Origin of the sequence: Compostibacter hankyongensis, from assembly GCF_039541075.1 — a bacterium.
Taxonomy (GTDB): Bacteria; Bacteroidota; Bacteroidia; order Chitinophagales; family Chitinophagaceae; genus Compostibacter; species Compostibacter hankyongensis.
Genome location: NZ_BAABFN010000001.1, coordinates 115,343 through 173,013 on the forward strand (window position 1 = coordinate 115,343; position 57,671 = coordinate 173,013).

A 57,671-nucleotide genomic window follows, 5' to 3' on the forward strand; every position below is an offset into this window, starting at 1 on the left:
AGCGCTGACCATACATTTGGTGGCATCGATCACCACCACGTTTTTCCCGGATACGGCATTGTCCAGATAATCCTTCTCCAGGTTATCATAGGCCGAAGCCCAGGTGCCGAGATCACTCCAGCCGAAGTTGGCCGGGATAACATATACGTTGTCCGCCTTTTCCATGATGCCGTAATCAATGGAAACATTGGTGCACTGGGAGTAGATAAAGGCAATGCTTTCGGCTTCGGCGGGTGTGTTCAGCTTATCCTGCTCCGCTTCAAAAAGCTCGCTGATCTCGGGAAGATGGGCGCGGAAGGCAGCAACAATGCTTTTTACATTCCAGACGAAGATGCCGGCATTCCAGAGGAAGTCCCCGCTTTCCATGAAGGTCCTGGCCAGCTCACGATTGGGCTTCTCGGTAAAGGTTTTTACTTTATAGACGTTATCCGATACCGCCTCCGTTTCGTACTGGATATAGCCGTAGCCGGTATCCGGCCGGGTGGGCTTTATCCCCAGGGTGAGCAGCGCAGGATGATTTTTTACAAAACCGAGCGCCTCCAGGCATACTTTGGTAAAGGCCGTAGCATCCACGATAAGATGGTCTGCCGGGGCGCAGATAATATTGGCAGAAGGATCTTCGCGGAGGATCTTATAGGAGATGTAGGCAATACAGGTAGCCGTGTTTTTCCGGGAAGGCTCCGCCACGATATTCTGCACGGGCAGCTCCGGCAGCTGCTCCCGGACCGTGCCGGTATATTGCTGATGGGTGACCACGAAAATATGATCGGGGGTGATGAATTGTGAAAACCTTTCGTAGGTCCACTGTATCAACGATTTTCCCGTATTGAGGATATCCAGGAACTGTTTGGGAAGATGGGTCCGGCTCATGGGCCAGAAACGGCTGCCGATGCCGCCCGCCATAATTACCACATACGCTTCTTGATTCATGTCACGCTCTTCGTTTAAATAATTCCCTCTTTGATCAGATCATGCAGGTGTATGACGCCGGTATAGGTGCCGCCGGTGACCACCACCAGCTGGGTGATATTGTGTTCCCGCATGAGAGCCAGCGCCGTAACGGCCATTTCTCCCGCTTCAACGGTTTTGGGATGGATGGTCATAATATCCGTGGCCCGTACCTGCTGCCAGTCTGTACGCCCGTTGAGCATCCGGCGCAGGTCGCCGTCGGTGATCACGCCCAGGATACCATCCCGGTCATCTGTAACAACTGTCATGCCCAAACGCTTTTCGGTCATCTCCACGATAACTTCCTGCAGCGGGGCATCCGCCGGCACCCGTGGACGGGCATTGCGCGCGGCCAGGTCGCCCACCCGCAGGTACAGTTGTTTCCCGAGTGTGCCGCCCGGGTGAAAACGGGCAAAATCTTCCCCGGTGAATCCCCGGAGCCGCATCAGCGATACGGCCAGGGCGTCCCCCATGGCCAGCTGCACCGTCGTGCTGGCGGTAGGCGCCAGGTTGTTGGGGCAGGCCTCCCGGCTGACCGCCGTATCCAGCACGTAGGCCGCCTCGATGGCCAGGTAAGCGCTTTTATTGCCCGTCATGGCAATGAGCGGATTCTTAAAGCTTTTCAACAGCGGCACCAGCACCTTGATCTCCGGCGAAACCCCGCTTTTGGAAATGCACAGCACCACATCGCCCGGCTGTACCATGCCCAGATCGCCGTGGATGGCATCCGCCGCATGCATAAAAACAGCCGGAGTGCCCGTAGAGTTGAATGTAGCCACAATCTTTCTGGCGATCAGCGCGCTTTTGCCGATACCGGTCACCACCACCCGTCCCCGGCATTCCATCAGCATGCGTACCGCCCCGTTAAAATCATCGTTCAGCTGCGGAATCAATCCCCGTATGGCCTCGGCCTCCAGCAGGAGGGTCTGCCGGGCCACGGCCAGCGGATCGGTATCTGCCGTTTCCTTTATCATGAAAGCAAACCTACACGAAAAAAACGGATTTGATACGGCATGCTCTTATCCGGAGCAGTCCCTTCTTGACTTATTCGTAAAAATTGACTAATTTCGTGTGCCCTTACTTAGATAAAGATTTATTCTAATTTGTTGACTTAACAACGCAATCGCATTATGTCAATTATAAAAATTCAGTTGTGATGGCTTTGGCAAAAGGAGGCCTGAAAGATGCATTACGCCGGTATTTTGGCTTCGAATCCTTTAAAGGCAATCAGGAAAAGATCATAAAACATATTCTTTCCGGAAAAGATACTTTTGTAATCATGCCCACCGGGGGCGGCAAATCCCTCTGCTACCAGCTTCCGGCCCTGCTCAGCGAGGGTTGTGCGCTGATCGTTTCCCCCCTGATCGCGCTGATGAAAAACCAGGTGGACCTGATCCGCTCCTACAGCAGCATGGACAACGTGGCGCATTTTTTAAATTCCACGCTGTCCAAGGTACAGATCCGCAAGGTAAAGACCGATCTGGCCTCGGGAAAGACCAAGCTGCTCTATGTGGCGCCGGAAACCCTTACCAAACAGGAGAACCTGGATCTTTTCCGGGAGATGAACATCTCTTTTATCGCCGTGGACGAGGCCCACTGTATCTCGGAATGGGGGCACGATTTCCGGCCGGAATACCGGCGCCTCCGGGAAATGATCGACGAGATCAACCCCAAGCTGCCCATCATTGCGCTGACCGCCACCGCCACTCCCAAAGTACAGAGCGATATCGTCAAAAACCTGGGGCTGCGCCATCCCGGCATTTTCATCTCCTCGTTCAACCGTCCCAACCTGTACTACGAGATCCGGCCCAAGCGAAAAAAAGACCAGACCAACCGGGATATCGTGCGTTTTATCCATCAGCACAAGGGAAAAAGCGGGATCATCTACAGCCTGAACCGGAAAACCACCGAAGAGCTGGCGGGGATGCTGATGGCCAACAACATCAAGGCGGTGGCCTATCATGCCGGTCTCGACGCCTCCACGCGCGCCAAACGGCAGGACATGTTCCTCAATGAAGAAGTGGACGTGATCGTGGCGACCATTGCGTTCGGCATGGGGATCGACAAGCCGGATGTGCGCTTCGTCATCCACTACAACATTCCTAAAAGCCTCGAAAACTATTATCAGGAGACCGGGCGGGCCGGTCGCGACGGGTTGGAAGGCATCTGTGTCTGCTTTTATTCGCACAAGGATATCCAGAAGCTGGAGCACCTCATGCGCGACAAGCCGCTCAGCGAACGCGAAATGGGCGCCCAGCTGATCAACGAGATCGTGGCCTATGCCGAAAGCGCCGTATGCCGGCGCAAAATGATCCTGCACTATTTCGGGGAAAAGTACGAGCAGGACGATTGCGGACAATGCGACAACTGCCGTTACCCCAAAGAAAAGATAGAGGTCAAAAACAGGGTGGTGATCGTCCTGAAGGCGATCAGGGCCCTCGACGAACGGTTTGCCATCGACTATGTGGTGAACGTGCTTTGCGGAAAGAACAACCCTCAGATCAATACCTTCAAACACGACAAGCTGGCTGTTTTCGGCTCCGGCAAAGAGCACGACGCGCACTTCTGGAGCTCGCTGATCCGTCAGATGATGCTGGAAGGGCTTATTGAAAAAGATATCGAAGAATACGGGCTCCTGAAGATCACCGATAAAGGCAGCCGGTTCCTGAAAAAACCGTACTCCATCAAGTTTGCGCTGAACCACCAGTTCGACGAAGACCAGGCCGACGAAGAAGGCGCAGATGCGGCCGCCCCCGCCTCGGCAGACCCTGTGCTGTTCGACTTGCTGAAGGAGCTGCGCAAGCAGGTGGCCAAGGAAAAGAACCTGCCGCCCTTCGTGATCTTCCTGGAAAACTCGCTCGAGGATATGGCCACCCATTACCCCACCACGCTTGAGGAGCTGGAACGGATACAGGGGGTGAGCAAGGGAAAGGCCCTGCGCTACGGCAAAAAGTTCATCCAGCTGATCGCCAGATACGTGGAGGAGAACGATATCGAAAAGCCGGATGATTTCGTGATGAAGAGCGTGGTCAACAAAAGCGGGCTCAAGGTATTCATCATCCAGAACATCGATAAACGCATCCCCCTGGAAACCATTGCCAAAAATAAAGACCTGACGATGCCCGACCTGCTGGACGAGATGGAAACCATCGTGGCCAGCGGCACCCGGCTCAACGTGGACTACTGCATCGATGAGGAGCTCGACGACTATGCCCAGGACGAGATCATCGATTACTTCAAGGGCTGCGAGACCTCCAGCCTGCAGGCGGCCCGGGAAGAGCTGACCGAAGGCGATTATACCGTGGAGCAGCTGAAGCTGATGCGGATCAAGTTCCTGAGCGAATACGGGAACTGAGCCGCCGGTACTTTTTCGGCTTCAGCAGAACGATCCCGGAACCTGTCGCTATATCGTCGCCATTCTTGGAACATTTCTAAAATTGATTATCTTTGCACTCCCCTTAAAAAGGGGCCGGCCGGTCTTCTCCCGTGGAACGGCCGCCGGAAACAAAGATGGTGCGGTAGCTCAGTCGGTAGAGCAAAGGACTGAAAATCCTTGTGTCGCCGGTTCGATCCCGGCCCACACCACCAACGGCTTGTAAACCAAGGTTTGCAAGCCGTTTTTCTTTAATGGCGGGCAGGGTTTTGATCCGCTGCCGGAGGCCCGGCCCATCCGGAAGGTCGCCTGTCTTTTCCACCTGCACCGTCTTTTCCGCTTTCTTTCTGACCCAATCTACTGGCACATAATCTCGTAAACCATTGACGGCTTACCTTTCTGAAAAAAAATTTGCGCAAGTAAATACTTGCCCATATATTTGCAAGCACGTACTTGCATAATATGAAAACGAGACGAGATGTATTTCAGGCCATTGCCGACCCCACCCGCCGGGCCATAATCGGTATGATCGCAGCGCAGCCACTCAATGTGAACGCCATTGCTGAAAAGTTTGACGTAAGCCGGCAGGCCATTTCCCTTCATGTAAGGATCCTCCATGAGTGCGGATTGATTGCCGTCACCCGGCAGGGAAGGGAACGGTATTGTGCAGCCACCCTGGATGCGCTGGGCGAGGTATCCGCATGGATAGCCCAATACCGGCAGCATTGGGAAAAACGGTTTGATAAGCTTGAAGACTATCTGGATAACCTTCAAAAATCAAAACAACATGTCCAACGAAAAAAGTAGCACGGCGGACCGAGAGCTGCGTATCTCCCGCCTGCTGAATGCCCCTGTAGCGCTGGTCTGGGAAGTATTCACCGATCCGGATCATATCCGGAACTGGTGGGGCCCCGACGGCTTTACCAATACGATCTTCAACATGGAGGTCAGGCCCGGCGGCGAATGGCACTTCATCATGCATGGCCCTGACGGTACGGACTATGAGAATAAAAACGTCTTCAAAGAAGTCGTCCTGCATCAAAGGATCGTTTTTGAGCACGTGTCATATCCCCGACATATCACGACCGTAACCTTCGAAAGCCAGGATGATAAAACGATGATGCACTGGCATATGCTGTTCGACAACCGGGAAGAATTTATCGAGGTGATCAGAACGCATGGCGCAAAAGAAGGGCTGTCGCAGAATGTAGCAAAGCTGGACGTCTACCTGACTCATCTGGCGGAAAAATCCTGATGTCTATGAAAAATGATTGTTTCGGCATATCAATATACGCGCTGGCAGCATTATTATTCATCCTGCCCTGCAGGGTTGTAAACGCACAAAAAACACAGACTATGAAACCTGTCCACACCGGATATGCCACCGTCAACGGTCTGAAGATGTATTACGAAATACACGGCAATGAAGACGGAACCCCGCTGGTCCTGATACACGGCGGCGGCTCTACCATCCCCTCCAACTGGGGTACGCTGCTTCCCCTGCTTGCCGGCCATCATAAGGTGATCGCCATGGAGCTGCAGGCGCACGGCCGCAGCGGCGACAGGGATGCGCCGGAGTCCTTTGAACAGGATGCCGACGATGTAGCGACATTGCTGAAAGACCTGAAAACGGACAAAGCCGATCTTATCGGCTTCAGCAACGGCGGCACCACCGCCCTGCAGCTGGCCATCCGGCACCCGGAAAGGGTCCGCAAGATAGTGGTCATTTCAGCCAATTATAAAAGGGAAGGATTGATCCCCGGATTTTTCGAAGGGCTGCAGCAGGCCACCCTTAAGGACATGCCTCAGCCGCTGCAGGAAGCTTATCTGGAAGTACATCCGGATACCGGCGGACTGCGGATCATGTTTGAGAAGGACCGGCAACGTATGCTTCAGTTCAAAGACATGGCAGACGATCAGCTCCGCGCTATACAGGCGCCGGCATTGGTCATGGGCGCCGACCGTGACGTGGTCCGGCCGGAGTATATCCTGAAAATGGGGCGGCTGATCCCCCATGCGCATGCCGTGATCCTGCCCGGCACGCACGGCGCATTCATCGGCGAGGTTTGTACAGCCGAAAAGGGCAGCCCGCTGCCCGGGATCGCCGTAGCGCTGATCGAAGATTTTTTGGGGAAATGATCCGTGCCGGTCAGGGAGAGCCGGTCTCCTCGCAGGCGGCGTTATCCGGCGGGACATCACGGGTCTTTCAGCGGCTTACTTTCAGCCAGTTCACCTGGGAGACATTTTCCGTGCTATCCCGGCCTATCGTGTATAATACCGGCGTTTGTCCGTTACCGTAGTACATACCGTTCATGAAATAACAATCCCGGACGGGCGCTTCTATCCTGGCCAGGGAAAAGCCGTTCCCCATAACATTCATAGCGTAGATGTCGCTGATCTTTCCGCGCTCCGACATCCTGCCATATCCTTTTCCGCCCAGCAGGAGGGCCTCTCCCCGGTTTTCGACTGCGCTGAAATTAAGGCCGTCGATAAAGACATGATGGATAGCCGCCGCTCCGCTGGCCCGGATCGCGATACCCCTGTACCGGTTTCCGCAGGAGATGTTACGGATGAATATCTGCTCGATATCGTCTTCCGGCCCCGACCAGGCTGCGGGGGTGACCATGGTGGAACGGAGTGATCCGGCAGGACCGAGCGCGGGCGTGCTGCTGCCGAGGTTGGACAGGGCGATAAAATCGTCGCCGGTCACTCCGGTTATCCGCTCCAGCCTGAAGTGCTTACAGCCTTGCCGGAGATCGATTCCGTCCTTGTTGGACGTCATCAGCCGCCGTCCGTTCACTTCCACGTATTCGGAATTGTGTATCCGGATATCGGTCAGCTCGGCATTACGGGTACGCTCAAAACTGACCGACCAGGCATGCGCATTTTCTATGCTTATATTCCTCAGCTCAAAGCCATCGACGTAAGCCATCAGGATCATGATGTTCCGCCAGTCGCCCGTTTGCTTCCGCCCTTCCTTACCGGCATCGCTTCCATAGCTTACGCGCCAGTTGCCCTTTTGCTGCTCTGCCTCCGGATCAAGGCTGAGCTTCCTGGCCCCGTCGCCCGTCGCCCTCGGATTGGCCGCCCCTTTCAGGGTCACCGACCCTATCCCTATGATGCGGATATTTTTGTTCCATGCGGGATGGACAATCCCGATCCCCACGTTATCGCTCCGGAACATATTGTCCCGGCTGGGATCGGATAGCTGCAGGGTACAGTTATCGAGGATGACCGTCATATCCGAGGGCAGCAGAATAGCGCTGTCGATCATCCATACCCGTGTGCCGTTGGCGTTCCCGGCCGGTATCCGGATCAGGTGAGTCGTGCCGCTGGCTGCCTTGACCGCCTGCAGGATGCGCTGCGTATCGGTCCCCTTGAAGTCATTGGGGGTGATCTCCCGGTTTTGACGGGTTGCGAGCGGATGAGGGCTCAAACAGCCAGCAAGAACGAGGGCCAGGAGCACGAGGTATTTTAACGATATGGCTTTTCTCAACTTTGATTTTTTATGTTAAATTCTTGTTTGTTTACATTATTGATTTACAATGATTTGTGGGCATTTTGAATCTTTGGACCCAAAGGGTTTATCTAAAGTTTATCTAAAGTCTATCTAAAGTTTATCTAATCACGGCTGGGACATTCTCCAAACAGGCTTCCTTCGGGTACCTTCATTCACAATCGTTTTATCGCGCTTAGACATCGAATAAACAAGATTCCTGACCTTATTCTCCTGCTGTTTGGGGCTTAATACATTGGGCAGTAAATCCAGAATAAGTTTGTCAATTTCGGCTTTTGTGGCCGCTCCATATTGACCTATGAACTCTAATATGAGATCTTTATAATGCTGATCTTTAAGCCCCCGGTTCCTGATATATTCTGCTTTACGGCCGGTTTTTTCAGCTATGGAAAAAGAAATATGAAAATTAGGTTTTCTTCCTTCTATTAGTTGCCGATCTTTTAAATAGGAAATCTCATGATCCGATAGTTCCTTTTTCTTTTGCACCTTGTCCAACATTAAGATTTCGAAAAAAGAAAGCCCGGGGTTTCTTGCCAGCACTCTTGCAAAGTCAATATCCAGAACCTTTCCCGTAAGTGTTGCTTTTACTTTCCCCCCGCTTATATCATAGTCGGGCATAGGGAAAAACTTCTCCCGCTGCAGACGGAACATTCGCTTTATGCCGCTGCCTACCGTATCAATCATATTCAGGTTTACCATCGCATTTACCAAAAAACTATTTCGGTAATATGCCGGAGGCTCTTCGCTCTCAATAACTGTTTCGATAGATCCTGGCAAAAATTCACCTAAGTTTGTAAAAGTCAGGTATCCGTCTTCACGTTCTACCACATTTACTCTTCCTCCGCAGGAATAATCCTGATGCGCAATACAATTGCTCAAAGCTTCACGAATGGTAAATGGATCGAACTGATCTACCTCTTCCGGGAATAATGTATCCTCCTTTATATACCGGTATTTAAGGTTACGGATCTTTCCGAATACACCATCCACTGCGAGAAGAAAAGGACAAGTAAAATGTTGATAATCCTTTTCATGATTTTCTTTGTCTTTCAGCAGCCAAGTAATCCGCGCAACAGCAGGGTTAATAAAATATTCTGATTCCGGCTTCCCCAAAAGAATGATGGCAGTCCTGGTAATCCGGTTCCCGATTATAATTTTCGCTTTGCTTAGGAAGGTCAGATCGTCCCAATCATCCATTTCAGTGGCCAGTCGCTGATTTTTTACTTTAAACTTTTCTCTGGCCACACGTATTGCTTCAGGATGGAGATCCTCGATAGTCGCTCCTTCACAAGTAGCGGCACTCCAGTCAATCCGAGTAGCCTGTTCCCGGATTCTTTCTATTTCTTCCAGATTGAGCGGAGAAAGTTCTTCTCCATCCCGGCCATGATAATGTCCTGCCCAGGCAATAGGAAAGCCCCGGGGAGCAGCCGGTATCTGGAACATGATCACGCGACCTTCTGGTAAATTCAATTCATAGATCTCAATAAAAGTAATGCGATTCGTCGTTTTTTCAGCGATCTCTCCTTTAAGGCTGTCCAATCCCGAACGATCGCCATGCCGGTAACGGGAGCCTACAATCCGGTGATCCTTGTTTTCGATACCAAATATCAGCCAAGCCTCCGCTTTCCCTTTCAAATTAGCCTCATTCGAGAGTGCGGAAAAATATTTACCGAGCTTATCAAAATGGAAATTATTCTTCGCTTCCTTGAATTCAATAACTTCTGTTTCAGCAGGTAGCGAACGCAATTCATTCAGTCTTTGGATAAGTTGGCCCCTTGTCATTTATCAAAAATAAAAAATATGCATAAATAAAAAGATTGAATTTGAGGTCATTCACTGTGAATACTATCTTTAAAAAGATCCCCGGGAACTTTTTTGTCCTATCTTTGTCCCCGTCACTCCACGACCGTGAGGAACGTCCTGCTTTATATACTGACCTTCTCCATATTGTTTACCGGCTTTAGCCAGGTCATGGATATCCTGTCTTTCCGCGTACAAAAGTTTTATGTCTCCAACGATCACCTGCCTTTTGCCAAAGGCGATATCGTGTATTGCGGCGGAGAAACAGTGCTCAACAAGAAGCTGAAGGACCACGAAGCTTCCTCCAACAGTCTCGGTGAACAAGGCAAAACCTCCGCCGGAATCCTGCTCTTCCGGCAGGATAACCCGCCGCTGTTTACCCCGGTTCCCCCTTCCGGCCCGGCTTCCTATGCGATGACCGGAAATTGGCAACCCGTACAACGCCCCTCGGAAATCTTTCACCCGCCCTGTTCCTGATCTTTCCGCCTTCCGCGGACTTTGCTTCGCCAACGCCTTCTTTTCGATGCAGGAGAAGTTCTGTTCTTAACTGCCGGAAGAAAGAAGACAGCCCGGCTGGATAAAACAGCCGCGGCCGGCCGATGCGACTATGCTGCCGGATCTGGCTGCACTGTCAGCCATACCATTCCCGTCTGATGCCCCCGTGACGAGGAACCGTCCGGCATCCGGAACGATTTCTTATTTAATCTGTAAACAGGATGTTGTGAAATACTATTTTCCTATATCCCTTTTTCTGCTCTGTGCCGGTTTTTGGCAAACTGCCGGTTCACAGACGCTGTTAAAGGGTAAAGTATATGACCGTACGACGAAGGAAGCGGTCGCAAGGGCCTCGGTGCGCATACAAGACGGCACCATCGGCACCCTTACCGATGCCACCGGACGTTTTACCCTTTCCGTACAGACCGGAGACTCCCTGGTCGTTTCTTCGCTTAATTACGGCACCCGCATCGTAGCGGCAACGGCAGGAAAGGCCATTGCCCTGGATAAACGCGACAATAAATTACTGGAGATTGTCGTGAGCGGAAGCCGCACCGCACAGCGGCGCAGCGAAGTACCCGCCGCCATCAGCACCATCGATGCGCAGACCATCAAGGATACCCGGGCCACCCGCCTGGATCAGCTGTTAAATAAAGCGACGGGGGTATTCATGGTAAACCTCGGCAACGAACAGCACGAGATGAGCATCCGCCAGCCCCTGGGCACAAGAAGCCTCTTCCTGTACCTCGAAGACGGTATTCCCATCCGTACATCAGGCATCTACAATCACAATGCCCTGTTGGAGATGAATATGGCCGCTACCCAACGGATAGAAATTATCCGGGGCCCCGCCTCGTCCCTTTATGGCGCGGAAGCCATCGGCGGTGCAGTGAATGTCATTACCATATCTCCTCCTGCCGTATCTTCGGGAACAGCAAGCCTGCAGCTCAACAATACCGGCTATAAAAGGGCCGATATAAGCGCCGGCACCACGCTGGGGAAATGGGGCCTGGTGATAAGCGGCTACTATGCCAACCGTCATGACGGTCCGATCGACTATAGCGATTTTCACAAAACGGCGCTGACCGTAAGGGCGGACTATAAAGCCAGCGACAGAACTACCTGGAGCAACAGCGTTACCTATATCGACTATTACAGCGACATGACCGGTGCGCTGGACAGCCTGCAGTTCGCCCGGAAGGATTACACATCACCTTATTCCTTCACCTACCGGAAAGTAAAGGCCCTGCGGGCCCGCTCGCGCCTGACCACTCAATGGAACAGCCGCAGCCAGACCCAGCTGTCGGTGCTCTATCGCAACAATTCCACCGGGCAAAACCCTTCCTATTATATCACGGACGATCCTGCCAATGCCCTGCTGGCCAACGGACAGATCAATGAAAATGCATTCAGCAGCTATCTGCTGATCGCCCAGCACCAGCAGCGGTTCAGCTGGCTCAACAGCCGGCTGATCGCCGGTCTCAGCGCTGATATCAGCCCCAGCACCTATACTGCCCGATACATCCGGATACAACGGGATCATGAGGGGAACTATATTGCCTATGACCATACCGACTCCTCCCTGAGCGACTACGCAACCGGCATCAATAACCTCGCCGCCTATACGCAATATGAGATGAGCCCGATGCCGGGTCTGAAGCTGGTCGGCGGACTGCGTTATGATCGCTATCGCTATAATTTCAGAAATCACCTGCCTCCTTCGGCGTCCAGCGGATCTCCTTCCACACTGCGCACCTTTGGCCGCCTGACGCCCAAGGTCGGCTTTACCTACAACTATCATGACGTCGGCTTTTATGGCAACTACAGCCAGGGATATGTTCCCCCCCAGGTCACGGAGCTTTTCAACAAGGTAAAGGTACCGTTCCTGAAGCCGCAAACCTTTTTCAACTATGAGATCGGCGGCTGGCTTTCGCTGGCGGATCATAAGCTGTATGCAGACTGGAGCCTTTACCTCCTCAACGGTACCAATGAGATCATTTCGGTAAAGCAGGACGACGGTACCACACAAAACCAGAATGCCGGCAAAACCCGGCATGCCGGCATCGAATATGGTCTGAACTATCGCCCTTCGTCCCAGTGGTCCTTCCGGCTCAGCGCCACCAACGCCCGGCATACGCTTGTGAAGGACATTGAAAAGGGGGCAAGCGGAAACGTGGATTACAGCGGTAACCGGATGAGCGCCGCACCGGCATTCATCGCCAATGCCGAGGCCTCGTGGAAGCCCGCATTTGTCAAGGGGCTGCATCTCAGCCTGGAATGGCAGCGCCTCGGGAAATATTACATGGACAATGCCAACAGCGGCCGCTACAACGGCTTCAACGTGATCAATCTGCGGGCCGGCTATACTACCGGGCATTTCGAGGTCTGGACCCATGCGCTGAACCTGCTGAATAAATATTATGCTACCATTGCCACCAAATCGGCGTATGGCTACAGCTATAACCTGGGCGACCCCTTTGCCTTAAACATCGGAGTGGCCTATCATTTTGGAAAACCATGAAAAAGCGGCTTTATAAATGGCACCGGACCTTGTCCCTGATCATTGCCCTGCCGGTGCTGATATCCGCCTCCAGCGGGTTCATGCATCCGCTCATGACCAATATCCGGCCGCATATCGCCACCCAGGGTCTGCAGCCCGTTCCGGTGGACAGCAGCAAGCTGCGGATCCCGCTGCAGGGGGCATTGGCCCAAAACCACATAGCCGCTTTTCAGAATTTCAGATTGATCCATATCGCGGACAACTGGTTTTACCAGGTACAGCGAACAGGGGATGCGGTTCCGGTTTACCTGAGCACGGAGAACGGCCATGTGCTGAGCGACGGAGACTGGCTGTATGCACAGTACCTGGCCCGGCAATTTCTTAACGGCCAGGAAGATCCCACAGGCGCCGGGAAAAAGCTGCCATCCGTCACCACTGCCGGTCCGATGGACTGTTGCGACGGCGCCACCGCCTGCGTGCTGAATGACACGGCGGCGGCTCTGGTAACAAGCGCGCTGCGGGTAACCCGGTTCGATAACGAATACGGCTATATCAACCGGCTGCTGCCGGTATACCGGGTCTCTTTCGAGCGGCCGGACGGTATCCGTATCTATGTGGAGACAACCCAGGACCGGTTCGCTTTCGCCATAGACGACCGGAGGGCGGCGTTCAACCGTATTTTCACTTTCCTGCATACCTACAGCTGGCTGGATTTCCTGGGAAAAGGAAAGCTTGTGGTGGAGTTTCTGCTGGTATTTCTTGCCTTTATCACTACCCTGCTGGGCCTCTGCATCTTTTTCGGCACCCGCAGTAAAAAAGCAAAAGGGAACGGCTTTGTAAAGTCGCGGCGGACACACCGCTACGTCGCCGTTACCGTATCCCTGTTTACCCTCATGTTCACGTTCAGCGGGGGATATCATGCGCTTTCCAAGCTCAAGGACGATAATACGGATTCTTTTTTCGTACGCCATCAATATACTACCGGAGCCATGGACTTCGATTTCCGGGCGCTGCAATCAGCCGTGCAGGACCCTATAACCGATGTAAGTCTCGTCAGGCTGGATTCCGGCAGCAGCTTCTGGAGGGTAGTTTCGCTGCCGGCAGGCCGTACCATCACCGGCAGCAAGGACCTGATGAAATCCGAAGCAGCGCCGCTTCCGGAGATTACCTATATCAGTACGGCAGACCATTCCGTGCTGCGCGGCGGCGAGCGTCGTTACGCCGGGTACCTGGCCTGCCTGTTCAGCGGCCATGACAAAAAGAACATTCTTTCCGCTACGCCCGTCACCGCCTTTACCAATGAATACAACTTTGCGGACAAGCGGCTGCCGGTCTGGAAAGTGGCCTTTGCCGACCATCATCACGAACGGTATTATGTGGAAACGGCGACGGGGCGTTTATCCAAACGGGTGAACGATCTGAACATCCTCGAGGACTACAGCTTTGCGTTACTGCACAAGCACGAATTCCTCGGCTGGGCAGGAAAGCGGGTCAAGGACGCCAGCACGATGTTCTGGGCGGCGGCCCAGGTCCTGATGGTCCTCACGGGACTGATCTTGTATTTTAAGTGGCGGGGCCGCTTAAAGCAGGCCAGGTAGCTGCTCTTAGCGATGGGGGCTTTTCTGCTACGCGGCCATGTTTACTTTTTTCGTACCTTTATGACAACTCTTTTATGTCCGCTATTACAATCAGAAGGAGACTGACGTCCGATGTGCTGAAACTTGGCAGGCAGGCAAAAGCCCTGTTGGGGAAAAAGGTAGAGATTGTGATCCGGGAATTAACGCCAGCTGTCAAAGAGAAAAAATGGCGGCATCTGGGAAGCGTTGATCTTGGAGGCAAAGCCGACCTTATAAATATTCGAAACTTCGCCTACGATGAATAGTGTCCTTGTGGACACGAATGTTCTGATATATGCGCTGGACAAAAGTTTATTATCAGCCCGCATATTCAATTTTAACAAACCCCTCTTATACACTCCACATTTAACCAGAAAGATTTTATCCAGATTCCTGAAATTGAGATCATCAGTTAAGGACTGAACCAATATTTTTCCTGAAAAGGTTATAATCCTACTTCTGAAACACCGGCTGTTGTCATATCTTCCTAAAAGCGAAAAGGGAGGATAGACATCCCCCCGATTCATTAACCAAAATCTAAACTTGTATTAACACTAACAATTCCGGCTTTGAGGTTTCAATAGTCTAAGGTCTAAAGTTGATTTGTCTGGAATAGAGCGTTAGACCTTGAACGTTAAACTTCAAAATGCCTTTTACCTTTCAATTTTCGCCTCATTCGGTGCGCAAACTTTTCACCGGGTTGGCAGTTGCTGCCCTGATGGCCTGGAAACTGACCGTACATGCGGCTACCGCCAGGGCAAGTATTCCTGTTACGGCAAACACTGCCCAGCCGATGTCCTTGCGGTAATTAAAGCCTTCCAGCCAGCGCGTCATGATATAATAGGACAGGGGTGTGGCGATAAGGAACGAAATACCGACGAGCTTTATGAATTCCGATGAAATCAGCTTCAAGATACTGCCGACAGAAGCGCCAAGGACCTTCCGGACGCCTATTTCCTTGCTGCGTCGCTCGGTCATATATGCCGCCAGACCGAACAGCCCCAGGCATGAAATGAAGATGGCCAGCGTAGAAAAAATAGCGGTAAGCACTGCGGTCCGCTTTTCACCCTCGAACTTGACAGCATAGCCCTCATCGGCAAATGTATAGGTAAACAGATCTTCAGGGTCATCCCTTTTAAAAAGGGATTCCAGCGCGGCAATATTCCCTGACATTTTCCTTTTACTGTTAAGCCGCATGGTCATCATCGTAAAATAGGACTTAGGCCCCTCAATGATCATGGGAACCACCTTATCATAAGGAGAGTTAAAAACAAAGTTCTTTACCGCGCCTACTACGGTCCAGGATATGCCGTTGTCTTCAACCTTTTTTCCGACAGGATCTTCAAATCCCATGGCCCTGACTGCCGATTCGTTCAGCAGCATGGCCGTAGAGTCGGTTGGAAACTTATAAATATCAATATCCCGCCCAGCTACCAGTTGCACTCCTGTCGTTTTCACCCAATCCGCGTCTACCGCATATCGGTTAAAAGAAATCTGGGCATTGGGCTGCTTTCCCTCCCAGTCGATGCCCGACGAACTGTTATAGCTATACGTCATGGGAAACATCGTCTTGGTTACCGAGGTAGCTATGCCTGCCGCCAAAATTTCTCTGCGGATCAGCTCGGCTTTGGGAGGAGTAAGATTATTGAGCGGTATCGAAACCAGCTGATCCTTCCGGTATCCCAGGTCGCGGCGCTGTGCATACTTTACCTGTTGTCTGACGACCAGTGTACAGGCGATAAGACCGATGGCAAAAGTGAACTGCAATACAACCAGTGCTTTGCGTGGATTGAATTTCCCGAGAGAAGGGATATAGGAGCCCTTCAGCACTTTTACCGGCCGGAAGGAGGAGAGGAAAAAAGCCGGATAGCTTCCGGCCAATACGCCGGTAAACAATATAAATCCTATAAAAGCGATCCACAGCCAGGGGTCGTTGTACGGGATCCGCAGCCGCTGTCCCAATACATCCTCAAAAGGCTTTATGACGGCCGAAACCAGCAATAAGGCAATAATGCCGGACAGGAAAGCCAGCAGTATGGACTCAAAAATAAACTGTCCGGTCAGGACGCTACGGCTGGCTCCGGCCACCTTCCGGACGCCGACCTCCCGGGCCCGCTTTTCGCTTCGGGCAGTACTCAGGTTCATAAAATTGATACAGGCGATAAGCAGGATAAAAACAGCAATGGCCGAAAACATATAAATACGGTCAATGCGACCACCGGCGACCTTACCGTTCTCAAATTTGTTATATAAATACCACTTCGAGGAAGGATACAAAAACATTTTTGACTGTGCCATCGGATCTTTTCTGTGTGTGATATCTTTTATTTTATGGTTAACCGCAGCAAGATCCACCCCCGGCTTCAGCAACACAAAAGTGGTTGTCATACTGTTCGTCCAGGCATGAGGAGACTCATCCTTGTATCCCATCATTTCATACATCTTCCAGCCGAAAACAGCATCTGCCGTGAACCGGGTATTTGCCGGCAAATCCCGGAGGATCCCCGTGACTATGGCGGCCGACCGTTGTTCATTGTTGATGACAAGCGTTTCGCCCATCGCCCGCTCTGCAGAACCAAACAGCTTTTCCGCTACAGCCTGCGTGAGGACCACAGAATTGGGCTGACGGAAGGCAGTGCGGGCGTTTCCAATAACAAACGGAAAGCTGAACATGGAAAAAAAATCCTTATCAACAAATGCCGCTGATTCAGGGAACAAGGAATTGCCTACGCGAAAGACCATGGAGAGCGATGAATACCGGCTGCTGGCCTCTATCTCCGGGAATTCGAGTTTCAGGGCCGGAGCCATGGGCTCCGGGGTGTTGGTGTTGGTTCTGATCTCGCCGTTCAGCTTATGCAAACCATATACCTGATACAGCCGTGCTCCTTTTTTATGGAACCGGTCGACCCCCACCTCGTGCTGCAGCCAGACAAAGATCAACATAGCGCCGGCCATCCCTACGGACAGGCCGGCGATATTGATCGCAGCATATCCGCGGCTCATTCTCAGTGCTCTCCAGGCACTTAAAAGATAATTCCTGAGCATATTGCTTAATTTAATTTTCACTTCCGCTCCCTTTAGCGGCCGGAGGGTATTTACTCCGTCCTCAGGCTCTTCACCGGGTTGGCCGTAGCGGCCCGGACCGTCTGTAAGCCCATCGTGACCAGCGCTATCAGCATCATCCCCAGCCCGCTCAGTGCAAATACCCACCAGCTGAGGCTCGTCCGGTAGGAGTAATCTTCCAGCCATCGGTGTATGGCCCACCAGGCGACCGGCGCGGCCAGCACAAAGGCGATCAGGACCAGCCGTAAAAAATCTTTCGACAATACCGTAACGATCTGGGAAACGGTGGCGCCCAGCACTTTCCGGATACCGATCTCTTTGCTCCGCAGACCCGTGGTATAGATGACCAGGCCCAGCAGGCCCAGGCAGCTGATAAGGATTGCCAGCGCGGTAGCCCATCCCAGCAGGCGGGCCGTCTGCTGTTCTCTTTCATAGAAAGCGGCAATGGTATCGTCCAGGAAGCCGTAATTAAATTCCTCATCCGGGTACAGCTGCTTATATTGCTTTCGTATGCCGGCAATGACAGCCGTCCACTGCGCACCGCCGGCATTATCCGGCGCCAGCTTCACATGGAAAGTGGATCCATTGTTATGCTCAAATACCATCGGGCTGATCCGGGCATGCGTGGATTGATCGTGAAAGTCCTTCATGATGCCGACAATGGGGACGTTTTTACCGTTCCATTGCAATTCCCGGCCCACGGCATCTCCGGCTTTCGTAAAACCGATCGCATGGGCAAAGCTTTCATTTACAAGAAACTCTTTTACGCCTTCTTCCGGCAGTACGTTCCTGCCTGCGATAATCTTTATCTGGTAAAGCTTCAGGTAGTTGCTGTCTCCCCACCGGATCTGGGCGTTGGGCTTGATCTCTTCCTTGCCGGTATGGTAAGCTATATTGACAAATGCAACACCCTTGTCTGCCGGCGCAAAAAAACCGGTACTGGCCAGGGCCACGCCGGGAATGGAGGCTATTTCGTTCAGCAACAGCTTTTCCCGTCCGGCGACAGTATCCCGGGGTATATTAAAATTAATAACCGCCTCCTTGTTGAAGCCCATGTCCGTATTCAGCGAAAACCTGATCTGCTTGCCGACCATCAGCGTTGCCATGACAAAGAACTGCGCAATGACAAACTGCGATACGGTCAGCGTTTTCCGGACCCAGGCATTCCGGGTCTGTGCCTTGTCGGCAAAAGCCTGGTTTTTTAAGACCCGTGCAGGCCGGTAACCTGACAATACGAAGGCGGGATATAGTCCTGAAAGGAAGCTCACCGCGACGATCAGCAACAACAAAAAGATAATCAGGGATGACTGGTGCAGCAGATCAAAGTGCAGCCCGGGGGGAATAAAATCCCTGAACATCCTGAGCAACAGGGGCGTCAGCGCTACTGAAACAAGCGCCGCCAGGGTGGTGATAAGAACGGTCTCTCCAAGGAACTGGACGATCAGGTTTGCTTTTGAGCTGCCCATCGTTTTCCGGATGCCGATTTCCCTCGCCCGCTGCGAAGCATATGCTGTAGTAAGATTGATAAAATTGATACTCCCCAGCAACAGCAGGAAGGCGGCAATGGCCAGCAGCCCATACAGGGTGGGCTTGTGGACAATGCGGGAGCCAAGGGTCGGGTACCAGGGATTAAAATGTATATCGTTCAGCGGCTGAAGACGAAAAGACATAGTATGATACCGGTCCTTATTTACATCTTTGTTGTACTTCGACAAAAGGGTTTTTAACTGCGTTTCGACATTCCCGGGTGTGCTGCCCTCCGCTATTTTTACATACAACTGCGAGTAGATCATCCAGTCGTTCCACACATCCATCATGAACTGATCCTTCAGGCTGGTTTGCGCGATAGTGGAGTAGGAAATAAATGCCTCCGCAGTGAATGCCGTATGCTCATGCAGATCTTTCACAATACCAGAGACGGTCAGGGTAATGTCATTACAGGTAAGCCGCCGGCCCACAACATCCCTCGCTGCCATACCAGGAAAGTAACGGCGGCTTCTGCTTTCCGTCAGCACTACGGTAAAAGGGTCCTTCATGGCCGTCGCCGGCGAGCCGGCTATCCATTGAAACGGCAGCAGCTTAAAATATCCGCTGTTGGTAAATACGACATCCGATTGCTTTTTGTAAATCCGGGGCTTACCGGCAGGCGTTTCCACGGTTACCTGCGTTGTGGCATCGCCCTGGAACTGCATCACCGGAACGGTTGCGTCTATTCCCGTCACTTCACGTTCCACCGCGCCGCTCAGCGGAGCAGGTACGGCAGCAGAGTGGCCGTCTGCGTCGTTGAATCTTGCATCCAGCACAATGCGGTAAATCCTGTCCGCATCTTTTTCAAAACGGTCAAAGCTGAATTCGTAGTGGACGATCAGGAATATCACCAGCGCAGCGCTGATGCCGACGGATAGCCCCAATACATTGATCAGGGCAAATGCTTTGTTCCGGGTAAATACCCTTAACGCCGTTTTGAAATAGTATTTAAGCATGTCTTCAAATTTATTAGATCTCCTTCTCTTTACGCCGCTGTCTTTCCTACATGAGATTCCTGATCTCCTATGCCGTCATGATCACTCCGCCCGCAGGCTTTTCACCGGGTTGGCGGTGGCAGCTTTGACGGACTGGAAGCCTACGGTGGCCAGCGCAATGGTGATAGCTGCGGCTCCCGATACTATAAAAATCCATAAGCTGATCTGCTCACGGTAAGTAAAGCTCTGCAGCCATTGATGCATTACCCACCAGGCGACCGGGGAGGCAATGATAATGGAAACGAGCACCAGCTTCAAAAAATCCCGTGAAAGCAGCACAGTGATGTTGGCTACGGATGCGCCCAATACTTTTCGCACACCGATTTCTTTTATGCGGGTCTCCGCCATATATGCGGCAAGACCAAATAATCCCAAACAGGAGATAAATATGGCAAGGACCGAGAACAAAATAGCCAGTGCGCCGGTAGTTTGCTCCGTCCTGAACTTCGCTGCATAGGATTCATCCGTGAAGTGGTATTCGAACGGATATTCCGGGTTGTATTTTTTAAAGATCCGTTCGATCTCCGACAGGTTTTCCTTTACCGGCCGGGACGGATTCAGCCGGTAATGCATGGCATTGAACCAGGACCATTCCGAGGATGGTCCCATAATGATCATCGGGGGAATATCATCATAGGGGGAGCCGACGATAAAATCCTTCACGACGCCCACGACATGCCAGTTTTCCTCGCCAATTCTTTTTACCGTCTGCCCGATCGGGTCCTTTAAATGCATGACCTTTACCGCCGTCTCATTTAACAGTATCGCTGTGCTGTCCGTGGGATAGCTGTGCACATCAATATCCCGCCCTTTGATGATCTTTGTCCCCATGGTCCTGGCAAAGTCTGCGTCGGTGCTGAATACATCAAAACTGAGCTGCGCTTCTTCCCGGGTGCTACCGTTCCATTCATAGCCCCACATGTTGCTGGTCCAGTCGGTTACCGGGCCCATAGATTTGGTAACCGAGGTCACACTCCCGCTGCTGAGCAGGTCGCGTTTGATCAGCTCAAAATTTTGTCCGCTCTTTCCTTCCAGGGAAGAATACAGGAGCTGATCCCGGTCATAGCCGGCATCCCGGTCCTGTACGTATTTTATCTGCCGGTAAACAATGCCGGTAGAGACGATCAGGGCAATGGCAAAGGTAAACTGCACCACCACCAGCGCTTTTCTGGGCGTGATCAGCTTTCCCGTTCCCCTGAAAGTCCCCTTCAGCACCTTTGTAGGAGAAAAAGAAGACAGGAAAAAAGCGGGATAGCTGCCGGCCAGCAGGCCGGTCACCAGGATCAGCCCCAACAGGGAAACAAGAAAGCCCGCTCCCCCCATATTGAGGGACAACCTCATCCCTAAGAGCTTATTATAAGCCGGCAGTAAAAACCATACCAGCAGAAAGGCAATAACACCGGCAATCCCCGACAACAGCAAGCCCTCCGTCATAAACTGAACGATCAGCACGCTTTTGGGGGCGCCGGCCACTTTTCTTATTCCTACCTCCCGGGCTCTTTTCTCGCTTCGGGCCGTGCTGAGATTCATAAAATTGATGCAGGCGATCAATAAAATGAATCCGGCGATAATACAAAACAATTTTACTTTTTCGATCGTACCGCCGACCATCTGGCCGTTTTCTTCTTTTTCATACAGATGCCATCTCCGCGCCGGATAGAGAAACTGGGTCAGCTGTACCCCTTTGAGACCGCCCCGGGTCACCGTAATATCCTTTATCTTCCTGCTCAGCTGCTCCAGTGACGCGCCTTTCTTCAACAGCACATAGGTCCTCACATTGTTTGCGGTCCAGCTATCTTCTTTTCCGTATATCTTTTCGCTGTAAGACCAGGGCAACAGATATTCGAATTGGAATCGTGTATTGGACGGAAGGTCTTTTAAGACGCCGGATACCATGAAGTCGTCGCGGTTGGCCAGCCTGATCCGTTGCCCCACTGCCGTTCCGTTGCCAAATAATTTCTTGGCTAACGTTTCCGTGATCACGATATGATCGATATTATCCAGCGCCAAACCGGCCTTACCTGCTGTCATGGGAAAGGAGAACATGGAAATAAACCCTGGATCTACGAACATCCCGCCCGCCTTCAGCTTTTTATCCTGCGCTTCCAGCAGGAAGCCGGCCCCCATCGTTCTCACGGCACCCTCCACTTCGGGGTAGTCGCTTTTCAGCGCAGGAGCCATCGGGCCCGGAGAACTGCTCCAGGCATGGGTTTCCCCATTGGAAGTCTGGCGGTTAAATACCTGGTACAACCGGTCCGTATCCGGATAGTACCGGTCAAATGTCAGTTCGTTCCGCACCCAGAGCAATATAAAAACCGTTGCCGCCATACCAATGGCCAGCCCGCCGATATTGATAAAGGAAAAGCTCTTACTCCTCCGGAGGCTGCGCCAGGCTGTTTTGAGATAATTGCCAAACATGTTCTTCTTTTACAGGAATCCTTAAATATGATATGGTCCTCCGCCGCGCAAAATCATCCCCGGAATTGGCTCAAAGAAGTATGCCAATGTATTACCTTATTGTAAAACAATAGGATATGCACATTGATAAACCCACACCTGTCCGGTTTTGATACAGCCGATGTCCGGTTTTGATACAGGCCGCGGTAAGTCGGCGTGTCTGCTATTCACCCCGCAAGGCCGTAACCGGGTTGGAGACCACCGCTCTTATGGCCTGCCAGCAGATAGTTATTATGGCCACAGCAAAAACCATCACCCCGGCCAGGGCAAATACATCCCAGGTTATCCTTATCCTGTATGCATAGTCCTGAAGCCATTTATTCATGAGCAGCCAGGCAACCGGGGCGGCAATGCATAATGAAATCAGGATAAGCCTCAGGAAATTTCCCGTGAGCAGGCTGAAAAGATGGGCTCCGGATGCGCCCAGCACTTTCCGGATGCTTATTTCCTTGCTTCGCTGTTCCGCCATAAAGGCCGCCAGGGCAAACAGACCCAGACAGGCTACAATAACGGCCAGAATGGCAAAACCGGTAAAGATGTACTGCATGCGCTGCACATCGGCGTACATCGTCGCATAACTCTGATCGAGAAAATCATAACGCATCTGCTGATGAGGCAGGAAACCCTTCCATACCTTTTCGAAAGCGGCAATTGCCGCTTTCGTATTTGCAGCGTTTATCTTTACCGAAATAATGCTGTTGCTGTTGCCCAATACCATGCACAAAGGATCCACCCGTTGCTTCAGACTTTCGAAATAGAAGTTGTCCACTACCCCGATGACCGTCATGTGCATTCCCCCGTTGGTGATCCGTTTTCCAATCACATCTCCCCCACCCAGTTGCTGCGCAAATGCCTTGTTGATGACGGCCCCTGAACTATCCGTCTTCATCGACGGAGAAAAGTTCCTTCCCGCTATAATATGCATGCCGAATGTGGAAACGTAATTTTCATCTACTACCCAACGCTGCCCTACAATTGTAGATTCATCCTTACCCTCTTCCCAAAAGGTATTGCCGTTCCTTTTTGAACCGGTCGAAGAAACCGGGATAAAGTCGCTTACACTTATATGCTTTACAACAGGCAGCTTCTGCAGCTCGTTTTTGAATGACAGGGTCTGGTTACGCAGGGCATCAGCGCCTTCAATCAGCATTACCTGGTCTTTATTAAATCCGGCATTCGAATTGAGTATATATTGCATCTGCCGGTAAATGATCATGGTCCCGATCAACAGGATGATCGAAATGGTAAACTGGAAAACCACCAGTGTGCTGCGCAGCCCTGTATTCCTGCTCCCCAGCGCTAAGTTGCCTTTCAGCGTGCTCACCGGCTTGAAACCGGATAAATAGAATGCAGGGTACAGACCGGCTATCAGACCAGTAACAAAAACGGCCGCCACCAATGACGGCATAAACCACCAGGTATGCCAGGGCATGGAAAGCGCTACGCCTGCTACCCGGCTGAACCAGGGTAAAGTGAAAACTGAAATAACAATAGCAATCAGAAACGAAAGAAAGCTGTACAGCATGGATTCTGCCAGGAACTGCCGGATAAGACCGCCCCGGCTTGAACCGACCACCTTCCGCAGTCCTACCTCTTTGGCCCGGTTGGCAGAACGCGCCGTGGCCATATTTAAGAAATTGATGCAGGCCAGGACCAGAATAAAAACGGCAATGGCGACGAACAGATATACAAACCGAATATCTCCGTATTTCACGCTGCCATCTTCAATGTTATAGGAATGCAGGTGAATATCGGATAGCGGCTGCAAATACAACGAAACTTTTTTCCAGACCTTTTCAACGTTCTTACGGCCGGCCGCCTTTCGGGCGGGAATAATGTATTTGTCAATAATGTCGGTTGTGATCTTTTTATTAAAGACATCAATATCCACGTGAGGCTTAAGCTGCAGGTAAATAACATAATTGCTCTGGACCCAGTTCTGCTGCTCGTTATCGCCAAAGCTCATTCCCGACAACGAAATGAATCCGCGGTACTGCAGGTGAGAGTTAGGCGGAAAGTCCTGCATCACCCCGCCTACCATTACAGGAATCTGATCATTAAAGATCATGGTTTTGCCGACCGGGTTCTGATGAGGAAAGTATTTATCGGCCATACTTTTACAAAGCACCACGGAATACGGTTCCGAAAGCGCATGCGTCCTGTCGCCATAGATCATCCGGACATTCAGCATATCCAGCATGGTCGTATCGGCAAAGCAAAATCCCGTTTCATAGGTGTTATCAGCCTGATCCTCCCTTCTGATTTGGTTGTTGGCCCCGCCGAACAACTGGTTGCTCATGATACGGCCTGCTTTTTCCACCTCCGGAAAATCATTCTGGAGCGCTTTGGCCATAGGGGCAGGGAATCCGAGACCGCTTTGGATTTCCCCATCCAATTTAAATTCACCAACCACCCGGAATATACGGTCCTTGTTCGGATTGTCCCTATCATAGCTTAATTCATTGCCCACATATAAAGCAATCAACATACAGGCGGCAATACCGATAGCAAAGCCGATAATATTAACAACCGCATACATGCGTTGCTTCCGCATGTTCCGCCAGGCGATCTTTAAGTAGTGTAAAATCATAGTGTGTTCCCTTTAATTTCTTTCGCTATTCGCTCCGTAATGCGCCAACCGGGTTGGCCATTGCGGCTTTGATAATTTGTATGCTCATGGTAGCCAGGGCAATTAATAAAACAATTATGGCTGCATTAAGAAAAATACCCCACCCTAAGGATGTTTTATAAGCGAAATGCTGTAACCACTTATCCGCAGCTACCCAGCCCAATGGAGTGGCGATTAGTACAGCCAACAATACCAGCTGCATAAACTCTTTGCTTATTAAGGAATGGATCTCATGTATGCTTGCGCCCAGCACTTTGCGAATACCGATTTCTTTAACACGATTATTTACAACATACGTAGTTAAAGCGAATAAGCCGGTTAAAGTGATCAGGATAGCCGTTATAGCGAAAAAATTTATGATTAGCTGTAAGCGTTTGTATGAAACAAACAGCTTTTGAAAATTGTCATCCAGAAAAGTATACCGAATGGGGAAGTCAGGATCAATATTTTTCCATCTGGCTTCCACAGCCGCAATAGTAGCGGCTAAGTTTTTACTATTCAACTTCAATAATATGGCGCCCCCGCCTTGAGAGACACAGGCTTTATTATTAACCGTAAATACTGACGGGTTAATGTGATGTTCAAAACCGGATAGGCTGAAATCGTTTACCACACCCACAATCTGCACCGGAAAAGAATCACACCAGGGAAAGGTTATCGTTTCCCCAACCGGATCATTCAATCCTAATTTTCTCATCGCGGATTCATTAATTATGGCGCTCCGCGTATTTTCATCAGCATAGCTGCCATTAAATAATCTTCCTTTTACCAACGCTATGCCAAGGGTTTTGAAATAATCGTCACTGACCTTTACCGATGATAGCCGATACTCTTTCCCTGCATGTTTAAATACCATTGTAGTGGTGTCGACAAAGGCGTCTCCAGGCACATTGGTCGTCTTGGAAACATATTCCACACCGGGAATGGAAAGCAGCTCATTACGGGCAGCTTCAAACCCGGCCTCTCTTACTTGCTGCACTGTCTGCAGACGCATCACCTGTTCTCCGGAGAAGCCTTTATCCCTGGTTTGCATATAATGCATTTGCTTTTTGATTACAAGCGTAGATGTAATAAAAAATGCGGCTACAATAAATTGTATAACGATCAAGGCATTTCTCAATAAAACGCCTCTGCGTCCGGTCGAATAGTTCCCTTTCAAGACCTTTATAGTATTATACCTCGATAAAAAAATGGCAGGGTATATTCCGGAAATAAGGATGACAACCAAAATACAAAAAATGATTTGCGGCAAAACAGAGGTAATGCTTACTGAATCAACAAAATCAAAGGATATATCAAAAGCAGATTTAAAATAAGGAAGAATAATTATCACCATGATACATGCAAGGCACAGGCTGATCAGGCATTGCAGCGCTATCTCAGCAATTACCTGGACGGAAATCTGCTTTCGCCCGGATCCCAATACTTTTCTTACGCCGATCTCCTTTGCCCGGCGCATAGAAGAAGCAATTGAAAGATTACTGAAATTAATAGCGCCTGCTAACAACAATAACACTGCCAGCAATAGCAGTATAGATACGGTTGGGAAATTACTTTTGCCATGTTTGGGAAAATTGTGAATATCTTTTACAGCATCTGCAAATAACCCGTCCAGATGGCCGGTTTTCCGGTAATCTTCGAAAGACTGCTTGTCCTTTTTTAATCGCTCGTTATAATATACGCTGTTAACCTGTTCTTCAAACGCGGTAAGATCTACCGGCTTAAATGTTTTAACATATGTCTGTACAGAAGCGTTGCTCCATTGCATGTCTATCTTTTCGTAGGGGCTCCGGTATACAAATTGGGCGTTAAAATGGGATGGTGATTTCGGCCGCGCAAACACACCGGTGATTTCGTTCTCCAACTGGTTATGTATCTTAATTACTTTCCCTATGGCATCGGTGTAGCTTCCAAATAATTTAGTTGCCAGCTCTGTACTGATAATAATGGCATTGGGTTTTTTCAATGCCGTAGCAGCGTCACCGGCGATTAATGGGTAGGGAAATACTTTCAAAAAATTAGAATCTGCTCCTACTCCGTATTGCTGGAATATTTTTCTATCCCCTGCGCTCAGCAACACTTCAAATTCACCAGCAGGCTGCATAGCGGTAGCGGTCTCTACTTCGGGCAATGTTTGTTTTAAGAAAGCGGCCAGGGGGTTAGGCGTCTGCTCCAGAATATCATTGCCGCGCTGCTCCCCGATTTTATACACCCGCTTCAAAGAGGGGTCCCAGCTGTCGTAGCTTAATTCATAATTAAGGTAGAGCAAAATGATTATAAATCCTGCCAATCCAGCAGCCAGGCCAAGAATATTGACGGATGCATATAATTTGTTTTTTACCACATTCCGCCAGGCGGTTTTTAAATAGCTTCTGAACATACAGGAAGATTTAAGCTGCTCGTTTTTTAATTCCCCTTCTAACTCGGGAGCCGGAAATCCTCTTTTCACTCCGTTCTCAGACTATTCACCGGGTTGGCGGTAGCCGCTTTATCGCCTGGAAGCTGACCGTAAGCAATGCAATTACGACCGCAATAAAACCGGCAAATAGAAGCATCCACCATTGTATATCTATCCGGTATGAAAAATCCTGCAGCCACCTGTTCATTAACCACCAGGATATAGGGGTGGCGATGATAATAGAAATAAACACCAGCACAACAAATTCCTTCGACAACAGCCGGACAATACCGGAAACGGAAGCCCCCAGTACCTTTCTGATGCCCACTTCTTTGGTTCGCTGAAATGCCGTCAAAGCCGCCAGGCCAAATAATCCCAGGCAACTTATTAAAATAGCAATGACCGTCGCGGCAGAAACCAGCGTCTGGGTTTTCCTTTCCGACTCATACAATGTTTTGATCTTTTGGTCATAAAATTTATAGGAGAACGGAACATCGCCATACACGGCTTTCCATTCCTTTTCCACTGCATGAATAGCCGTATGCCATTTTTGAGACTGAGGCGGTAATTTTATGTTTAACGTTCTGAGCTGGTCTTTTGAAGCGGTCAGGAGCAAGGGATCGATCTGCGATTGGAAGCCGAAGTGATGAAAATCAGCAATAACGCCGACGATAGGATAATACCGGGGATCGTCTCCCTTCCCGACCAGAAATTTCCCCAGGGCATCCTCCGGGGACTTGAATCCATATGCCTTTACCGCCTTTTCATTAATGACCACTTCGCGCATGGTATCGGAAGGATTGAAATTCCGCCCGGCGAGTAAATGAAAACCATAAAAGCGAAGGTATGCGGTATCGCCATACTTAACCTGCACCTGCTGTTGATTTTCATTTCCGTCCTGGTAATAGCTTAACATGTTTGCGATCATAGCATTGTCCATCGGACGATTCCCCAGGCTCACATCGGCGACAGCGGGGTTATTATCAAGTTCATGCTTTAATATAAATTGCTTGTCTTTATACTTAGGATCAATGGAAACACGGTAGGGAATATCAACATTTACCACCGCTTCTTTATTGAACCCGGGATCTGCATGCAATACATATTGCAGCTGCCGGTGAATGATGACGGCCCCGATAATAAAGACCTGTGCGACCAGGAACTGGAAGACAACCAGCCCTTTTCTAAAAGTTATCTTATTCCTTCCTATTACTTTTTCCGTAGCCCCTTTTAAAACGTTGACCGTGTCAACCTTTGTAGCCAGCCAGGCAGGGTAGAATCCCGACAACAGCGAAACGACGATAATAAGGCTCAGCATAAACAGCGCCATGCCTTTGTAATTCATGTAGGTTAAAAGTCCGTCGGGCAAAAAAGCAGCGAAGACCTTTACGGCAATCAGCACGAAAAAGAAGGAAAGCGTCGCCGCGAGGATGGTTACAAAAAATGTTTCTCCGATAAACCCTGATATGATCCGTCCTGAAGAGCTCCCCAGCGTCTTTCGTATGCCGATCTCCCTGGACCGGCGGGGTAAAAGTGCCGTACTGAGATTAATATAATTAATACAGGCCAATAATAAAAGAAAGGCGCCGACGATCATCAATCCGTTTAATACTTTTCTGTTCGCTGTTCTGGTCTGCGCATTCAGGTTGGTTTCAAAATGCTTGTCTTTCAATGCAGTCACATCAAACCAGCTTTCATATTTATACCGGTCAAACATCTCCTTATTATGTTTCCGGTTAAGGACATTCAGCTGTTTTATACTGTTCCGGACATCGCTATTCCGGGCCGGTTTGATAAAGACAAGATCATTGGAGCTGGTAGCGCCCCAGCTGCTGTTGGTTATATCAGCCTTACTGATCGGTATAAACTCGTTGTTATCTTTACTGAAGCTATTGGGTGCAGCAAGCTGAGCCACTACCGCAGAAACCCTTCGAACGATGGTATCATCATAAATAATGGTTTTCCCTATCACCTCCTCAGGGCGCAGGGCAGGAAAATATTCCCCGGCCCTCGTGTCTGTAAGCACCAGTTTATCCGGAGCATCCAGGGCGCTGCGTTTATCCCCCGCCAGCCACTTATAATGCAGCAATTCAAAGTATCCCGGCACAGTCGACACCAGCTGAATATCTTTATCACTACTCTCAATACGCAGGGGTGGCTCATCCGGCATCCGGGTCACGAGCGCCATATGGTTATATTTATAAAACATCGGCACCACCAGGTCCAGGCCGCTCACCTCGTTTTTCAACGCGCTGTACACCGGTTTAGGCACTCCGGCGCCGGAGTAAACGGCTTCTCCACGTTCGGTTTTACTTGTAGAAAAAAGCTGGTATATGTTATCCGCCCCGGGAATTTTTTTATCATAACTGTATTCATAGCTGACCATACGGAAAATGATCCAGGCAACACAAATACAGATGCTTAAGCCAAATACGTTAAGCAGGGTAAACAGGCGGTTCCGCCATAAGTTACGGAGCAGCGTTATAAAAAAGGTCTTAAACATCACATGTTAATTAAATAGTACGATTTAAAACATCGTATAGCTCAACCGGTTACTGAGCGTCAGATCACTCCGTGCGAAGGCTTTTCACAGGACTAACCGTTGCAGCGCGAAGGGCGTTCAAGCAAACGACCGCCAGTGACAAAAGTAAAACCAGCGCTCCCACGGCCACAAATATCCACCCACTGATACCTACCCGATAGGTGTATTTTTCCAGCCAGTGATGCATGAGCCACCAGGTAACCGGTACGGCAATAAGAAAAGAAATAAGCACCAGCTTCATAAACTCTCCCGATACCAGTAACAGGATCTGCCTGACGGTTGCGCCCAGGACCTTTCTGATGCCGATTTCCCTGAAACGTTTCTCTATGGTAAATGACGCCAGACCGGCCAGACCAATGCAACAAATAAAGATAGCCAGGGCTGCAAAGATGTTGGTGATCTTACCGATCAGCTCTTCTGCAAGAAATTTATCTCCGTACTCCTCATCGGCAAACTGGTATTCGAACGGATAGGCCGGATTGTACTTTTTAAATATCGCCGAGATAACGGGCAGGGCTTTTTGCGGCAATACCCCTTCATTGAGACGCAGGCTGATCACACCGACGTCCCGGGGATTATAAAAAGTAAGCATGGGATCTACGGGCTGATAAGGGGATTCCATAATGACGTTTTCAGTAACGCCTATCACATTGTATTTCTCATCGCCAAAACGCATTTCCATACCGATCGGCTTTTTCAGGTTCATGGCCTCCACTGCGGCACGATTCAGCAAAATGGACGCAGAATCCGAAGGCATCCCGGTAAAATCATGACCCTGCAATATTTTTATCCCCATCGTTTTGGCAAAATCCACATCGGTGCGTATACCGGAAACAATCAGATCCAGGTCTGCCGGCTTACCGTTCCAGTCCGGAGCTCCCGATTTCCACCATATCTGTGTAATAGGGGAGCTGGACCGGGTAACGGCCTGAACTAACCGGCTTCCAAGCAAATCCTGCTTCAGGGCCGCGAAATTTTTATCGGTATCGCTGGTCCCGGTTATCATGATCAGATTATCTTCATTATACCCCATATCGCGGTTCTTTATATATTGTATCTGCCGGTATACAATACCCGTAGCCGAAATAAGCAAAATAGAGATCACAAACTGAACCACGACCAGGAAATGCCTGGGCAAAGATGCATCGGCACCCTTAAAAAAAGTTCCTTTCAATGCTTTTATCGGCTTAAAAGACGAAAGATATAAGGCGGGATAGCTCCCGGCGACCATGCCGGTAAGCAGGATCACGAGAAAAGAGCCTATCCAGAAATAAGGCTGACTGATATCCAGTGTCAGGTCTTTATCCACCAGGGCGTTGAAGGCCGGCAGCAGCAGGTACACTCCCAAAACCGACAATAAAAAAGCGGTCAGCACCAGGAGCGTGGATTCGGCAAAAAACTGCAACATAAGAGACCCCTTTTTGCTGCCCAGTGTCTTGCGGATACCCACCTCTTTAGACCGCTTTTCCGACTGGGCAGTAGAAAGATTCATGAAATTTACACAGGCGATCAATAGTATAATAAAAGCAATAATGGTAAAAAGCCGTACGTATTCAATCATGCCGCCGGTATTCTTTCCGTCTTTAAACTCACTGTACAAGCGCCACCGGCTCATTGGAAATGTAAAGTAGGTACTGATTTTGTCGCCGGGATCATGCTGTTTCTTTATGGTATTAATGATTTTGTCAACTTGCTGCATATCGGCGCCGGGCGCCGTCTGTATATATACCCGCCATCTTGATCCGCTCCAGTTGTCCATCATTTGCCGGGTACTCTCGTCAGCATAATTGAATGGACGTATAAAGTCAAACTGGAAACTGGAATTTCCGGGAGGATCGGCCACTACTCCTGTCACTTTTACATCGCGGTTCTCTTCTACAACACGCATTGTCTGATTAATGGGATCTTTGTCGCCAAATATTGCCTTGGCTGCAGACTGTGTCAATACAATAGAATAAGGATCCTGAATTGCACGGGCAGGACTGCCTTCTATAAATTTCCACGTAAACATATCGAAAAAATGACCGCTCGCCGTATAGCCGTTTTTTTGAAGCAGAACATCCTTGTACCGCAGCGTCAGATTATAATTCTGCGTGGTCACCACCGCATTGCTGATCAGCGGGCTGGCGTTCTCCAATGCACCCGCAAGCGGTAGTACCATATTATAATCGGTAAATACCCGGTTTTTAAAATCACGATTGGCTATAACCACAGCAATATGATCATAGTTTTTATGAAATTTGTCATACCGGAGCTCGTCCCGAACCCAAAGTAAAATTAAAATGGTACAGATGATGCCGGTCGTCAGACCCAGCAGGTTGATGAGGGTAACGCTCTTGTTCCGCAATAAATTCCGCCGGGCCGTTTTGAAATAATTTTTAAACATAAAAACATTTTAAGTCTCCCTTATTCCTTATCATAATGACATTTTCTCCTTTTTATTAGCATCACTCCGTCCTCAAACTCTTCACCGGGTTGGCCGTGGCGGCCCTTATCGCGGTATATCCTACTGTAACCCAGGCCACACATAGCGCGCAAAGCACTGTGGCAACAAAAAATCCCGCGCCGATTGAAATACGATAGGTATATTGCTGCAGCCATTGGTGCATAAAATACCAGGCGACAGGAGATGCAATAAGAAAGGCCGCAACGATCAGCACCGTCAGCTCCCGTGACAGCATAATAACAATGTCCCGTACTGCCGCCCCGAGCACCTTGCGGATACCGATCTCCTTTTTTCGTTGCACCGCGATAAACGAAATCAAGCCATACAGCCCCAGACAGGAAATGAAAATGGCGATAATCGAGAATATCTTATACAGCTGCGACAGCTGATTTTCCTGCTTGTAATAATTAGCGATAGACTGATCCAGGAAATTATATTCAAAAAAATAGTCCGGGAAGTCTTTGTTCCAGATCCGCTCCATGGCAGCAATGACGGGGGTGGCTTTCTTCATATCTATTTTAACATTGGCCAGGCCATATTCCGACCTTATCGTGGTCATCACTACCGCATTAATAGGATCGCGCAGAGAGTTCGTATGAAAATCTTTCACCACCCCCACTATGGGAGAGATCTTTCCGTTCACGTTAACCATTTTTCCGATGGCGTCCGCAGGATCCGAAATGCCCAGCCCCCGCACTACGGCTTCGTTGACCACAAATTCCCGGATCGTATCTGAGGGGAAATACCTTCTTCCCGCTACAAGCTGGAACCGATATATATTGAAATAATTGGTATCCGCCGGCTTCATGGCGACAACCATATCCGGCTCTTTGCTATAATTGGTTAGCGTTCGCAGGTCGGTATACCAGCCCCCGCTTCCCGAAGGCGGAGCTGAGCTGAAACTCACCGCCTCGATTCCCGGGACATTCAATAATTCATTCCGGAGAAAATCTGCCCTGGCCAGGCCCAGGCTATCGTCCGGAAAGCTGGCATTCAGGACAGCGCTTTTCCTGAACCCCAGATCGGCGTTACGGAAATAATTCATCTGGGAGGATACCACCAGTGTTCCGATAATGAGCGCCTGCGCAATTACAAATTGTAAGACCACCAGGCCCCTCCTTAAAGAGATACCCTTCTGATGACGGGTAACGAGACTGCCTTTCAGTACATTTCCGGGTTTAAATCCCGACAAAACCAGGGCGGGATAAAATCCCGAAAGGAATGTCACCGATAAGAATACACAAAGCATAAACCCGATGAACTTTGCCCGGGTTAACATGGAAGCGGACAAATGAATATCGAGGAGGTTATTTAAGAGGGGAATACAGACCAGCACAATGATCACAGCGCCGATCAGGGAGAGCAGGGTGATAATGCCGGTCTCTCCCAAAAACTGAAATACGATCTGGGTCCGTTTTCCGCCTAATACTTTCCGCACACCGACTTCGCGGGAACGGGTAACCGACTGTGCTGTCGTAATATTGATAAAATTCACACAGGCAATGATCAGCAAAAACAGACCGATCAGCTCCAGCGCAAGGACCAGGTCCTTGCTGAAGGTGCGTCCGCTGAAATTGCCATAACGCCCGTCATAATGCATTTCATTCAATGGCTGAAGGGAAAGCCGGTATCCGGGGTTGTTCGGAGCTATGTAGGTCTCTGTGAATCCAGCCAAACGCTTATCGAACTGCTCCCGGGATATTTTAGTATTCAGCTGTATAAAGCAATAATTATCGTCAGAAATGCGGTTCCAATTATGCATGTCCACATAGTTTTTCAGCGTGGCATAAGACACTACTGCTTTTAGCTGAAAATCGGTGTTGGAGGGAGGATCGTTCAGGATGCCGGTAATCTTCAGATCTACCTTGTCCATGTTAATTGTTTTGCCGGTTACATTCCTCCAGTCGCCGAAATATTTTATGGCGCTCTCCTTCGTCAGCAAAACGGTGTAGGGTTCATTGATGGCCTGCCTGATATTGCCTTCAGCCAGGCTGAAATCGAACATCTGAAAAAACTGTGGCTCGGCAAAAAAAACGCCGTCCGGTTCCTTGAACTTTTTCAGAACTGTGCCATCCGGCGCTTTTATATTTACTTGCACATCGCCGTCTGCCCATATTGCAGCAGTCTTGGTTAACTGGGGAAAATCTGTCCGCAGCGTATTGGTTACGGGGAAGGGTACACCCGTCCTGTATTCCGGGTTAACGGGGTTTTTACCTATCCGGACTACGCGATAAATAGCGCTTCTGTTTCTATGAAAGCTGTCGAAACTCTTTTCATACTGAACGAGCAGAAAGATGAGCAGGAACGCGGCAAAGCCCACCATTAATCCGGCTATGTTGATAACGGCATTGCCTTTGTACCTGGACAGGTTCCTTATTGCCGTTTTTAAATAGTTCTTTATCATAAAGAGGTGTTATAAGTCGAAAACGTCCTGAATGCTATTCCGTCCGCAGGCTCTTCACCGGATTGGCCACCGCTGCCTTTAAGGCCTGGATGCTTACGGTAAGCGCCGCTATCACAACAGCAATAATTCCCGAGATCGCAAACATCCACAAGTGTATGGTTATATGGTTTGCAAAATCCTGTAACCATGCGTTCATGGCCCACCATGCCACGGGAAAAGCGATCAGGCATGCTATGCCTACAAACAGGATAAAGTCTTTTGACAGCAGCATCACGATACCCGAAACCGTTGCGCCCAGCGCTTTGCGTACGCCGATCTCCTTTACCCGCTGTTTGGCAAACAGGGAAATAAGCCCGAACATGCCCATGCAGGAAACAATGATGGTAAGCAGCGCCACAAAATTGGTAATCTTCAAAACACCATCTATCAACTTGTACTGATTGCTGACCCGTTCGTCCATATAATCGTAGGCAAATGTCCTGCGCGAGGGCATCGATCTAAAATAATGCTCGAGCTTCGTCATTATTGCCTTCTTATGACCGCGGATATTCAGGGAAAGATAATTATTAAAAAGGCCGGGCTTGCCCGTGTACCAATGAAGGACAGGTTCTATGCCACTTTGCATATTCTGGTAATTAAAGTTCTCCATTACGCCTACCACCTTGTAAGTCGTATTGTCGCCTCGCTGTTTCAGCTGTTTTCCTTCAATGCTTGTCCAGCCCAGCGCCTGCATGGCCTTGCGGTTAATCATCAGTGAAGATTTTTCGGAAGCCGCCAAATCATCATTAAAATTCCTCCCTTCAACCAGCGAAATGCCGAAGGTGGTAATATAGCCTGCATCCACACCGGCATGACGCATACTTACTTCTTTATTTGTAGCGGGGTCGTAATAAGTATTATAGTTATCATCGTAAGCAGTAGGTATTACGCTGCTGGTAGAAATGCCCTTAATGTCAGGATTGCTTTTCAGCTCATTTAATACCATGGAAAAATAAGAGGAGTCGGCTTTAGGGTCTTTAAAAGAAAGGTCAAGGCTCGCGGTCACAGTATGGTCTTTATCAAAGCCCAGCGAAGCATTTTTCATATAATCAATCTGACGATTGAGAATGACCGTAATACAGATAAAAACAACAGCAAGGGCAAATTGAACGGTAATAAAGACATTTCTCAAATATTTGCTGCTGCCCGCTTTTAGCAACCGGCCCTTTACGGCATCGGCTACCGGGAGCGAAATTAATCTTATTACCGGCAGCGTTCCGGCAGCAACCGCCACCACAATCCCCATCGCGAAAATGGACAAAACGAAAGGATAATCTTCCCGCAGATTCAAAGCCATGTCGGGAAACCGGCTGCCGTAAACCTTATTTAACAGGGGCAGCAGCACATACAGAAATAGCAATGCAGCCAACATAAGGGAGATCAAAACCAGGATACCGTTTTCTATACAAAATTGTATAATGATCTTTTTCCTGCTGCTGCCTATGATCTTCCTTACTGCCACTTCCTTTACACGCGTATACATAGCTGCCGCATTCAGGTTAATGAGGTTAACCAAAACAATAAGCAATATGAATCCCGCAGTGGCAATAGATCCTTTGATGATGATTTTGGTTATCGCGTCACCTTCGTCTTTGAATTTTGCAAAGGGAAAAGCTTTTACGATATCGGTATTTCTTGATTTATCGTAGTTCAGCTTTACCAGCTTATCAATTTTTGTATTGAATAGCGGAATGCTGGCACCTGGTTTTAACTTCAAAAAATTGACGGCAAAACCATTATACCAGTTGGCCGCGCCGGAAAAGTCTTTATCATTTTTCAGAAATGCGGTGGTCAGAAAAACATCGGCGCGGAGGGTAGAGTTGGCAGGAATCGGCTCAAGTACACCCGTTACCGTTAATTGAGCCGTATCGTCCGCATAAATAACCTTTCCTACAGGATTTATGTTTCCAAATAGGCCTCTTGCCGTTTTATCAGAAAGGACTACCGAATATTTTTCCTTTAGGGCAATTTCCGGATTGCCGTATTTTAAGGGGAAAGAGAAAACCTTAAAAAACCCGGTATCTACAAAAAAAGTGTTCTCCTGAAGTTCCTTGTCGCCGTTTTTGAGCCAGGGAGAATACCATTGCTGGATATGTGTGGCCGCTTCTACTTCGGGGCAGGTTCTCAAAATCTCTCCCAGCAGGGGATAAGTGGTAAGCGTATACCCTTTCTCCCCGGTCTTGTCGATCGTTTTCAGGAAATACATTCTGTTTTTATCCTTGTGCATGTTGTCGGTCGTATAGTACATATATACGCCGATAAGCAAAGCCATAATACTGGCCAGCCCCACAGACAAACCGATGAGATTAACCGCAGTAAACAGCTTGCTTTTCCAAAGCTGTCGGAGTGCAGTCTTGAAATAGTTTCTGAGCATGATTTTTCAGCTTTGGGCGATCCTTTACTCTATTCTCAGGCTCTTCACCGGATTTGCCACGGCGGCTTTGACAGATTGAAAACTCACGGTAAACAATGCAATCATTAAGGCCGATCCACCTGCCAGGGCAAATGTCCACCATGTTATATTCGTTCTGTAAGCAAAATCCTGCAGCCACCGGTTCATGACAAACCAGCCGGCCGGGGCCGCTATAACAAACGCAATAAAGACGAGCTTTATAAAGTCTTTACTTAATAATTGCATTATACCCGTATTACTTGCACCCAACACTTTACGGATACCGATCTCCTTGGTCCTCTGCTCAACCACGAACATGGCCAGGCCAAACAGACCCAGACAAGCTATAAATATGGCAAGGGCGGAAAACAGCATAGCGATAGTCCCGGCTCTTGATTCTGCTTTATACATATCATTGAAAGCGTCGTCAAGAAAGCGATAGCTGAATGGCATGCCGGGCGCTAATTTCCCCCAAATGCTTTTTATCCGGCTGATAAGACCGGATACATCTGAGGCGTTTATTTTGAATGATGCGGTATAAGGACTGGGCTTTAGCAATAAACACAGCGGCCCTATACTGCTGCGCAGGGATTCATAATTAAAGTTTTTTACCACCCCTATCACATGATACTTTTCTACATTCCCGTCGATGTCCGACGTATAAACGGATTTCCCCACCGGATCATTAGTCCCCAGGAATTTTGCAGCCGCTTCGTTTACAATGATCCCGGTTGAATCCTCACCATAATCCCGTGAAAAATCCCGTCCCTTTATGATCTGCATGCCCAGGGTTGATATATAATCGTAATCCACGTTCCAGTTCTGCATGCTAAATCCATTCTCCGAAGTCATGACGGCTTCGGTGGAGTACGTGTTATCGCCTCTGAACGCATCCGAAACAGGCAGATAACCGCTGAATGTTCCCATTTTTACTCCGGGCAGCTTTAAGACCTCATTTTTAAATGCTTCAGCATTGCTATTCAAGGATCCCGTGTTTTTTACAACCAGCACCTGATCTTTGGTAAAGCCGATATTCTTTGTCTGTATATAATGCAGTTGCCGGTAAATTACAATGGTCGCTATAATGAGTATAATAGAAGTGGCAAACTGAAAAACAACCAGTACGTTGCGAAAACTGCCGCTTTTTACCCCCATTCTTAATTTGCCTTTTAATACCTCAATGGGTTTAAACCCCGACAGGAAAAATGCGGGATAACTACCCGAAAAAATCCCTACCACCACAGGCAACAACACCAATATGATAATAAAGCGGGGGGATAAAAGGGAGGCTATCTTCAATTGCTTTGCCGCCAGATTATTAAACGCATTTATAGCAAAAAAATCAATGACTACCGCCAGCGCCAGGGCCAGCACAACCATCAGCACAGACTCCAACAAAAACTGAAGTACCAATTGTCTTCTTTCCGTCCCCAGCACCTTTCGTATGCCTACTTCTCTTGCACGGACGGCAGACCTTGCCGTAGTAAGATTCATGAAGTTTATGCAGGCTATAATAAGGATAAATAATGCTACGGCGCTAAAAATGTAGATATACTGGATATTGCCGCCCGGGGAGATCTCGCTCGTACGGTCGCTGTGCAGGTGAATATCTGTCAGGGGCATCAAAGAATAACTGATTTTATTACCGGCTCCCTCAAACTCCTCAATGCTGTTTATGCTCATATATTTGCTTGCATACGGCACCACATGTTTTTTAATATAATCCGGAAAGTTCTTTTCGAAAGCTTTGTAATCCGTACCCTTTTTCAGCAGGAGATAGGTATAAAAATTATGGCTGGTCACCGCTCCCCAGTTATAATCCACATTTTTCATGCTGAAGAAAAAATCAAAATGAAAATGACTGTTTGCCGGAATATCTTTAACTATCGCCGTTATTTTAAAGGGCCGGACCGATGCGCCGTACTTCACCTGTATGCTTTTTCCCAAAGCATCCTTATTGCCAAAATACTTTTCGGCGGCGGTAGCCGTAAGCACAACCGTATTGGGTGCATCAAGGGCATGCCTGATATCACCGGAGATTACCGGCAGTTGAAATACATCAAAGAAGGTGGAATCCACGCTGGCAACCTCTTCTTCATTTATATAATCATCGCCTCTTTTTATAAGCCTGGATCCGTCATTCGTATATATGCGGGTATATTGCTCCACCTGCGGATAGTCTTTTTTCAGCAAAGGCCCCATCATGTCTGACGTTTGGGCCATTCTCATATTTTCACCGCCAAAACGCAGATCAGAATTAACCCGGTATATTCGCTCCTTATTGGGATAAAAATGATCGTAACTCATTTCATCAGCCACATACAAGGCTATAAGAAGAAAGCAGGCAAGGCCGATAGCCAGTCCGGTAATGTTGATCGCCGAATTGATTTTATTCTTGATCAGGTTCCGCCAGGCGGTTTTGAAATAGTTTCTGAACATGATCCGGTATTTAGACGCAATATGGCTGGGGACAATATCCGGGAAATAGCATTAAACAATATGCCAACCCTTTTTTTATCTGGTAATCAAATGCATATGCTATAGTTTTTATCCGCACCTGTCCGGTTCCGATACAGCAGGTGTCCGGTTTTGATACAAAGGCAGGATAAAAATCGCCCATAAAAAACAAAGTGATTTTAAGATTTTATGTTATGTTATTTATTAATAAATCAATTTTCGCAATCGAAATATATACGGTAGTTTTGTAACCCTATATCCCGCACGCTTATGCAGACAGACCCTTCCAATACACTTTTTCAGCAGGCTGTGGCCTTCGTTACCCAGACAGGGGAACATCTGTTTCTGACGGGAAAAGCCGGAACGGGAAAAACCACTTTTTTGAAATACATCCGGGAAAATTGCTTTAAAAAGCTGGCCGTGGTGGCGCCTACCGGCGTAGCGGCCATCAACGCGGGCGGAGTAACGATCCATTCTTTTTTTCAGCTGCCTTTCGGCCTCTATCTTCCCGACTATCCCGGCGCCTGGGGGAATACCGACAACAAGGTTTACAATAAAAATCAGCTGCTCTCCCAACTGCGGCTGAGCGCGGCAAAGCGCGAGCTGATCCGCGAGCTGGACCTGCTCATCATCGACGAAATCTCGATGGTGCGGGCCGATGTGCTGGATGCCATGGATGCAGTGCTGCGCGCCATACGCCGCCGCCCGGAAACGCCCTTCGGCGGGATACAGCTGTTGTATATCGGGGATCTTTTCCAGCTGCCGCCGGTGGTAAAAGATACGGAGCGGAGCCTGATGCGGAATACCTACCTGAGTCCTTTCTTTTTTGACGCCGAGGTAATCCGGGAGGCGCCGCCCGTCTGCCTGGAGCTGCAGCATATCTACCGTCAGCAGGACCCCCTTTTTATCCGGTGTCTGAACAATGTACGGAACAATTGCTGCACGCAGGATGACCTGGACCTGCTCGATGAGCATTATCGCCCGGACTTCAGTCCACGCGAAGACGACGGCTTCATCACGTTGGCCTCGCATAATTATATTGCCGACGCCATCAACCGGGAGCAGCTGGCCCGGCTTCCCGGCAAAGTCTACCGGCCGGAAGCCGTCATCGAAGGCGATTTTCCGGAACAGGCTTATCCGACAGAACGCGAGCTCCGGTTAAAGACCGGGGCGCAGGTCATGTTCATCAAAAACGATAAGGGAGAGAAGCGGCGCTTTTTTAACGGGAAGATCGGCGTGCTGCGGAAAATAGACGAAAAAGGAAAAAAGCTGCATATCGCTTTCCCGGGAGAACCTGACCTGCTGGAGCTTTCCCCGGAAACCTGGAAAAATATCCGCTATGGGTACGACGCCGAAGACGACCGCATCGAAGAGCAGGAGATCGGCGCCTTTACCCAATACCCGATTCGACTGGCCTGGGCCATTACCATTCATAAAAGCCAGGGCCTGACGTTCGACAAGGCCATCATAGATGCGGGCGCCGCCTTTGCCCCGGGCCAGGTGTATGTGGCCCTGAGCCGGTTGAGAGGCCTTGACGGATTGGTGCTCCGTACACGTATCCGTCCCGGAAGCATACTAACGGAGACGCGCATACGTCTTTTTTCAGAGGCGGCGCTTGGGGAAGAAAAAATACAGCGGCATCTCGAGGCGGCGCAGCGGGCATTTGTCAGACAATCCCTGCTGCAGGCTTTTGACTGGGAGAAGCTTGCCGAAAAGACACGCGCTTTTCCGGCGGCCAACCGCCGCGGAAAAAGCAGCGGCCCGGAAGATGCCGTATGGTACGCCGGCATCAACAGGGCGGCAAGCGAGCAGCTGCAAGTTGCGGAAAAATTCCGCGGACAGCTGGAAGGTCTTCTTGAACAAGCGGAACCGGATGATTACGAGCAGCTGCACACCCGTACAGAAAAGGCAGCGCGCTGGTTTGCGGAGCAGCTGGAGGAGAAACTGACCGGGCCGACACGCGCTTATATAAATCTTATAAAAACAAAAGCCCGGGCCAAAAAACGGCTGACGCTCTTACAGGATCTGCTGCTCGTCTTCGAACGGAAAAAACAACAGGTGCTGCAGGCCATCGCCGTTACGGAAGGCCTGCGCCGGTCTTTTCAGCTGCCGCAGCTGATGGAGCAGGTGGCCGGCCTGCAACGTCCGCAGGTGGAAGTCCCCGCGGCCGAAGAAAAAGAATCAAAGCCGGAAAAAGGCGCCACCCGCCGCATTTCCCTAAAAATGTTCCGCGAAGGAAAAAGCGTGGCAGATATAGCGACCGAACGGGGGCTGACGCCCGGCACCATCGAGGGCCACCTGGCCACCTTCGTCGAAACCGGGGAGATAGACATTTACCAGCTGGTCACGCCGGCCAAGCTCGCTACCATACTTAATGCGCTCAATGAAGATCCCCGTGGCGGGGCCGCCGGTATCCGCAAAAAGCTGGGTAATCTTTTTTCCTTCGGGGAAATAAAGGCCGCCATGCTGTTCAGACAGTGGGAGAAACAGCAAAAAGCAGAGAGACGTTAAAGCGCTCAGTATGCCGCCTGGTCCATGGCACCCTTGGTTTTCCACATCCGTGGAAAAACTCTTCTGAAAAAACAAGAAACGCATTTTAAAGCCCCTCCAGCGCCAAAACCCGCTTGAGAAGATATGAGGTCAGCCAAGGGCCGTTCTGCGAAATTTGGCCCCTTTCTGTGCTTTGGATTTTTCAATCACAACATATTATAAATCAATGTGTTGCGCGTTTCTGGGTTTTGAGATGCCCTCCCGCTCATCTTTTCATATGGACCATGAGGATCTGCACATCGCTGGGGTTGACCCCGCTGATCCGGCTGGCCTGTCCCAGGGTCCGGGGGCGGATACGTGAAAATTTCTGGCGTGCTTCTATGGAGAGGGAGCTGATCTTATCGTAATTGAAATTTCCCGGGATCAGCAGGTCTTCCAGGCTGCTCATGCGCTTTACGAGCTCTTCTTCTTTTTCGATATATACTTCGTACTTCAGCTGGATTTCAGCCTGCTCCAGGATTTCCGCATCGTATTTATCCAGCCGATCTTTTAATTTTCCCGTCACCGCAGCCAGCCCTTTCAATCCGATATTGGGACGCAGCAGCAGCTGGGCGGCTTTTTGTTTCTGCAGGAGGGGAGCGGAGCCATTTTCTTCGAGAAAAACATTTACCTCCCCGGGCTCCAGCGCGATCTCCTGAAGGTGTTTCCGCACTTCGGCCACACCCTGCCGTTTGACCTGCACCCGCTGCATCCTTTCCTCGCCGGCCAGCCCCAGCCGGTAGCTGCGTTCGGTCAGCCGCAGGTCGGCATTGTCCTGACGCAGGAGGGTGCGGTATTCGGCCCGGGAGGTAAACATACGGTAGGGTTCGTCGGTCCCCTTGTTAATCAGGTCGTCGATGAGCACGCCGATATAGGCTTCGCTGCGTTTCAGTACAAAGGGTTCCTGTTCCCTGGTCTTCAGATGCGCATTGATGCCGGCAACAAGCCCCTGGCAGGCGGCTTCCTCATAACCGGTGGTGCCGTTGATCTGTCCGGCAAAAAAGAGATGGCTGAGCGGCTTGGTTTCGAGGGAAAACGACAGCTGGGTGGGGGGGAAGTAGTCGTATTCTATGGCATAGCCGGGCCGGAAAAGACGAACCTGTTCAAAGCCGGGCACCAGCCGTAGGGCTTTGTACTGGACTTCTTCGGGCAGGGAGGTCGAAAAGCCATTGACATATATTTCCACCGTATTCCAACCTTCCGGCTCTACAAAGAGCTGATGGCGGTCCCGCTCGGCAAACCGGTTGATCTTGTCTTCTATGCTGGGGCAATACCGCGGCCCTGTTCCCTGGATCCTTCCCTGGAACATGGGCGAACGGTCGAATCCGGTACGCAATATTTCGTGTACGTCCGGTCCGGTATAGGTGATCCAGCAACAACGCTGCTGTTCGGGGGCCGGCTTGGGGGTAGGAAGAAATGAAAAGCCGGTAATTTCGTTATCGCCTTCCTGGATTTCCATCCTGGAATAATCGAGGCTGCGGCCGTCTACCCGGGGCGGTGTCCCGGTTTTCAGCCGGTTGCTTTCAAAACCCAGCTCAATCAGCTGCTCGGTAATGCCGGTCGCGGCTTTTTCACCCACCCGTCCTCCGCCAAACCGCTTTTCCCCGACATGGATGACCCCGTTGAGGAAGGTACCGTTGGTGAGGATTACGGCCCGGGCCGTTATTTGATGTCCCATGCCGGTCTTAACGCCGGTTACCTGCCCATCTTTGACCAACAATCCCGACACCATGTCCTGGTAAAAATCCAGATTCGGGGTTTTTTCCAACATTTCGCGCCAGGTGGAGGAGAAAAGCATCCGGTCGTTTTGCGCCCGGGGGCTCCACATGGCAGGTCCTTTTGAGCGGTTCAGCAGGCGAAACTGGATCATGGAGCGATCGGTCACGATTCCCGAATATCCACCCAGGGCATCGATCTCCCGCACGATCTGTCCTTTTGCGATCCCGCCCATAGCGGGATTACAGCTCATCTGGGCAATGGTTTGCAGGTTCATGGTGATCAGGAGCACGCGCGAACCCATATTGGCAGCGGCGGCGGCAGCCTCACAGCCGGCATGACCGGCCCCGACAACGATCACATCATAAGTGGGGAACATCTTGAAAATATTGAAATATGCGCAAAGTTACGGATTAACGGGAAGTGTGGATGATTTTAGATAATTCTGAGAAGCATCCTGCGTGGAGAAACGAAAAGGTTTGTTCCACGTGAAACAGGGTGAAAGGTGAAAGGCAATTCAGAAAGGCCTTGACCTCCAAAACGGTTCCACGTGGAACATCAGGGTTTGCAGCCAAAATCCATGACCACCACGGCGCCATTGCCCGAAAAACGTCCTACAGCAATGCCGATACGGGTGTACTGAGGGTTAAGAAGATTCTTCCGGTGTCCCACGCTGCGTACTCCCTGATCGATCAGCAGGTCCATCACCACCTGAAGGGCCGTGCGGTTCTGACCCGTATACAGATTTTCTCCTCCGCAGCCGATACCCGCGTTCCGCAACCGCTGCTCAAAGCTTAATCCCGGCGCATCATGGTCCAGCCTTTTGCCCCGGAACTTTTTCAGGTACCGTGCCTGGTATCCGGCTGTACCGGTCAACGCCTTCTCGGTGGTAAAAGGGGAGAGATTCCCGGCATTCTGCATATCCCGCCTCAGCGATTGGGTATAAAAAGCCGTGAAGCGATCTCCATGCTCCTTGATGTAGGATTTGAGGTATTTCTTATAAAATGCCGAAGGGGCTTTTCGCATCTCGTTGATATAATCCAGTATCTGAGCGGAGAGCGGGTCCTGGGCATCCGCGACAGGAAGAAAAACCGCTTCGTGAAGCGGGCCGCCCCGGTGCAGCCCCCAGAAATTCCAATGATTTCCCGGATGATCATCGCTCCGGATACTTCCATCCGCCCCGGAGCTGCGAAACACTACAGGCGCAGCCGGCACATTGCCTCCGGCCGGAAGGACCGGCGCGGCCGAAGAGCGGCCGTACAAACAAAAACAACCCAGGGTCAGCAGCATCAGCATCTTCCGCAGGGCACAAAATAAAGGTTGAATATTTCGCATCATTTAAAGTATAAGGTCAGGTATTCTTCTTCTTTTTTTCGCATCTGCTGCCGGTCGTCTTTCGTTTTGTCCTTATACCCGCAGAGGTGCAGTAATCCGTGAAAAATTACCCGGTGCAGTTCCTGGTCAAAACCCGCACCAAATTTTTCTGCATTTTCCCGGACCCGCGGTAAGCTGATATAGATTTCGCCCTGCAGCGCGCCCGGAGCTTCGGAAAGATCGAAAGTAATGATGTCGGTATAGGTATCGTGATGCAGAAACTGGCGGTTGATCTCCAGCAGGTACTCGTCCGTACAAAAAATATAATGCAGCCGCGCCACCGGCCGCCCTTCCTGCCGGCCCAGCTGCTCCAGGAAGGCTTTCAGCCGCCTGCGGTCGCGCAGCGGCAGGGAAACATCTTCCTGAAAAAAACGAACGGCCATTGACGGTTTTGGCATAAAGATACGATAAGCCGCAATAATCCTTGCCGGTTGCCCGGTAGCGCGTATCTTTGCCTATCACTCGCGCTTACAATACATAAACATGGTCAGATTATCCGCCTTGCCCGCCGGGAAAAAAGCCGTGATCCGGGAATTTGAAAAGGACGATATCCATATCAAGCTGATGGAAATGGGCTGCGTTCCGGGTGAAACGGTGCTGGTGGAGAAAAAAGCGCCGCTCGGCGACCCTATCGCCATCGCCATCGCCGGCTACCACCTGAGCCTCCGGAAAAAAGAAGCGGATCATATATGGGTGGAAGAGCTGACGACAGCCGTATCCGTATGAAACCGGGCACGATAATACTGATCACATATGGAGATGTGGGTACGCGAGGTTCCACCTGCCCGCCGCACAGCCATGGACGGCGGTCCGACCGCTGAAATCACAGCATTCATCGAGACCTTTCTAAAGGTCATTATGAACCGAGAAAAAACGAATATAACGGATGAAGGTTGGTCTTTACTTCGGCTCTTTTAACCCGGTACATACCGGACACCTCATCATCGCCAACTTTGTGGCATACAACACCGATGTAGACAGCGTCTGGTTCGTGATCAGCCCCCAAAATCCGCTCAAGCCGTCGGCCTCCCTGCTCAATGAATACGACCGGCTTCACCTCGTATCCCTCGCCATAGAAAACGAGCCCCGCCTGCGTGCCAGCAATGTGGAATTCTCCCTGCCCCGCCCGTCTTATACCATCGATACGCTTACCTATCTCCGGGAAAAATATCCCGACTACGAGTTTGTGGTCATCCTTGGCAGCGACAGCCTGGAAAACCTGCCCCGCTGGAAGAATCATGAGCTGATCCTCAGGGATTATGCCCTGTATGTATATACCCGTCCGGGCCATCCGTCGCCTTCTCATCTGGGGGATTCGGTAACCGTGTTATCGGCCCCGCTGCTGGATCTCTCCGCCAGCGCCATCCGCCGGATGATCCGGGAAGAAAAATCGGTCAGATATATGGTGCCGGATAACGTTTACGAATATATTAAAACTAACCATTACTACCGCTAAGACCCGTATCCTTATTCCGTTTCAGGCTTATCCGTTACAATCTGTACGCTCCTCTTTCGGATCGTAAACTCATCCCCGTATATCTTCAGCAGCAGAATAAAAAGCGAGATCAGCAGGGGTCCGAAAATGATCCCGATGAACCCGAACAGGTTAATGCCGATCAATACCCCGAAAACGGTGATGAGGGGATGCACATCGGCCATTTTTTTCTGCCACATAAAACGAAACACATTATCCATATTCCCGATGATGAGCACCCCGTAAAGGGCCAGCCCTATGCCCTGCCAGGTCTTTCCGTCGGCGATCAGGAAAATGCTCAGGGGCAGCCACACGATACCGGTACCGACCACCGGCAGGATAGACATGAATCCGGTAATAACCCCCCAGAACCAGAGGTCCTTTATACCGAATATCCAATATCCCAGGATGCCGCACCCGGCCTGTACAATGCCGAGCAAGGGGATCCCCACTGCATTGGAAAATACCATACTGTTGACTTCCCGCCCCAGCTTCAGCACATTTTTTTCCTTGAGCGGGGTATACTCATACAGCGAATTTTCCATCTCCTCAAACTGGGTAAGCATAAAATACAGGAAAAAATACATGACGGCAATGGTAGTCAGCACATTAAAAGTAGAACCCAGAAAGCGCGGTAAAAAATTGGCCAGCGCATCCTGGGCCTTCTGGATGTTGACATCCGAAAGCACGTCCAGACTGGTGCTCAGCCTGATCTTCTCGGCCATCTGCTGCACCGACTCCAGGATATTCCCGGAATTTTTCATCACCAGACCGATCTTTCCGTAGGTCATGTTGACAAACAATCCTATGGGCACCAGAAAAACAATAAAGGAAACGATCATCAGCAACACCGCCGTAGGCGTTTTCCGCCATTTCCTCCGCTTTACCAGGAAGATAAGGGCCGGCCGCATCACCACATACAGGGTAAGCGCACCGAGGAACCCCGGCAGAAAATCAAAGAACTTCCAGAATAAAACCGCGCCCACAGATAGGATCAGCAGGATAAATCCTGTTTGCTTCAGCCGGTCAGTGTTGAGATAGCTCATAAAATGGGGTTGATATATTCCAAAATTAAATAAATTCGCCAAGTGATTGCTGACTTGTTTCTGCTTTGCCGAACCTTCCGGCAGGTATGTTGTTGAGGATAAGGGTAAGTCAGCATCTGGAATGGTATTTGCACCGGGTAATGACTGTAAATAAACGTTTTAACGCTAAAAAAATACCGGACATGAGCAATGCATTTAAAGTTTTCGCTGGTTTTATAGCCGGAGCTGCCGTAGGCGTAGCCGCAGGATATCTCCTGAACTCCGATAAAAAGGAAGAATGGATAGAAAGCCTGAAGGATTATGCCGACGAATGGAAAGAGAAGGCCGACGAATGGAAGGAAAAGGCAAAAGAAAAAGCAAAAGACTGGAACGACAAGGCAAAGCGGAAAAAAGCGCACGTTAATGATGCGATCGAAGATGCGATTGCAGGATAAGCCGGCGGCATGGAAGATAATTTTAAAGATTATTTCGCAGCCACGAGGCAGCTGCTTCAGCGTTATGTCGAAGCGCGCTGGCGGTTGACCAAGCTCAGCCTGGCAGGCAAGATATCAAGGGCGATGGGGTTATTTTTCTCCATCACCCTTATGTTGCTGCTTTCCTTTTTTGTGGTGCTGTTCCTCGGTTTTGTGCTGGCTTACTGGATTTCCGGAATGGTGGAAAGCGTAACGCTCGGCTTCACCATCACCGCTGCCGTATTCATTGTGCTGCTGCTGATCGTGCTGTTCTTCCGGAAACCCCTGATACAACGTCCCCTGGCTAAAATATTGATACGGGAGCTTGCGGAGGAAGTAGAGGACGACGATGAGGATGACGACGGCGAAGGACATCTTGGCATATAAAGACTACAATCTGTTCCGATGGGGATCAAGAAAGACAGTTACCGGATCATGGACATGCATACCCTCGAGCTCGAAAAACGACGGGTGCGCAATCTTTGCCGTGGGATGGAACGCGAAATGGAACAGCGTGTCGATTATCTGAAAGACAACTACCGCTCCCTGGCCATTCACAGCATATTTCCCTCCGCCGGAAAAGGAGAAACGGCTTTTAAATGGGCGCTCAAAGCAGGAAAAATCATCGGAGGCCTGCAACGCCGGCGCAGCAGGCTTTTAAAAACAGGCGTGGTGTCCCTGCTTGAAGTGGCCGCTGTAAAAACCGGCCTCAACCTCGTCCGCCGCATGATCCGGAAAAAGAGAAACGCCCGGAAATAATTCTATCCCCATATCTTCGTTCCCTCGCTGCAATTGGCACAGATATCTATGTTTTTCCGGCTGTGCAGTATATCCTTACGGAAACGCCTGTACGTTTCATTTCTCCAAATATCCCGGAATGTGCTTGTCTTCAGATCTCCCATACGGTGCTGTGCATCTTTGTCGAAGCAGCAGGGTACCACCAAACCGTCCCAGGTGATGACAGGATCATGCCACAGCCGCCAGCAATGGTTGGAAAGCGTATTTTTTATAGCAAAGGTACCGTCCGGATTGGCCCGGTAGCGGGAGTATTTCTCCAGGGTGGGGATAAGCGGATTCCCTTTTTCATAATCGTAGACCTGGGCGGTTTTAAAACGCACCTGGTCCACGCCGATCTCCCGGGCCATGCGTTTGATATCGGCGATCTGATGCTCGTTATGCCGCACGACGAGAAACTGGAAGAAGACAAAAGGCCGGGACGACTTCAGGGCTTTTTTCCATTTCACAATATTCCGCGCGCCCGCCAGCACCTTCTCAAGCTGGCCGCCCACCCGGTACTGTTCATAAGTATCCTGGGTGGTGCCGTCCACAGAAATGATCAGCCGGTCCAGCCCGCTTTCCACCGTCTTCCGGGCATTTTCATCGGTGAGATAATGCGCATTGGTGGATGTCGCCGTATAAATCCCCTTCTGCGAAGCATATTTTACCATATCCAGGAAATCCGGGTTGAGGTAAGGTTCTCCCTGGAAATAAAAGATCAGGTAAAGAAGCTCGGGAGCCATCTCATCCATCGTCTTGCGAAAGAACGGCTCGTTGAGCATTCCGCGGGGTCGGGTAAACGCCCTGAGACCGCTGGGACATTCCGGGCAGCGCAGGTTACAGGATGTGGTCGGCTCAAAGGATACCGATACCGGATACCCCCATTGCACGGCTTTACCCGTCCATTTGCTGATATAATAGCTGCTCAGCACCCTGGCTGCATTCCAGGCACGGCGCGGGGTGAGCTTCGAAAGAAAATTCAGGCTGTCCTGCAGATCAAAATCCGGCATGTCTTACCCTCCTTTTACAAAGATAGGTCAATTAATCTTGCCGGTCTGGAGGCTTAACGGCGAAAAGACGGCTTCTTGTCCCGGAAACGGTAATCCACCATCCCGTTAAATCCGGGTTTTCCCAGCATCCGTGATCCCGGACTCCTCCGCAACATAGCCGGACGGGCGGCCTGACGACCGAAGGCCTGCTTCCTGGCCCCGCTGTCGAAAGTATCCTGGTCGATAAAGCCCTTGCCGGAAATAAAGCTGAAGATGGACTCCAGCCGCGGATCTTCCGTATCGCCCCAGTTATATCCCACGTAATCCACCAGTTTATTATCCGGTGTCATCCCCGAATAATAACCGCCTTTTTCCTGCGCATTGACCGTTTCGAAATTAATATCGTACAGATCGGCCACTTCCGAAGGCTCGGTATCCCCTTCCTTGACGAACCAGATGGGCGTGGTAAAAAATCCGACCGGCTTGCCAAAGGTCTGGTCTCCTACCAGATACACATCCATATAGGGTTTCAGGTTGTTGATCGTCAGCTCGCTGGCCGAGGCGGTATTGCTGCTCACAATAAAAAATACGCGATCCAGGTTCAGGTTGCCGGAGGCAAGACTGAATTTTACCGGGTCAATATATTCTTTTTTGTATTCAGCATCACTGTTGAAAGCCGCGGTCAGCTCCTTGTTGTATTTATAGCTGTACATATTCTCGCCGTTCACCGCCGAAGGCGCGATCAGGTTGTCCAGGTATTCGGCCGAAGGAACGGCTCCGCCGCCGTTGTATCGCAGGTCTACGATAAGATCCCGCACCCCGTCAGACTTGAACTTCGCAAAGGCATTGCTGATCTCTTCTTTGGCTACAGCAGCATTCCCTTCGCTGCCCAGCACATTGATAAACGAGTTATACACAAAATAACCCACCTTTTTACCGGCTACGGTATACACGGTGTCTTCCAGCACGGGATTGATATGATAGCTGGCGCGGGACAGCTTGACATTCTTCGATGTTCCGGACGAAGGCACAAAGGTGAAAGTAGCGGAAGCGTCGGAGAAAAGAGCGCTGTTGACCGCATCATAGCCGGCGTCGCTCGAAAGATCAATATCTGCACCGTTGATGGCGGTAACCTCCCAGCCCCGCTGCACACCCGCTTTACCGGCCGGAGAGCCGGCATATACATACAGCACCACCAGCACGGTCTGGTTGTCCGGCGTCTGGGCGCCGGCCACCATAAAGCCCATATCGCCGCCCTGTCCACCGTCGAGCTCATCGCTCACACTGCCTACCCGGTCCAGGAAGCTGTAGCGGTCCACTTTTTCACCGTTTACCTCGGGATAGCTTGCGATATCATCCAGCAGGTCTTCCGCGGAGTCGTAGCGGCTGTCCTTAGGATCCACAGCGGGCACCTGGTCGTTCCAGTAATAAAAAGGAACATTCTCAGAATCCGAGAGCATATCCCACCAGACATAAAATTTGAGGGAATCCTCATCCTGGGCGGTCAGTTCGCCGTTGCCCCGGTCTACCGGGTCCGGTTTTACATGATCATCTTTCTTACAGGCGGTCCACGCAGTCAGCAGGACGAGCGAAAGGTAAAGCAGGCGCTTCATGGGAAAATGTTTTGTTTTTAATCACAGTCCGTACCGCGCTGAAATTTCCAGCATCCGGTCGATCGGCCGCTTTGCCGCCAGCCTCAGCTGCTCATCCATGATGATCTCCGGTGTTTCGTATTCCATACACAGGTATAGCTTTTCGAGTGTGTTCAGCTTCATGTGCGGACAATCGTTGCAGGCGCAGCTGTTGTCCGGCGGCGCCGGGATAAAGGTTTTCTCCGGACAGTTTTTTTGCATCTGGTGCAGGATGCCGGTTTCCGTCACCACGATATAAGCCGGCGCATCGTCTTTCATGGCAAATTTCAGCAGGCCCGTGGTGGAACCCACATAATCCGCAACCCGCAGCACCGCTTCCTCGCACTCCGGATGGGCGATCACCTTGGCTTCCGGATGCCTTACCTTCAGCCGGGTGAGCTTCTCCAGCGAAAAGATCTCGTGCACCATACAGGAGCCGTTCCACAGCACCATATCCCGGCCCGTCTTCTTCCGGAGATAGGCCCCCAGGTTCTTGTCCGGCGCAAAGATGATCTTTTGCTCCGGAGGGAGACTTTCAATGATCTTCTCCGCATTCGAGGAAGTGCAGATAATATCGCTCAGCGCCTTGATCTCCGCCGTACAATTGATATACGATATTACGATATGATCCGGATATTGCGCTTTAAATTTTTTAAAGGCATCGGCCGGAGCGCTGTCCGCCAGCGAACATCCGGCCCGCAGGTCCGGCAACAGCACTTTCTTCTCCGGACAGAGTATCTTCGCCGTTTCCGCCATAAAGTGAACGCCCGCAAACACTATGATATCCGCATCCGTCCCCGCCGCCTGCTGGGAAAGGCCCAGGCTGTCTCCCAGATAATCCGCCACATCCTGTATATCCGCATCCTGGTAATAATGCGCCAGCACAATGGCGTTCTTTTCCCGTTTCAGCCGCTCGATCTCCGCAAACAGGTCCATCAGCGGATCCACTTCCAGGTCCAAATATCCGTTTTTTTCGAGTGCCTTTTTCGCAACGGCCACCCTTGTATCCATAATAGCTTTTTTAATAATTAATTAATATAAACCCCATTACTATTACCCCGGTGAATTTGTGGAAAGTAATCCGGTTTTACACTTGCAAAATTAATCTTTATTGGTTCATCCACACTTATTCACATGCTATTAACGTCCGGAAAGTCCGCCGGTTTGCTTTTATCCGGATTTTTGCACCCCTGTAGATAAAAGGAGCTGTTAAAAACTAAAAAAGTGCACACCGGTGTACGAAGCATGGTTTTTAGTGGAAAACGTCCCGCTTTTTAACGGGCCTGCCGGAGTAGAAACCGGGTTTCACACTTCTGCACCGCTATCCACCCGGCTGCCCACAGGATTGTTGAAAGAAATCCACACTTCCCGTGGAAAAAAGCCGGGGCGTAATGCAGCAGGGACGCGGGTTTTAATATTACGATTTTTGACATTGTGTATATTTTTCCGGATAGTGATGAATTTATTCTATTTTTGCTATCCTTTAAAAAAAGCAGTATAATATATAGGTATGTCAGTCATTCAGAAGATAAGGGATAAGTACGCAACGGTGATGATCGTGGTAGTCGTCATTGCCCTGCTGGCGTTTTTGCTGATGGATGCTTTTGTGGGTCCGAAATCCCTTTTTCACCGCAGTACGGATGTGGGGGAAGTGGACGGGCAGAGCCTGGATTACCGGGATTTTGTCCAGCAGCTTCAGGTGACGGAGAATATGTACCGTAACAATATGCCTGAGGGTACCTCCATCGACGACGCTACCCGGCAGCGGCTGCGGGATCAGGTGTGGCAAAAATTTCTCACCGATGTGCTCTTTGGCAAGGAATACGAGCAGCTGGGCATCGGCTTTACCGACGCCGAAATGCGGGATATTACGGTTACGTCCAATGCGGATCCTCAGATCCAGGCCATCCCCGCCTTTCATAATCAGCAGACCGGGCAGTTCGACCCGAATATGGTGATCGAGTTTCTGCGTCAGCTTTCCGCTGGCGGGGCAGCCAACGAGCAGGTGGCCCAGCAGCGCGCCCAGTGGATGCAGCTGGAAGACTATCTCCGGAACGCGAGCCTGCAGCGAAAACTATTCACCCTGGTTCGCCAGGCGGTATATGTGCCCAAATGGCTGGAAAAAGAGCAGCAGGAGGAGCAAAGCGCCCAGGCGTCTATCTCCTATGTAAATGTACCCTATACGACCATTAGCGACAGCGCGGTAAAGGTCACCGATGCAGAGCTGCAGAGCTATCTGAACGCACACCAGGCTTTGTACCACCGCGAAGCCTCACGGCGCATAGAATATGTATCCTTTGACGCCGTACCTACGGCTGCCGATACGGCTGCCGTGATGACGCAGCTCGCGGCGGTAAAACCGGAGTTCGATACGGTAAGCGCTGAAAATATGGGCGCCTTTATTGCGCGCAGCTCGGAGATGAAGTTTTACGACGGGTATGTCCCCGAAAGCATGATGCAGATACCCGAAAAGGATTCCATCACCACATTGCCCGTAGGCGGGATCTACGGTCCGTTCCACGACAACGGCATGGTGAGCTATGTGCGGATGGTCGATAAAAAAATGATGCCCGACTCGGTGAAGGTGCGGCATATCCTGATCAGCACCCAGCAAACGCCCGATTCCATTGCCCGGCAGCGGATAGACAGCATCGAGCAGGCGGTGAAAGGCGGCGCCGATTTCGGCCAGCTGGTCCTGGAATATTCCGACGACCCCGGCAGCAAGCAGAATGGCGGGGAGTACGACCTGACGCCCATGACCAATTTTATTCCCGAGTTCAAGGATTTTGCCTTTGAACATAAACCCGGGGAGCTGGGCGTGGTCAAGTCCCAGCAGTACGGGTATTTCCTGATCCAGGTGCTGAGCCGCGGAACGGAAGAGCCGGCCTATAAGGTAGCTTTTCTGGCCAAGCGGCTGGACCCCAGCGAGGGTACCGAGAACGTGGTATACGGACAGGCCAGCGAATTTGCCGGAAAGTATGCCACGCGGGCGCAGTTTGACAAAGCCGTACGCGAAGAAGGGCTTAACAAGAAGGCGGCGGATAACATTCACACCACCGATTATGTGATCCCCGGCATCGGGCAGGCCCGCGAGCTGATCCAGTGGGCCTTTAATGAAAAGACGGAGCTGGGCGACCGCTCTTCGGTTTTTTCGCTCGGCGAGCACTATGTGATTGCCGTGCTGACCGGCATACAGGAAGAAGGGTTGGCCAACCTCGGAGAAGTGCGTGCGGAGCTGACGGCCGCCGTCCGGAAGGAAAAGAAGGGCAAGCAGATCGCCGGAAAGATCGGGAACGCCTCCACGCTGGACGCCGTATCGAAGAGCACCGGTCAACAGGTACAGCAGGCGCAGAATATCAGCTTTGCCACACCCTTTATTCCAAATGCCGGATTCGAGCCCCGTATCGTGGGCGCAGCCTTCCGGAAGGACCTGGCCGGCGGTAAGGTGTCGCCTGCACTCTCCGGGAACAACGGCGTATTTGTATTAAAGGTAGACTCCCTGCAGCATATAACCCCGGCCGCTGCGACGGCACAGGACCAGCAGCAGGAGGCCATGTTGCAGCAGACCATTTCCGGACAGCTGCTGGAGATGCTCAGGAAGGAGGCAAAGATAAAAGACGAGCGGCTGAAATACTTCTGATCCGTTTCCGCCCCTCGGCAAAACAAGCTATTCCAGATGGCCGTCCCGTCTTACCGTGCGCCGCATAACCGGCAGAAAGCATGGCAGACGGGACGGCCTTTTTTGCGGAAGGGGCTCCGCCCTTCGGCAGATGCGTCCTGCTCAACCAATCGGGACGGATTTTGTTTAAAGTGGAGAAAAGCCGTACAAGCATGGATGATATCGTCAATAAGGTAGCGGCCAGCGGGCTGGTCACCCTGGACCTCGGGGATTATTATCCCAAAGAGGAGCTCAGCGTTTTTGATCTGAAGCCCTACCTCTTCATGGAGCAGATCCTGAAGGAAAAAGATTTCCGGCAGGCCCTGAAGGAGATCGACTGGGAAGCGTACCGGAATAAGATCGTCGGCATCACCTGCTCCGCCGATGCCATCATCCCCATGTGGGCCTATATGCTGGTGGCCACCTATCTGCAGCCGGTGGCTGCTTATGTCGGCGCCGGAACGCCCTCCGCCCTGCTGAAGCAGGTATTCTTTTCGAACCTCTCCTGCATTGACCCCGAAACCTACCGGGATAAAAAAATAGTGATAAAAGGCTGCGGCGATAAAGCCGTTCCCGAAGAGGTCTTTGTGGAAATATCCCGCCTGCTGCTGCCCGTTGCCGCCAGCCTCATGTTCGGCGAACCCTGCAGCACCGTACCCGTATATAAGCGGAAACACCATTGAGCCATTGCCGCGGAGCGCCTGTTGGTCGTAAGCGCTCTTTGGCAAAAAACAAGGAACGCACCTTCACACTATTTAACAGTAAATAAATGTCGTTAACGGCTGGGTAAGGCTTTAAGCGGGACCTTTACGTCCGGAAAATGCGTGTTTACCAACCCTTATCCAGTGCGTCTATTTCTACGTTTAGCCTTTACGGTAATTATTATTCTTTTCTGCATGGCGGATCGGAGCTGTTTTGGGCAGCAGCTCCGGGGCACGCTTTCGGCCTCGCTGGTGGACAGCGCCACCGGGGTTCCGCTCAGCGCAGCCACCGTGCTGCTGGAAACCCTGCAGGATTCCTCGGTAGAGCAAAGCGCGCTGGCCGGCGAAAAAGGCGACTTCCGCCTGACGCATATCCCGGAGGGGCCTTACCGGCTGCTGGTCACCCACCTCGGATACCGGTCTTTCGACACCACCCTTGTCTTTGACAGCCGGCAACCCGAGCATGACCTGGGCCGCCTGTTGCTGGTGGCCGGCGCCGTGCTGCTGGACCCGGTGACCATTGAAGAGCTGCAGCCGCCGGTAAGCATGAACGGCGATACGATGCAGTTCAGCGCCGGCGCCTTCAAGACACATGAAAATGCGGTCGTGGAAGACCTGCTGAAAAAGCTGCCCGGTATGGATGTAGACGACGACGGCAACATCACCGCACAGGGCGAGCAGGTGGTTGAAGTGCTGGTGGACGGCAAGCCGTTCTTCGGGAACGATCCCAAGATCACCACGCAAAACCTGCCGGTGGACATGATCGACCAGGTGCAGGTCTTTGATAAAACCTCCGACCAGGCCGCCTTCACCGGTATCCATGACGGCAATACCCGGAAGACCATCAACCTGATCATAAAAAAAGACCGGCGCCGCGGCACCTTCGGCAGGGCCACGGCCGGCTACGGCAGCGAGGACCGCTACCAGCTGAACGGGATGGTCAACCGTTTTGACAACGACCAGCGCATATCCCTGCTCGGGGGCGCCAATAACATCAACCGGCAGGGATTCAGCCGCCGGGATGGCGGCGGCAACGGAGGAAGCGGCGGCGGCGGCATCACCAACAGCCAGATGGGCGGCCTGAACTACCGCGACAGCTGGGGCCCCAAGCTGGAGGTCAACGGCAGCTATTTTGTCAGCCATACCCGCACCCGTACGGAACAAAAAAGCAGCCGCCAGAACATCCTTCCGGATTCCTCCTTTTTTTCGGACCAGCAAAGCACCTCCACCAACGAAGCCCTGAGCCACCGGTTCAACATGAATTTCGAATATACGATCGACAGCACCAGCGCCCTGATCTTCCGCCCTACGCTCAGCTATACGACCAGCGACAACAGCGCTTCCAACATCCATGCTTCCCGCTCCGACAAACAGGTGCCGATCAACGAAGGCATAAGGAACAACAGCGCGCACAGCACATCCCCCGATTTTGACGGCAGCCTGCTGTACCGGAAAAAGCTGAAAAAGAAGGGCCGTACTTTCTCGATAGGGCTGAGCGGCGGCTATAACGGCAACGACGGCCTGCGGTACAATAAATCGGAGGACCGTTTTCATACCGGCGCCGACTCTTCTGCATTGCTGGACCAGCAGAACGACAACCATGCCGACTCCTACCATTGGGAAGGCCGGCTCTCCTACACCGAGCCGCTCTATACCGATCATTATCTGGAACTGGAATATTCCTATAGCCGGAACAACAGCAACTCCGATCGGCGGACCTATAACT

38 protein-coding genes and 1 tRNA gene (2 of these 39 running past the window's edge) are annotated in these 57,671 nt (G+C 50.7%); 18 read left to right on the forward strand and 21 right to left on the reverse strand.

The genetic code is table 11. From position 1 onward, the window contains the following. Both ABD851_RS00455 and ABD851_RS00460 read right to left on the reverse strand, forming a co-directional pair. Positions 1-930: the 5' portion of a mannose-1-phosphate guanylyltransferase gene (locus ABD851_RS00455; RefSeq protein ID WP_344973602.1), read on the reverse strand. Its footprint begins 153 nt before the window's first position; the window shows 930 of its 1,083 coding nt (coding positions 1-930); the start codon lies at positions 928-930; its stop codon lies beyond the left edge, outside the window. 14 nt (positions 931-944) lie between these two features. Beyond that, on the reverse strand, positions 945-1,922 hold the full coding sequence (locus ABD851_RS00460) for a KpsF/GutQ family sugar-phosphate isomerase (RefSeq protein ID WP_344973605.1): 978 nt from the start codon (positions 1,920-1,922) through the stop codon (positions 945-947). A 182-nt stretch (positions 1,923-2,104) separates the two neighbouring features. Here ABD851_RS00460 and recQ point away from each other — a divergent pair, with 182 nt between their 5' ends. The 5 genes from recQ (at position 2,105) to ABD851_RS00485 (ending at position 6,460) form a co-directional block, all read left to right on the forward strand. Next, the gene (gene recQ, locus ABD851_RS00465; protein ID WP_344973608.1) at positions 2,105-4,303 is read left to right on the forward strand and encodes a DNA helicase RecQ; all 2,199 of its coding nucleotides are present in this window, start codon (positions 2,105-2,107) and stop codon (positions 4,301-4,303) included. 157 nt (positions 4,304-4,460) lie between these two features. After that, positions 4,461-4,536 (forward strand) — tRNA-Phe (locus ABD851_RS00470). A 247-nt stretch (positions 4,537-4,783) separates the two neighbouring features. Continuing rightward, complete coding sequence (locus ABD851_RS00475; RefSeq protein WP_344973611.1) at positions 4,784-5,128, forward strand: ArsR/SmtB family transcription factor; 345 nt, start codon at positions 4,784-4,786, stop codon at positions 5,126-5,128. Then, positions 5,109-5,576 (forward strand): SRPBCC family protein, encoded by a 468-nt coding sequence (locus ABD851_RS00480; protein WP_344973614.1) that lies wholly within the window; start codon positions 5,109-5,111, stop codon positions 5,574-5,576. The genes ABD851_RS00475 and ABD851_RS00480 overlap by 20 nt, the downstream gene beginning before the upstream one ends. A gap of 101 nt (positions 5,577-5,677) precedes the next feature. Beyond that, a complete protein-coding gene (locus ABD851_RS00485; RefSeq protein WP_344973616.1) occupies positions 5,678-6,460 on the forward strand; it encodes an alpha/beta fold hydrolase in 783 nt (260 codons plus the stop codon). Between the two features lie 67 nt (positions 6,461-6,527). Here the strand turns inward: ABD851_RS00485 and ABD851_RS00490 are convergent, their stop codons facing one another. Next, entirely contained in the window at positions 6,528-7,817 is a 1,290-nt protein-coding gene (locus tag ABD851_RS00490) for a glycosyl hydrolase family 28 protein (RefSeq protein ID WP_344973619.1), read from the reverse strand. A gap of 129 nt (positions 7,818-7,946) precedes the next feature. Then, the gene (locus ABD851_RS00495) at positions 7,947-9,584 is read right to left on the reverse strand and encodes an RNA-binding domain-containing protein (RefSeq protein ID WP_344973622.1); all 1,638 of its coding nucleotides are present in this window, start codon (positions 9,582-9,584) and stop codon (positions 7,947-7,949) included. 162 nt (positions 9,585-9,746) lie between these two features. Between ABD851_RS00495 and ABD851_RS00500 the strand changes: the two genes are divergently transcribed. The 3 genes from ABD851_RS00500 (at position 9,747) to ABD851_RS00510 (ending at position 14,231) form a co-directional block, all read left to right on the forward strand. Then, the gene (locus tag ABD851_RS00500; RefSeq protein ID WP_344973625.1) at positions 9,747-10,115 is read left to right on the forward strand and encodes a hypothetical protein; all 369 of its coding nucleotides are present in this window, start codon (positions 9,747-9,749) and stop codon (positions 10,113-10,115) included. A gap of 244 nt (positions 10,116-10,359) precedes the next feature. Then, entirely contained in the window at positions 10,360-12,654 is a 2,295-nt protein-coding gene (locus tag ABD851_RS00505) for a TonB-dependent receptor (RefSeq protein ID WP_344973628.1), read from the forward strand. Next, entirely contained in the window at positions 12,651-14,231 is a 1,581-nt protein-coding gene (locus ABD851_RS00510; protein WP_344973631.1) for a hypothetical protein, read from the forward strand. The genes ABD851_RS00505 and ABD851_RS00510 overlap by 4 nt, the downstream gene beginning before the upstream one ends. A 690-nt stretch (positions 14,232-14,921) precedes the next feature. Here ABD851_RS00510 and ABD851_RS00515 read toward each other — a convergent pair. The 10 genes from ABD851_RS00515 to ABD851_RS00560 form a co-directional block, all read right to left on the reverse strand. Next, positions 14,922-17,294 carry an ABC transporter permease gene (locus ABD851_RS00515; protein WP_344973634.1) on the reverse strand — a complete coding sequence of 791 codons (2,373 nt, stop codon included), beginning with the start codon at positions 17,292-17,294 and terminating at the stop codon, positions 14,922-14,924. A 50-nt stretch (positions 17,295-17,344) separates the two neighbouring features. After that, positions 17,345-19,795, reverse strand: a complete 2,451-nt coding sequence (locus ABD851_RS00520; protein ID WP_344973637.1) for an ABC transporter permease — start codon at positions 19,793-19,795, stop codon at positions 17,345-17,347. Positions 19,796-19,876: 81 nt separating this feature from the next. Continuing rightward, on the reverse strand, positions 19,877-22,252 hold the full coding sequence (locus ABD851_RS00525; protein ID WP_344973640.1) for an ABC transporter permease: 2,376 nt from the start codon (positions 22,250-22,252) through the stop codon (positions 19,877-19,879). Positions 22,253-22,454: 202 nt separating this feature from the next. Further along, positions 22,455-24,881, reverse strand: coding sequence for an ABC transporter permease (locus tag ABD851_RS00530; RefSeq protein ID WP_344973643.1), 2,427 nt, complete (start codon positions 24,879-24,881; stop codon positions 22,455-22,457). A gap of 25 nt (positions 24,882-24,906) precedes the next feature. Then, positions 24,907-27,300 carry an ABC transporter permease gene (locus tag ABD851_RS00535; RefSeq protein WP_344973646.1) on the reverse strand — a complete coding sequence of 798 codons (2,394 nt, stop codon included), beginning with the start codon at positions 27,298-27,300 and terminating at the stop codon, positions 24,907-24,909. Between the two features lie 85 nt (positions 27,301-27,385). Further along, on the reverse strand, positions 27,386-29,821 hold the full coding sequence (locus tag ABD851_RS00540) for an ABC transporter permease (protein WP_344973649.1): 2,436 nt from the start codon (positions 29,819-29,821) through the stop codon (positions 27,386-27,388). 64 nt (positions 29,822-29,885) lie between these two features. Next, positions 29,886-32,246, reverse strand: a complete 2,361-nt coding sequence (locus ABD851_RS00545) for an ABC transporter permease (RefSeq protein ID WP_344973651.1) — start codon at positions 32,244-32,246, stop codon at positions 29,886-29,888. A gap of 61 nt (positions 32,247-32,307) precedes the next feature. Continuing rightward, positions 32,308-34,710, reverse strand: a complete 2,403-nt coding sequence (locus tag ABD851_RS00550) for an ABC transporter permease (protein ID WP_344973654.1) — start codon at positions 34,708-34,710, stop codon at positions 32,308-32,310. Positions 34,711-34,744: 34 nt separating this feature from the next. Further along, on the reverse strand, positions 34,745-37,123 hold the full coding sequence (locus tag ABD851_RS00555) for an ABC transporter permease (RefSeq protein ID WP_344973657.1): 2,379 nt from the start codon (positions 37,121-37,123) through the stop codon (positions 34,745-34,747). Between the two features lie 24 nt (positions 37,124-37,147). Beyond that, the gene (locus tag ABD851_RS00560; protein ID WP_344976387.1) at positions 37,148-39,466 is read right to left on the reverse strand and encodes an ABC transporter permease; all 2,319 of its coding nucleotides are present in this window, start codon (positions 39,464-39,466) and stop codon (positions 37,148-37,150) included. Here ABD851_RS00560 and ABD851_RS00565 point away from each other — a divergent pair. Next, positions 39,434-39,685 (forward strand): hypothetical protein, encoded by a 252-nt coding sequence (locus ABD851_RS00565; RefSeq protein WP_344976405.1) that lies wholly within the window; start codon positions 39,434-39,436, stop codon positions 39,683-39,685. The genes ABD851_RS00560 and ABD851_RS00565 overlap by 33 nt on opposite strands. Before the next feature lie 183 nt (positions 39,686-39,868). Further along, positions 39,869-42,109, forward strand: a complete 2,241-nt coding sequence (locus ABD851_RS00570; protein WP_344973660.1) for a helix-turn-helix domain-containing protein — start codon at positions 39,869-39,871, stop codon at positions 42,107-42,109. Positions 42,110-42,353: 244 nt separating this feature from the next. On the opposite strand, the gene mnmG is transcribed toward ABD851_RS00570, so the two are convergent. The 3 genes from mnmG to ybeY all read right to left on the reverse strand — a co-directional run bounded on the left by mnmG (position 42,354) and on the right by ybeY (position 45,615). Then, complete coding sequence (gene mnmG, locus ABD851_RS00575; RefSeq protein ID WP_344973663.1) at positions 42,354-44,222, reverse strand: tRNA uridine-5-carboxymethylaminomethyl(34) synthesis enzyme MnmG; 1,869 nt, start codon at positions 44,220-44,222, stop codon at positions 42,354-42,356. 179 nt (positions 44,223-44,401) lie between these two features. Next, the gene (locus ABD851_RS00580) at positions 44,402-45,178 is read right to left on the reverse strand and encodes a CAP domain-containing protein (protein ID WP_344973667.1); all 777 of its coding nucleotides are present in this window, start codon (positions 45,176-45,178) and stop codon (positions 44,402-44,404) included. Then, the gene (gene ybeY / locus ABD851_RS00585) at positions 45,178-45,615 is read right to left on the reverse strand and encodes an rRNA maturation RNase YbeY (RefSeq protein ID WP_344973671.1); all 438 of its coding nucleotides are present in this window, start codon (positions 45,613-45,615) and stop codon (positions 45,178-45,180) included. Before ybeY ends, ABD851_RS00580 begins: the two co-directional genes overlap by 1 nt. An 85-nt stretch (positions 45,616-45,700) precedes the next feature. Here ybeY and ABD851_RS00590 point away from each other — a divergent pair, with 85 nt between their 5' ends. Together ABD851_RS00590 and nadD are read left to right on the forward strand one after the other, a co-directional pair. Further along, a complete protein-coding gene (locus ABD851_RS00590) occupies positions 45,701-45,943 on the forward strand; it encodes a FeoA family protein (protein ID WP_344973673.1) in 243 nt (80 codons plus the stop codon). Between the two features lie 160 nt (positions 45,944-46,103). After that, positions 46,104-46,673 (forward strand): nicotinate (nicotinamide) nucleotide adenylyltransferase, encoded by a 570-nt coding sequence (gene nadD / locus ABD851_RS00595; RefSeq protein ID WP_344973675.1) that lies wholly within the window; start codon positions 46,104-46,106, stop codon positions 46,671-46,673. A gap of 11 nt (positions 46,674-46,684) precedes the next feature. Here nadD and ABD851_RS00600 read toward each other — a convergent pair whose 3' ends face one another. Continuing rightward, a complete protein-coding gene (locus ABD851_RS00600; protein WP_344973678.1) occupies positions 46,685-47,737 on the reverse strand; it encodes an AI-2E family transporter in 1,053 nt (350 codons plus the stop codon). A 182-nt stretch (positions 47,738-47,919) separates the two neighbouring features. On the opposite strand from ABD851_RS00600, the gene ABD851_RS00605 reads away from it, so the two are divergent. From ABD851_RS00605 to ABD851_RS00615, 3 genes are read left to right on the forward strand one after another with little or no spacing between them, the layout of a single operon-like run. Continuing rightward, positions 47,920-48,171, forward strand: coding sequence for a YtxH domain-containing protein (locus ABD851_RS00605; RefSeq protein WP_344973680.1), 252 nt, complete (start codon positions 47,920-47,922; stop codon positions 48,169-48,171). 9 nt (positions 48,172-48,180) lie between these two features. Continuing rightward, entirely contained in the window at positions 48,181-48,576 is a 396-nt protein-coding gene (locus tag ABD851_RS00610; protein ID WP_344973683.1) for a phage holin family protein, read from the forward strand. 18 nt (positions 48,577-48,594) lie between these two features. Next, positions 48,595-48,948: a hypothetical protein gene (locus tag ABD851_RS00615; RefSeq protein ID WP_344973686.1), complete on the forward strand. Its 354-nt coding sequence runs from the start codon at positions 48,595-48,597 to the stop codon at positions 48,946-48,948. A 2-nt stretch (positions 48,949-48,950) separates the two neighbouring features. On the opposite strand, the gene ABD851_RS00620 is transcribed toward ABD851_RS00615, so the two are convergent. Genes ABD851_RS00620 through nadA form a run of 3 tightly spaced genes read right to left on the reverse strand, consistent with a single transcriptional unit; the run spans position 48,951 to position 52,597 of the window. Next, the gene (locus tag ABD851_RS00620; protein ID WP_344973688.1) at positions 48,951-49,976 is read right to left on the reverse strand and encodes an SPASM domain-containing protein; all 1,026 of its coding nucleotides are present in this window, start codon (positions 49,974-49,976) and stop codon (positions 48,951-48,953) included. Between the two features lie 53 nt (positions 49,977-50,029). Next, positions 50,030-51,568 (reverse strand): S41 family peptidase, encoded by a 1,539-nt coding sequence (locus ABD851_RS00625; protein WP_344973690.1) that lies wholly within the window; start codon positions 51,566-51,568, stop codon positions 50,030-50,032. Positions 51,569-51,589: 21 nt separating this feature from the next. Next, on the reverse strand, positions 51,590-52,597 hold the full coding sequence (gene nadA, locus ABD851_RS00630; RefSeq protein WP_344973693.1) for a quinolinate synthase NadA: 1,008 nt from the start codon (positions 52,595-52,597) through the stop codon (positions 51,590-51,592). A gap of 499 nt (positions 52,598-53,096) precedes the next feature. Here nadA and ABD851_RS00635 point away from each other — a divergent pair, with 499 nt between their 5' ends. The 3 genes from ABD851_RS00635 to ABD851_RS00645 form a co-directional block, all read left to right on the forward strand. Continuing rightward, entirely contained in the window at positions 53,097-55,226 is a 2,130-nt protein-coding gene (locus ABD851_RS00635) for a peptidylprolyl isomerase (RefSeq protein WP_344973696.1), read from the forward strand. Between the two features lie 80 nt (positions 55,227-55,306). After that, a complete protein-coding gene (locus ABD851_RS00640; RefSeq protein WP_344973699.1) occupies positions 55,307-55,927 on the forward strand; it encodes a DUF2480 family protein in 621 nt (206 codons plus the stop codon). Between the two features lie 213 nt (positions 55,928-56,140). Next, on the forward strand, positions 56,141-57,671 hold the 5' portion of the coding sequence (locus ABD851_RS00645) for an outer membrane beta-barrel protein (protein WP_344973702.1). The gene runs 1,199 nt beyond the window's last position; the window shows 1,531 of its 2,730 coding nt (coding positions 1-1,531); it begins with the start codon at positions 56,141-56,143; the stop codon falls past the right edge of the window.

Bases quoted from the DNA above. Each gene is read 5' to 3' on its own strand.
- ABD851_RS00460 (WP_344973605.1), bottom strand. From the start codon at position 1,922: ATGATAAAGGAAACGGCAGATACCGATCCGCTGGCCGTGGCCCGGCAG.
- recQ (WP_344973608.1), top strand. From the start codon at position 2,105: ATGGCTTTGGCAAAAGGAGGCCTGAAAGATGCATTACGCCGGTATTTT.
- ABD851_RS00475 (WP_344973611.1), top strand. From the start codon at position 4,784: ATGAAAACGAGACGAGATGTATTTCAGGCCATTGCCGACCCCACCCGC.
- ABD851_RS00480 (WP_344973614.1), top strand. From the start codon at position 5,109: ATGTCCAACGAAAAAAGTAGCACGGCGGACCGAGAGCTGCGTATCTCC.
- ABD851_RS00485 (WP_344973616.1), top strand. From the start codon at position 5,678: ATGAAACCTGTCCACACCGGATATGCCACCGTCAACGGTCTGAAGATG.
- ABD851_RS00510 (WP_344973631.1), top strand. From the start codon at position 12,651: ATGAAAAAGCGGCTTTATAAATGGCACCGGACCTTGTCCCTGATCATT.
- ABD851_RS00515 (WP_344973634.1), bottom strand. From the start codon at position 17,294: ATGCTCAGGAATTATCTTTTAAGTGCCTGGAGAGCACTGAGAATGAGC.
- ABD851_RS00520 (WP_344973637.1), bottom strand. From the start codon at position 19,795: ATGCTTAAATACTATTTCAAAACGGCGTTAAGGGTATTTACCCGGAAC.
- ABD851_RS00525 (WP_344973640.1), bottom strand. From the start codon at position 22,252: ATGTTTGGCAATTATCTCAAAACAGCCTGGCGCAGCCTCCGGAGGAGT.
- ABD851_RS00530 (WP_344973643.1), bottom strand. From the start codon at position 24,881: ATGATTTTACACTACTTAAAGATCGCCTGGCGGAACATGCGGAAGCAA.
- ABD851_RS00535 (WP_344973646.1), bottom strand. From the start codon at position 27,300: ATGTTCAGAAGCTATTTAAAAACCGCCTGGCGGAATGTGGTAAAAAAC.
- ABD851_RS00540 (WP_344973649.1), bottom strand. From the start codon at position 29,821: ATGTTTAAGACCTTTTTTATAACGCTGCTCCGTAACTTATGGCGGAAC.
- ABD851_RS00545 (WP_344973651.1), bottom strand. From the start codon at position 32,246: ATGTTTAAAAATTATTTCAAAACGGCCCGGCGGAATTTATTGCGGAAC.
- ABD851_RS00550 (WP_344973654.1), bottom strand. From the start codon at position 34,710: ATGATAAAGAACTATTTAAAAACGGCAATAAGGAACCTGTCCAGGTAC.
- ABD851_RS00555 (WP_344973657.1), bottom strand. From the start codon at position 37,123: ATGCTCAGAAACTATTTCAAGACTGCACTCCGACAGCTTTGGAAAAGC.
- ABD851_RS00565 (WP_344976405.1), top strand. From the start codon at position 39,434: ATGATCGTAACTCATTTCATCAGCCACATACAAGGCTATAAGAAGAAA.
- ABD851_RS00570 (WP_344973660.1), top strand. From the start codon at position 39,869: ATGCAGACAGACCCTTCCAATACACTTTTTCAGCAGGCTGTGGCCTTC.
- mnmG (WP_344973663.1), bottom strand. From the start codon at position 44,222: ATGTTCCCCACTTATGATGTGATCGTTGTCGGGGCCGGTCATGCCGGC.
- ABD851_RS00580 (WP_344973667.1), bottom strand. From the start codon at position 45,178: ATGCGAAATATTCAACCTTTATTTTGTGCCCTGCGGAAGATGCTGATG.
- ybeY (WP_344973671.1), bottom strand. From the start codon at position 45,615: ATGCCAAAACCGTCAATGGCCGTTCGTTTTTTTCAGGAAGATGTTTCC.
- ABD851_RS00590 (WP_344973673.1), top strand. From the start codon at position 45,701: ATGGTCAGATTATCCGCCTTGCCCGCCGGGAAAAAAGCCGTGATCCGG.
- nadD (WP_344973675.1), top strand. From the start codon at position 46,104: ATGAAGGTTGGTCTTTACTTCGGCTCTTTTAACCCGGTACATACCGGA.
- ABD851_RS00600 (WP_344973678.1), bottom strand. From the start codon at position 47,737: ATGAGCTATCTCAACACTGACCGGCTGAAGCAAACAGGATTTATCCTG.
- ABD851_RS00605 (WP_344973680.1), top strand. From the start codon at position 47,920: ATGAGCAATGCATTTAAAGTTTTCGCTGGTTTTATAGCCGGAGCTGCC.
- ABD851_RS00610 (WP_344973683.1), top strand. From the start codon at position 48,181: ATGGAAGATAATTTTAAAGATTATTTCGCAGCCACGAGGCAGCTGCTT.
- ABD851_RS00615 (WP_344973686.1), top strand. From the start codon at position 48,595: ATGGGGATCAAGAAAGACAGTTACCGGATCATGGACATGCATACCCTC.
- ABD851_RS00620 (WP_344973688.1), bottom strand. From the start codon at position 49,976: ATGCCGGATTTTGATCTGCAGGACAGCCTGAATTTTCTTTCGAAGCTC.
- ABD851_RS00625 (WP_344973690.1), bottom strand. From the start codon at position 51,568: ATGAAGCGCCTGCTTTACCTTTCGCTCGTCCTGCTGACTGCGTGGACC.
- nadA (WP_344973693.1), bottom strand. From the start codon at position 52,597: ATGGATACAAGGGTGGCCGTTGCGAAAAAGGCACTCGAAAAAAACGGA.
- ABD851_RS00635 (WP_344973696.1), top strand. From the start codon at position 53,097: ATGTCAGTCATTCAGAAGATAAGGGATAAGTACGCAACGGTGATGATC.
- ABD851_RS00640 (WP_344973699.1), top strand. From the start codon at position 55,307: ATGGCAGACGGGACGGCCTTTTTTGCGGAAGGGGCTCCGCCCTTCGGC.